General features: G+C 49.9%; 50 protein-coding genes (1 of these 50 running past the window's edge). 26 read left to right on the forward strand and 24 right to left on the reverse strand.

The window, feature by feature from the left end:
- A partial coding sequence (locus tag BZG25_RS12915) for an aminotransferase class III-fold pyridoxal phosphate-dependent enzyme (protein WP_131826117.1) occupies positions 1 to 262 on the forward strand: 262 nt, incomplete at its 5' end.
- An 83-nt stretch (positions 263 to 345) separates the two neighbouring features.
- On the opposite strand, the gene BZG25_RS12920 is transcribed toward BZG25_RS12915, so the two are convergent.
- The 4 genes from BZG25_RS12920 to BZG25_RS12935 form a co-directional block, all read right to left on the reverse strand.
- Positions 346 to 771, reverse strand: a complete 426-nt coding sequence (locus BZG25_RS12920) for a VOC family protein (RefSeq protein WP_241828719.1) — start codon at positions 769 to 771, stop codon at positions 346 to 348.
- 128 nt (positions 772 to 899) lie between these two features.
- Positions 900 to 1,442, reverse strand: coding sequence for a GNAT family N-acetyltransferase (locus tag BZG25_RS12925; protein WP_077639213.1), 543 nt, complete (start codon positions 1,440 to 1,442; stop codon positions 900 to 902).
- Positions 1,439 to 2,653 carry a multidrug effflux MFS transporter gene (locus tag BZG25_RS12930; protein WP_077579058.1) on the reverse strand — a complete coding sequence of 405 codons (1,215 nt, stop codon included), beginning with the start codon at positions 2,651 to 2,653 and terminating at the stop codon, positions 1,439 to 1,441. The genes BZG25_RS12925 and BZG25_RS12930 overlap by 4 nt, the downstream gene beginning before the upstream one ends.
- A gap of 174 nt (positions 2,654 to 2,827) precedes the next feature.
- Positions 2,828 to 3,625 (reverse strand): MetQ/NlpA family ABC transporter substrate-binding protein, encoded by a 798-nt coding sequence (locus BZG25_RS12935; RefSeq protein ID WP_077579057.1) that lies wholly within the window; start codon positions 3,623 to 3,625, stop codon positions 2,828 to 2,830.
- A 155-nt stretch (positions 3,626 to 3,780) separates the two neighbouring features.
- Here BZG25_RS12935 and BZG25_RS12940 point away from each other — a divergent pair, with 155 nt between their 5' ends.
- The 4 genes from BZG25_RS12940 to sstT all read left to right on the forward strand — a co-directional run bounded on the left by BZG25_RS12940 (position 3,781) and on the right by sstT (position 7,242).
- A complete protein-coding gene (locus BZG25_RS12940) occupies positions 3,781 to 4,350 on the forward strand; it encodes an LON peptidase substrate-binding domain-containing protein (protein WP_046073085.1) in 570 nt (189 codons plus the stop codon).
- A gap of 126 nt (positions 4,351 to 4,476) precedes the next feature.
- Positions 4,477 to 5,046, forward strand: coding sequence for a sigma-70 family RNA polymerase sigma factor (locus BZG25_RS12945; protein ID WP_101494496.1), 570 nt, complete (start codon positions 4,477 to 4,479; stop codon positions 5,044 to 5,046).
- Complete coding sequence (locus tag BZG25_RS12950) at positions 5,043 to 5,717, forward strand: ChrR family anti-sigma-E factor (protein WP_077639214.1); 675 nt, start codon at positions 5,043 to 5,045, stop codon at positions 5,715 to 5,717. Before BZG25_RS12945 ends, BZG25_RS12950 begins: the two co-directional genes overlap by 4 nt.
- Positions 5,718 to 6,024: 307 nt before the next feature.
- Complete coding sequence (gene sstT, locus BZG25_RS12955) at positions 6,025 to 7,242, forward strand: serine/threonine transporter SstT (RefSeq protein ID WP_046073082.1); 1,218 nt, start codon at positions 6,025 to 6,027, stop codon at positions 7,240 to 7,242.
- A gap of 122 nt (positions 7,243 to 7,364) precedes the next feature.
- Here sstT and BZG25_RS12960 read toward each other — a convergent pair whose 3' ends face one another.
- The gene (locus tag BZG25_RS12960) at positions 7,365 to 8,579 is read right to left on the reverse strand and encodes an ROK family transcriptional regulator (protein ID WP_077579053.1); all 1,215 of its coding nucleotides are present in this window, start codon (positions 8,577 to 8,579) and stop codon (positions 7,365 to 7,367) included.
- A 264-nt stretch (positions 8,580 to 8,843) separates the two neighbouring features.
- On the opposite strand from BZG25_RS12960, the gene queE reads away from it, so the two are divergent.
- Positions 8,844 to 9,509: a 7-carboxy-7-deazaguanine synthase QueE gene (queE, locus tag BZG25_RS12965; RefSeq protein ID WP_077639215.1), complete on the forward strand. Its 666-nt coding sequence runs from the start codon at positions 8,844 to 8,846 to the stop codon at positions 9,507 to 9,509.
- 70 nt (positions 9,510 to 9,579) lie between these two features.
- Here queE and queD read toward each other — a convergent pair whose 3' ends face one another.
- Positions 9,580 to 9,942: a 6-carboxytetrahydropterin synthase QueD gene (gene queD / locus BZG25_RS12970; protein ID WP_046073079.1), complete on the reverse strand. Its 363-nt coding sequence runs from the start codon at positions 9,940 to 9,942 to the stop codon at positions 9,580 to 9,582.
- A gap of 267 nt (positions 9,943 to 10,209) precedes the next feature.
- On the opposite strand from queD, the gene BZG25_RS12975 reads away from it, so the two are divergent.
- From BZG25_RS12975 to BZG25_RS12995, 4 genes are all read left to right on the forward strand, one after another.
- The gene (locus BZG25_RS12975; protein ID WP_046073078.1) at positions 10,210 to 11,829 is read left to right on the forward strand and encodes a methyl-accepting chemotaxis protein; all 1,620 of its coding nucleotides are present in this window, start codon (positions 10,210 to 10,212) and stop codon (positions 11,827 to 11,829) included.
- 103 nt (positions 11,830 to 11,932) lie between these two features.
- Positions 11,933 to 13,333 carry an asparagine--tRNA ligase gene (asnS, locus tag BZG25_RS12980; protein WP_046073077.1) on the forward strand — a complete coding sequence of 467 codons (1,401 nt, stop codon included), beginning with the start codon at positions 11,933 to 11,935 and terminating at the stop codon, positions 13,331 to 13,333.
- 193 nt (positions 13,334 to 13,526) lie between these two features.
- Positions 13,527 to 14,720: an amino acid aminotransferase gene (locus BZG25_RS12990; protein ID WP_077579051.1), complete on the forward strand. Its 1,194-nt coding sequence runs from the start codon at positions 13,527 to 13,529 to the stop codon at positions 14,718 to 14,720.
- A 165-nt stretch (positions 14,721 to 14,885) separates the two neighbouring features.
- Positions 14,886 to 16,439 (forward strand): PAS domain-containing methyl-accepting chemotaxis protein, encoded by a 1,554-nt coding sequence (locus BZG25_RS12995; protein ID WP_077579050.1) that lies wholly within the window; start codon positions 14,886 to 14,888, stop codon positions 16,437 to 16,439.
- Positions 16,440 to 16,536: 97 nt separating this feature from the next.
- On the opposite strand, the gene folE is transcribed toward BZG25_RS12995, so the two are convergent.
- Positions 16,537 to 17,193, reverse strand: coding sequence for a GTP cyclohydrolase I FolE (gene folE, locus BZG25_RS13000; RefSeq protein ID WP_077639216.1), 657 nt, complete (start codon positions 17,191 to 17,193; stop codon positions 16,537 to 16,539).
- 567 nt (positions 17,194 to 17,760) lie between these two features.
- Here folE and BZG25_RS13005 point away from each other — a divergent pair.
- Complete coding sequence (locus BZG25_RS13005) at positions 17,761 to 18,261, forward strand: META domain-containing protein (protein ID WP_077639217.1); 501 nt, start codon at positions 17,761 to 17,763, stop codon at positions 18,259 to 18,261.
- Between the two features lie 63 nt (positions 18,262 to 18,324).
- On the opposite strand, the gene BZG25_RS13010 is transcribed toward BZG25_RS13005, so the two are convergent.
- From BZG25_RS13010 to BZG25_RS13020, 3 genes are all read right to left on the reverse strand, one after another.
- Positions 18,325 to 19,941 carry a diguanylate cyclase domain-containing protein gene (locus BZG25_RS13010; protein ID WP_077639218.1) on the reverse strand — a complete coding sequence of 539 codons (1,617 nt, stop codon included), beginning with the start codon at positions 19,939 to 19,941 and terminating at the stop codon, positions 18,325 to 18,327.
- A 189-nt stretch (positions 19,942 to 20,130) separates the two neighbouring features.
- Positions 20,131 to 20,325, reverse strand: coding sequence for a DUF4250 domain-containing protein (locus BZG25_RS13015; RefSeq protein WP_046073071.1), 195 nt, complete (start codon positions 20,323 to 20,325; stop codon positions 20,131 to 20,133).
- A 62-nt stretch (positions 20,326 to 20,387) separates the two neighbouring features.
- On the reverse strand, positions 20,388 to 21,059 hold the full coding sequence (locus tag BZG25_RS13020; protein ID WP_077639219.1) for a hypothetical protein: 672 nt from the start codon (positions 21,057 to 21,059) through the stop codon (positions 20,388 to 20,390).
- A 146-nt stretch (positions 21,060 to 21,205) separates the two neighbouring features.
- Here BZG25_RS13020 and BZG25_RS13025 point away from each other — a divergent pair, with 146 nt between their 5' ends.
- Complete coding sequence (locus BZG25_RS13025; RefSeq protein WP_158010269.1) at positions 21,206 to 22,513, forward strand: GGDEF domain-containing protein; 1,308 nt, start codon at positions 21,206 to 21,208, stop codon at positions 22,511 to 22,513.
- 117 nt (positions 22,514 to 22,630) lie between these two features.
- On the opposite strand, the gene BZG25_RS13030 is transcribed toward BZG25_RS13025, so the two are convergent.
- Positions 22,631 to 23,848, reverse strand: a complete 1,218-nt coding sequence (locus BZG25_RS13030; protein ID WP_077639221.1) for an MFS transporter — start codon at positions 23,846 to 23,848, stop codon at positions 22,631 to 22,633.
- Between the two features lie 101 nt (positions 23,849 to 23,949).
- Between BZG25_RS13030 and BZG25_RS13035 the strand changes: the two genes are divergently transcribed.
- Together BZG25_RS13035 and BZG25_RS13040 are read left to right on the forward strand one after the other, a co-directional pair.
- Positions 23,950 to 24,846 carry a LysR family transcriptional regulator gene (locus BZG25_RS13035; protein ID WP_077639222.1) on the forward strand — a complete coding sequence of 299 codons (897 nt, stop codon included), beginning with the start codon at positions 23,950 to 23,952 and terminating at the stop codon, positions 24,844 to 24,846.
- 145 nt (positions 24,847 to 24,991) lie between these two features.
- Positions 24,992 to 27,145 (forward strand): YgiQ family radical SAM protein, encoded by a 2,154-nt coding sequence (locus BZG25_RS13040; RefSeq protein ID WP_077639223.1) that lies wholly within the window; start codon positions 24,992 to 24,994, stop codon positions 27,143 to 27,145.
- A gap of 162 nt (positions 27,146 to 27,307) precedes the next feature.
- Here BZG25_RS13040 and BZG25_RS15995 read toward each other — a convergent pair whose 3' ends face one another.
- The 3 genes from BZG25_RS15995 to BZG25_RS13050 all read right to left on the reverse strand — a co-directional run bounded on the left by BZG25_RS15995 (position 27,308) and on the right by BZG25_RS13050 (position 32,212).
- The gene (locus BZG25_RS15995; RefSeq protein ID WP_156146643.1) at positions 27,308 to 27,463 is read right to left on the reverse strand and encodes a hypothetical protein; all 156 of its coding nucleotides are present in this window, start codon (positions 27,461 to 27,463) and stop codon (positions 27,308 to 27,310) included.
- 63 nt (positions 27,464 to 27,526) lie between these two features.
- Positions 27,527 to 30,625 (reverse strand): FAD-binding and (Fe-S)-binding domain-containing protein, encoded by a 3,099-nt coding sequence (locus BZG25_RS13045; RefSeq protein ID WP_077639224.1) that lies wholly within the window; start codon positions 30,623 to 30,625, stop codon positions 27,527 to 27,529.
- A 105-nt stretch (positions 30,626 to 30,730) separates the two neighbouring features.
- Entirely contained in the window at positions 30,731 to 32,212 is a 1,482-nt protein-coding gene (locus BZG25_RS13050) for a phosphatase PAP2 family protein (RefSeq protein WP_077639225.1), read from the reverse strand.
- 47 nt (positions 32,213 to 32,259) lie between these two features.
- Between BZG25_RS13050 and BZG25_RS13055 the strand changes: the two genes are divergently transcribed.
- A complete protein-coding gene (locus BZG25_RS13055) occupies positions 32,260 to 33,882 on the forward strand; it encodes a VRR-NUC domain-containing protein (protein ID WP_077639226.1) in 1,623 nt (540 codons plus the stop codon).
- 72 nt (positions 33,883 to 33,954) lie between these two features.
- Here the strand turns inward: BZG25_RS13055 and BZG25_RS13060 are convergent, their stop codons facing one another.
- Together BZG25_RS13060 and BZG25_RS13065 are read right to left on the reverse strand one after the other, a co-directional pair.
- Positions 33,955 to 34,695, reverse strand: coding sequence for a PilZ domain-containing protein (locus BZG25_RS13060; protein WP_077639227.1), 741 nt, complete (start codon positions 34,693 to 34,695; stop codon positions 33,955 to 33,957).
- Positions 34,696 to 34,760: 65 nt separating this feature from the next.
- Positions 34,761 to 36,056, reverse strand: coding sequence for a DUF945 family protein (locus tag BZG25_RS13065; RefSeq protein WP_077639228.1), 1,296 nt, complete (start codon positions 36,054 to 36,056; stop codon positions 34,761 to 34,763).
- A gap of 282 nt (positions 36,057 to 36,338) precedes the next feature.
- On the opposite strand from BZG25_RS13065, the gene BZG25_RS13070 reads away from it, so the two are divergent.
- The 3 genes from BZG25_RS13070 to BZG25_RS13080 all read left to right on the forward strand — a co-directional run bounded on the left by BZG25_RS13070 (position 36,339) and on the right by BZG25_RS13080 (position 39,473).
- A complete protein-coding gene (locus BZG25_RS13070) occupies positions 36,339 to 38,294 on the forward strand; it encodes an ATP-binding protein (protein WP_198535231.1) in 1,956 nt (651 codons plus the stop codon).
- Positions 38,291 to 38,791 carry a response regulator gene (locus BZG25_RS13075; RefSeq protein ID WP_046073061.1) on the forward strand — a complete coding sequence of 167 codons (501 nt, stop codon included), beginning with the start codon at positions 38,291 to 38,293 and terminating at the stop codon, positions 38,789 to 38,791. Before BZG25_RS13070 ends, BZG25_RS13075 begins: the two co-directional genes overlap by 4 nt.
- 133 nt (positions 38,792 to 38,924) lie before the next feature.
- Positions 38,925 to 39,473, forward strand: a complete 549-nt coding sequence (locus tag BZG25_RS13080) for a hypothetical protein (RefSeq protein ID WP_046073060.1) — start codon at positions 38,925 to 38,927, stop codon at positions 39,471 to 39,473.
- A 116-nt stretch (positions 39,474 to 39,589) separates the two neighbouring features.
- Here BZG25_RS13080 and BZG25_RS13085 read toward each other — a convergent pair whose 3' ends face one another.
- From BZG25_RS13085 to BZG25_RS13095, 3 genes are all read right to left on the reverse strand, one after another.
- Positions 39,590 to 40,438 carry a universal stress protein gene (locus BZG25_RS13085; protein WP_077579036.1) on the reverse strand — a complete coding sequence of 283 codons (849 nt, stop codon included), beginning with the start codon at positions 40,436 to 40,438 and terminating at the stop codon, positions 39,590 to 39,592.
- A gap of 11 nt (positions 40,439 to 40,449) precedes the next feature.
- Positions 40,450 to 42,039: a SulP family inorganic anion transporter gene (locus BZG25_RS13090; protein WP_046073058.1), complete on the reverse strand. Its 1,590-nt coding sequence runs from the start codon at positions 42,037 to 42,039 to the stop codon at positions 40,450 to 40,452.
- 278 nt (positions 42,040 to 42,317) lie between these two features.
- Positions 42,318 to 43,523, reverse strand: a complete 1,206-nt coding sequence (locus BZG25_RS13095; protein ID WP_077639230.1) for an MFS transporter — start codon at positions 43,521 to 43,523, stop codon at positions 42,318 to 42,320.
- Between the two features lie 288 nt (positions 43,524 to 43,811).
- Between BZG25_RS13095 and BZG25_RS13100 the strand changes: the two genes are divergently transcribed.
- The 3 genes from BZG25_RS13100 to BZG25_RS13110 all read left to right on the forward strand — a co-directional run bounded on the left by BZG25_RS13100 (position 43,812) and on the right by BZG25_RS13110 (position 46,053).
- Positions 43,812 to 44,825, forward strand: a complete 1,014-nt coding sequence (locus BZG25_RS13100) for a bZIP transcription factor (RefSeq protein WP_077639231.1) — start codon at positions 43,812 to 43,814, stop codon at positions 44,823 to 44,825.
- A gap of 188 nt (positions 44,826 to 45,013) precedes the next feature.
- Positions 45,014 to 45,736, forward strand: a complete 723-nt coding sequence (locus tag BZG25_RS13105; protein ID WP_077639232.1) for an AzlC family ABC transporter permease — start codon at positions 45,014 to 45,016, stop codon at positions 45,734 to 45,736.
- Positions 45,733 to 46,053 (forward strand): AzlD domain-containing protein, encoded by a 321-nt coding sequence (locus BZG25_RS13110; protein ID WP_046073054.1) that lies wholly within the window; start codon positions 45,733 to 45,735, stop codon positions 46,051 to 46,053. The genes BZG25_RS13105 and BZG25_RS13110 overlap by 4 nt, the downstream gene beginning before the upstream one ends.
- A gap of 104 nt (positions 46,054 to 46,157) precedes the next feature.
- On the opposite strand, the gene BZG25_RS13115 is transcribed toward BZG25_RS13110, so the two are convergent.
- From BZG25_RS13115 to BZG25_RS13130, 4 genes are all read right to left on the reverse strand, one after another.
- On the reverse strand, positions 46,158 to 47,351 hold the full coding sequence (locus tag BZG25_RS13115) for a methyl-accepting chemotaxis protein (protein ID WP_077639233.1): 1,194 nt from the start codon (positions 47,349 to 47,351) through the stop codon (positions 46,158 to 46,160).
- 318 nt (positions 47,352 to 47,669) lie between these two features.
- The gene (locus tag BZG25_RS13120) at positions 47,670 to 47,945 is read right to left on the reverse strand and encodes a YrhK family protein (RefSeq protein WP_077639234.1); all 276 of its coding nucleotides are present in this window, start codon (positions 47,943 to 47,945) and stop codon (positions 47,670 to 47,672) included.
- Between the two features lie 50 nt (positions 47,946 to 47,995).
- Complete coding sequence (locus BZG25_RS13125) at positions 47,996 to 48,289, reverse strand: DUF3955 domain-containing protein (RefSeq protein ID WP_158010270.1); 294 nt, start codon at positions 48,287 to 48,289, stop codon at positions 47,996 to 47,998.
- Between the two features lie 87 nt (positions 48,290 to 48,376).
- Entirely contained in the window at positions 48,377 to 50,260 is a 1,884-nt protein-coding gene (locus BZG25_RS13130; protein WP_077639236.1) for a methyl-accepting chemotaxis protein, read from the reverse strand.
- A 381-nt stretch (positions 50,261 to 50,641) separates the two neighbouring features.
- Here BZG25_RS13130 and BZG25_RS13135 point away from each other — a divergent pair, with 381 nt between their 5' ends.
- The 5 genes from BZG25_RS13135 to nrtS are packed head-to-tail and all read left to right on the forward strand — an operon-like array spanning position 50,642 to position 57,351.
- The gene (locus BZG25_RS13135) at positions 50,642 to 52,186 is read left to right on the forward strand and encodes a response regulator (RefSeq protein ID WP_077639237.1); all 1,545 of its coding nucleotides are present in this window, start codon (positions 50,642 to 50,644) and stop codon (positions 52,184 to 52,186) included.
- A 55-nt stretch (positions 52,187 to 52,241) separates the two neighbouring features.
- A complete protein-coding gene (locus BZG25_RS13140) occupies positions 52,242 to 54,200 on the forward strand; it encodes an ATP-binding protein (protein WP_077639238.1) in 1,959 nt (652 codons plus the stop codon).
- A gap of 15 nt (positions 54,201 to 54,215) precedes the next feature.
- On the forward strand, positions 54,216 to 56,174 hold the full coding sequence (locus BZG25_RS13145) for an ATP-binding protein (protein WP_077639239.1): 1,959 nt from the start codon (positions 54,216 to 54,218) through the stop codon (positions 56,172 to 56,174).
- A gap of 41 nt (positions 56,175 to 56,215) precedes the next feature.
- Positions 56,216 to 57,133 (forward strand): HD-GYP domain-containing protein, encoded by a 918-nt coding sequence (locus tag BZG25_RS13150; protein ID WP_077639240.1) that lies wholly within the window; start codon positions 56,216 to 56,218, stop codon positions 57,131 to 57,133.
- Positions 57,130 to 57,351 (forward strand): nitrate/nitrite transporter NrtS, encoded by a 222-nt coding sequence (nrtS, locus tag BZG25_RS13155; protein WP_077639241.1) that lies wholly within the window; start codon positions 57,130 to 57,132, stop codon positions 57,349 to 57,351. Before BZG25_RS13150 ends, nrtS begins: the two co-directional genes overlap by 4 nt.
- A gap of 47 nt (positions 57,352 to 57,398) precedes the next feature.
- On the opposite strand, the gene betA is transcribed toward nrtS, so the two are convergent.
- Positions 57,399 to 57,671: the 3' end of a choline dehydrogenase gene (gene betA, locus BZG25_RS13160; protein ID WP_077639242.1), read on the reverse strand. It continues 1,419 nt past the right edge of the window; 273 of the gene's 1,692 nt are visible here — the last part of the coding sequence; the start codon falls outside the window, past its right edge; it ends in the stop codon at positions 57,399 to 57,401.

The following is a 57,671-nucleotide window of genomic DNA, read 5'->3' on the forward strand; positions in this document are numbered from 1 at the left end:
GCAGCTAAAAACCGGCTTAGCGCCTGCTCGCGCCCTCGAGTGTGTGGCGGACGTGCGTGTGCTTGGCGCAATTGGCGTGATAGAGCTGACCGATCCGGTAAATCTGGCCGATATCCAGCCCTTAATGACCGCCCAAGGCATTTGGGTTCGCCCGTTCGGCAAACTGGTGTATGTAATGCCACCCTATTGCATCCGCGACGACCAACTCCACCAACTCACTCAAGGCATGATCACCGCAATTAAGCAGTTTTTTGGTGAGTAGAGAGTCGATGACGCACACACCGCCCCGTTGAGTAAGGGGCGGTGTTTTTCTCTTTGGGAAAGCGAGCAGTGCGGCTTTGTGCGTTACTCGTAGAGGTATCTTTCTTCGGTTTTGTCGGATGAGTAAGCGACCAATTCCCACTCAAAGCCGGCTTTATCATAGAAATACATCCGCTTGCGGTGGGTTTCGTGCGCCATTGACCCATTGGGCTGATACCCTTTTTCAAGTAGGCGCTCGCGGATGGTATCGATATCATCAATGATCAGACCAATATGATTCACACCTTGAGATTTATAGGTACTGCGTGGCTGTATGCTGGGCTCTGAACTTGGGTTGGGCTCTTGCAGCGCAAAATAGCAGTGCTCATTGCCCACATGCACCCAACGATATCCTTTTGGCGACTGAGCATCTTGGCGAATTTTAAAATCGGGGACAGCCACCGCCAAAAACGCTAACGCCGCCTCCATGTCCACCACAGTAATATTGACGTGTTCGATTGTTGTCATCATTCATTCCCTTTATCCGTGCTATCGAAAACTGAGCTTGGAAAGCTAAACATCGAGAGCAAGGATAAAACCTCAAGATAACTTGAGGTCAACGAACGAAAACAACATCAGTCGTCTGGGGAACACTTAAATCATGCTGCGGTGTAGGTATAGATCCAGTCGTCGTAAAACACTCCGCCGATAGAGAAGGCATCGGGTTCAATCCGGCTGAGTTGAAACCCTACCTTTTCTAGCACGCGCGCAGAGGAAAGATTACCGGCGGTTACCGTCGCGTTGATGATTCGCGCATCACCATGATGGATGGCAAAATCGGTGACAGCCTGCAAAGACTCTGTCCCATAACCACGCCCGTGATAAGGGGGCAACAGTAAATAGCCGACTTCAGCGACACCCTGTTCAAGTAAAAAACCGGTGACGCCGATTGGCGTTTTCGTCGCCGTCTCTACAATCACCAAACACAACCAGTGCTTAGCGTCAGGAGACCAGGGCGTAAGCCGTTGCTCAAATCGGGTTTCAATCTCATCCAGTGGCATCGGGTCAAAACATTGCGCAATCACGGCATTGTCTGTGTGTAGGCGGTGGAACAGCGGCCAGTCCGCTTTGACCATTGGCCGCATGCTCAGGCGTGGGGTTGTCAGCGGAAACAGGCCCGTTTCCAATGTTGTATTTGTCATGATGCCTCACTCGGGGTACTGGCCACGTTGACTTTCGGTGCCGCAAAACCGCGGAAGATATTGTGCACGGAAAGCAGCGCGCACACACCCACTACCACACCAAGGTGCCATGCTTCGCTAACGCCCAAGCTCAATAGCGCCATACTCATCAACGCAGAAATAATCATCTGTCCACCACCGGAGAGCGCAGCGACGGTGCCGGCTTGGTTAGAGTAAGGTTGCATCACCTGCGATTGGGCGCACGGCAGCGCAATCCCGTTGCCAAACACCATAAAGAACTGCCCAATCATCAGCAGTAACGGGTCCATCGGGGTGAGCCATAACCAAACCGCAGAAATGAGCTGCATCACCGGTGCCATCAACAGCATACGCTTGGTGCCCAAACGCGGACGAATGCGCGAAACTAGCGCACTCCCCAACAATAAGCCACAGGTCGGAATAAGCGCCCACAGCGCATATTGATCCGAGGTCATACCGATGCGCTCTTGCATTAAAAATGGCATCAGCGACACCGTGGTGATCACCAAGGTAAAATTCACCCAGCTAATACTGGCGAAATAGAGAAAGTATGGCGTTTTTAGTAGTGCGCCATAACGGCCGAGGATCACCTTCACATTGGGCAACGGTGAACGAGTATGCATGCTTTCTTTAAACAGGAAAAACAGTACGCACCACACCATGCTGGTGTACACCATCAGTAAAATAAAGATCGCCAGCCAGCCTAGATTGTGGTTAACGAACCCGCCAATAACGGGCGCCACAATCGGGGTCAACGACGCCACCATAATCAAATATGACATGGCTTGCGGTAGTTGATCCCCAGAATACGAGTCACGGGTAAAGGCACGCGAGAGCACGGCACAGCAGCCGGTCCCCATTCCTTGGATGCAGCGGCCAATGACCAGGCCAGTGAAGCTGGCGCTAAAACTCACCATCACGGTTAAGCCAATCAGTGAAAGCAACACACCGGCTAACAACACGCGGCGACGGCCAAGCGCATCTGAGATAGGCCCATAGATAAACTGTGATGGTCCAAAACCAAGTAGATAGGCAGAGATAAGCAGTTGGACATTGTCCATACTGAGGTTGAAATCTCGGGCGATCCAGGGCAAAGACGGAAATACTAAGCCCATGCTGAATTGCCCAATGCTGACGGTCAGGCATGCCAGCAATACGGGCGACCAATTAAATGGGCGACTAGCCGATTGCATCCAGTTTCCTATGCGTTTTATTGATGTGGGGAGGTAGACGTCGCGATCCTAGCACATTGTGGATCACCGATAGATCACTATGGTAACAGTAATAACTGTATGAGTGGTAAACAAATAGTGACGTTTGGCCATCGGCCAGCGTTGCACTGGCCGATTTCACTGGGTGACAATCAATTAAAACGCAGGCTCTATGGTGCCATTAAAGGTATCTTGCAAAAACTGACGTGTTTTGTCGGACTGGAATAACGCGAGTAATCGCTGATACGTCGGGTTATCTTGATCGTCTTTGCGTGCGGCCACCACCATAACGGCGAGAGGCGCATCTTTAGATTCCAAGAAAATGCCCTGCTCGCTTGGATCAAGCCCTGATGACATCACATAATTCATGGTGATCGCCGCGGCATCGACATCTTGCAAACTGCGAGGCAGCTGTGCCGCTTCTACTTCCACAAATTCGAGCTGTTTAGGGTTGGATTGAACATCTTGCAGCGTGGCTTTAAAGCCAACATTGTCAGCCAACGTAATCAATCCTGCGTCTTCCAGCAATAACAGCGCGCGACCCGCATTTGTGGGATCATTGGGGATCGCAATTTGTGCGCCATTCGCTAACGCCTCGACCTTGTCGACTTTGTCAGAATAAATCCCCATCCGCATTAAGATTGAGCGACCAATCGCTACCAACTCGCTATCGTGGTTTTGGTTGAAATTGTCGAGAAACGGCTGATGCTGATAACTGTTTAAATCCAAACTACCATCCGCTAACCCTGCATTAGGCGAGATGTAATCAGAGAACTCTACGACTTCAACATCAATCCCTTCTTCTTTCGCTTGCTCAGCCACCGATTCAACCACTTGCGCGTGGGGACCGACCGTTGCGCCAATTTTAATGGTTTCAGTTTGGTCGGAACACCCTGAGAGGAATACCGCCGCGAGAAGTATCGCGAGACTTGCACTGAGTTGTTTTATCTTCATTCCCTTTACCTTGCTAATTGGACATTTAGACATCTAGAGTGCCATATAGATGATTGATGTCAATACGATTAGCTTGATACAAGGGCCGGCTTGATCGCATCCATTGTCCTACGCGTAATGGAGGGCATGTTAAATCGATAGAAGGAGGCATGAGTATGACTAAGCTGTTTCCTTTGCCCCTGTTTTTGTTACCGGGAGGCAGAGCCAAACTGCGCATTTTTGAACCTCGTTATTTACGCCTCGTCCGTGAGTGCTCAGCGAATCAAGAAGGATTTGTGCTGGCAATGATGCAGGGAAAGCGTCTTTACAAGTACGGCACCTTAGTCGACATCGTCGATTTCGAAACACTGCCCGACGGCTTGCTGGGGATCACGATTGCTGGTCGCCAGCGGGTAGAAATTATGTCGACGGACCAAGAAGCGGACAAACTTTGGGTAGGCGATGTGCGCGCACTCAATGATTGGCCTCATGATGAGCATTTGGGTGAGGCGCAAGCCGACGACAAAGCGCGTATCGCCTCAGGGCTCAAACACGTCTTTGCCGCTCACCCTGAACACGCAGAACAATATGAAGCGCCTCATTTCGAAGATTTAACTTGGAGCTGTCAGCGCTGGCTCGAAATTTTGCCGCTTTCTAATGCGCAAAAACAATGGTTTATTGCTCAAGAGTCAGCAGAAGAAGCGAAACAATTTATCAGTCAGCTGCTCGAAGAGGAAGTCGAGTGATCCAATCACTGCTACCCACGTACTGGTAGCCAAATGGACGGCTACGACAGATAGGACTCAACTATGACTGCGCCACAAACCATGTATACTGAGACCACCATTTCCAGACGGGACACGCGTGCCAACATGACTGACGTGACGAAGGAAGAGTTGTCTGCATTACTATTAAAAGTCTCGGAAGACCGTGACCGTGTTGCTTTCGAGCGCCTGTTCCGGTTTTTTGGCCCTAAGATTCGCTCTTACGGCGCCAAGCATCTCCGTGCTGACGGGCAAGCGATGGAGCTTGTGCAGGAAACCATGTTGGTTGTGTGGCGAAAAGCGCATTTGTACAACGCCGATAAAGGCGCAGCGACGACGTGGGTCTTTACCATCATGCGTAACATTAGCTTTGATATGTTGCGTAAGGTGCAATCGAACCGGGAAGACAACTTCAGTGATGATATTTGGCCCGTGCTCGAATCTGGCCAGCAGGACAATGAGTCGGATGCTGGTGCGCAATATATGATGGATCAAGAGTTGCTGTCGTTCATTGATGAGTTACCCGACGTGCAACAACAAGTGGTGAGAGGCGTGTATCTGAAACAGCTTACCCACCAAGAGTTGTCAGAACAGTTAAACGTGCCGTTGGGCACCGTAAAATCCCGATTGCGTCTAGGTCTGGAAAAGCTCCGCAATCACCTGGAGGTTAAACAATGATTAAATATCACCCATCGACCGACTTACTTGACGCGTTTGCCGCTGGCAAACTGCCCACCTCGATGGCGATTGCGTTGTCAGCACATGTTGAGCTCTGCCAGGAATGCCAGGCATATGTCGCCGCTGCAGAAGCCTCGCTTGCAGATACAGTGTTCGACGAGGAAGAAATAACCGTTGCTGATTGGGATTATGCGGCTGAAGACGAAATGCTTGCTGCCATTTTCGAAGATGCAGCGGCCAATGATGGTGCCGTCGATGCGCAAACACCAGTCCGTGCAACACAAATAAGTGTGAGTAACAAAACCTACACGTTGCCACGCGCGCTACAGCGCTTTAGCGATTCTAACTGGTCATCATTTGGCAAAGTACAGCGCGCCCGGTTGAACCTTGATGAAGGGGCAACACGTGCCAGTTTCCTCCATATTGATGAAGGCGGCTCGGTGCCTGCGCACACGCACAAAGGCTATGAGTTAACCCTTTTGCTTGATGGTACGTTCGAGGATGAAAGTGGCGAATACGTACCGGGTGATTTTATTTTGCTCGATAGTCGCCATCATCATACGCCATTCACCAAACAAGGGTGTTTGTGCTACACGGTGGCCGATGCACCGCTTTATTTCACCAAAGGTGTGAGCAAATTACTCAATACCGTGGGACATGCGATTTACTAAAAAAATTCTGTGTTAGTTGTTATCCTTCTGGCGGCTGCGAAGCCGCCTTTTTTTATGCTGAAGAGGCAACGGAATGCGTGCATTTGCTCGGCGATGCTCTCCATTATCGCCATTAATCTCGTGGCGGTAACAGAATAATTACACCTGGTAAACCTTTACTTAATGACAACTCTCCGGCTCAGTCCTACATAACTAGTGCAAAGTAGTAATTTTCCCTTTACATCGGGTGAATCAAACTGGTTTAATTCGTCACTTCTAACGATTCATTAACAGCCATTGATAATAAACACAGTGAAGTGAGAGTCACATGAGTCAAACACAACTCGCCAGTGTCAGCCGAGGCAACTCGTTGGTACTTCAAATCCTTGTCGGTATTCTTGCCGGTGGTGTCCTTGCATACCTGTCTCCTGAGTGGGCAGCGAATGCAGGACTGTTCGGACAACTCTTTGTCAGCGCGTTGAAAGCCGTTGCCCCCATTTTGGTCTTCGTTTTAGTGGCGGCTTCCATTGCAAACCAAAAACAAGGGCAGCGCGCCAATATGCGCCCTATTATTGGTCTGTACCTTGTCGGTACGCTTGCTGCCTCGCTGACGGCAGTCACCATGAGCTTCTTGTTCCCCACGACCCTGGAATTTGCGACCACAGATGCCAGCATCACACCACCTGAAGGGATTGGCCAGGTATTGAATACGCTGCTTTTCAATATCGTGGATAATCCCGTTAGCGCATTGATGAACGGCAACTATATCGGGATCCTAGCCTGGGCGATTGGTTTAGGGATTGCCCTACACCATGCATCAAACGAAACCAAACGCGTGTTTTCCGACGTGTCAGAAGGCGTGTCGATGATCGTGCGCTTTGTGATCCGTTTTGCACCTTTGGGTATCTTCGGCTTGGTCGCGAGCACACTGGCTAAAAGTGGTTTTGATGCTCTCGCTGGCTATGTTCACCTTCTCGGTGTGCTATTGGGTAGTATGTTCACCATCGCACTCGTGGTTAACCCAGCGATTGTGTACTTCAAAACAGGTCAAAACCCATACCCACTGGTTTTAAAATGCCTACGTGAAAGTGGCATAACCGCCTTCTTTACCCGTAGTTCAGCGGCTAACATCCCGGTGAATATGCAACTGTGCCGCCGTCTTGATTTGGATGAAGACACCTACTCAGTGTCTATTCCACTGGGTGCAACCATCAACATGGGCGGTGCGGCGATCACCATTACGGTATTAACGTTAGCGGCGGTCCATACGCTGGGCATTGAGGTGGACATCGCCACTGCGGTGCTACTAAGTATTGTCGCGGCGGTATCGGCCTGTGGTGCATCCGGTGTGGCCGGCGGCTCACTGCTGCTGATCCCACTGGCCTGTAACTTGTTTGGGATCCCACAAGAGATTGCCATGCAGGTCGTGGGAATTGGCTTTACCATTGGCGTCTTGCAAGATTCCGCAGAAACAGGGCTCAACAGCTCAACGGATGTGGTATTTACCGCGGCAGCTTGCATGGCCGAAGAAAGAAAAAATAGTTAACATGGCTATTTAAAGAAACACTTTCAAAAAAGCAGGTGCACGTCACCTGCTTTTTTATCGCTGGCCTAGGCGCTTAGGCCGTTATTGACTGTCGTCTTTCCAGTGTGCCACACCGCGCGACACTATCCCTCCAGAACCTTCATCAGCAAGTTGCCATCGTACATGGCTTGTTTGACCATCGCGGCGCCCGGCATGGTGGCCTGGGTATAAAAATAGCTTTCTTCCAACACGAGGTGCTTACTGTACAGTGGGATGGTTTGCGTCTTTAAGCACTCCATAATCGCCGGATAAAGCACGCTCTTGGCACGATTAAACTCGCCGCCGAAGAGTATTTTTTCAGGGTTGAATAAATTCACCACAATCGCGATAGCCGTACCCAGATGATGCCCCAACTCCGTGATCACCTGATGCGCGAGTCCATCGCCTGCCACTGCCGCATCACAGATTGCTTCTATGGTTAACGGTTTCCCCTGTAACTGGCTCGCGTGCCCCTCATCGAGCAGCGTCTGTACCTGTTCATACACGGCAGAAAGACTGGCGACCGTTTCCAGGCAACCATAGTTACCGCAAAAACAGCGTTTACCAAAAGGCTTAACCTGAATATGACCAAGCTCGCCCACATTGCCAACACGCCCCTGGAGTACCTTTCCCTCCAGCATGATCCCCGCGCCGACGCCATTGTGAACCGCGACTAGTACCGCGCTATCGGATTCTTTTGCGTTGCCAAATAACTTCTCTGCCAACGCCCACGAGCGTGTATCATTGCCCACAAATACGGGCAGCCCGGTCTCACGATGCAACACGGGCCCCAGCGGCATATGGTCAACCTCAAAATGCGGCATTTGGATCACTGTACCTTGGGCGCTGTTCACCAAGCCCGGGAGCGAGACCGCAATGCTGGTAACACGATCAACCGTTTGTTGGTGGCGTGAGAAAAAGGCTTTTACGTATTCAACCACCGTGGAAAGCAAGGCATCCTGCGCCATGACATCAATTTCATGGCGTTCTTGAATAAGGATTTCACTACTCAGTGAGTGCAATGCCATAGTGAGATAACCACGGCCAAGGCGCATCGATAAGAACTGCCAGCCTTCATTGTCCAGCACCAGACCAACAGCGGGCCGGCCACGCATGCTGGTGCCCTGTATTTGTGTTTCTTTGACCAAGTGCGCATCCATCAACTCTCGGACAATTTTGGTAATACTGGCAGGCGCCAATTGACTGCGCTTCGAAAGCTCAATCCGAGAAATCGGCGCAAAGCGGTCGATCAAATTATAAATCGTGCCCGCATTTTTACGCTTAATGTGGTCGATATGTCCCGGCTGCCCAATAATCATGCCTTGTCCTATAACTGCTTGGCCATGGTGATACCCCTGATATCACCTATCTCCGTGAATTTTTTTACTTCGCGAACTAATTGTGAAGCAGCAAGCTGCTACCCCGTGATGTGGGTCACTTTAGATCGATGAAATCGCGTACAAACTCACAAAACCCGCTTAAACAGTAACGCTGTTCAAAGGCTAATCACGCGTGAAAAAACAAGATCTCAGTCGTATTCATTGGCATAATGTGGCGCTTTATATCTATCGCTATAAACCATCATGTACCGAGTCAACGAAATATTTGAAACCATTCAGGGTGAAGGCACGTTTACAGGGGTTCCCTCTGTCTTTGTTCGCTTACAAGGGTGTCCTGTCGGTTGCGCCTGGTGCGATACCAAGCAAACTTGGGAAACCGATGAGAAAGATCAGAAAGACAAAATTTTTATTATTGATAAATCTGAGGATTCTCCCGCTTGGTGCTGGCTTGATGACAATGCGATTACCGCCGACATTTTAAGCCGCTACCACGCGCGCCATATTGTGATTACCGGTGGCGAACCTTGTCTTTATGACTTAAGGCCGTTAACCCATGCGCTAGAAGCGGCAGGTTGCCAATGCCAAATAGAAACGAGCGGCACCTACCCTATCCACGCATCCGCCAATACGTGGGTCACTGTGTCTCCGAAAATCAATATGCGAGGGAAGTTGCCAGTGCTTAAGGAAGCGATGGCGCGGGCGAATGAGGTAAAGCACCCGGTCGGCACAGAAAAGGACATCGATCAGCTTGATGCGCTACTCGCCACCTGCCCACCGGCTGATACAGCAACGATTGCATTACAGCCCGTGAGCCAAAAAGCGCGCGCGACCCAGCTGTGCATTGATACATGCATTCAGCGAGGCTGGCGTCTATCGATACAGACACATAAGTATCTGGCGATTGCCTGAGCATGGAGAGCAACGGCTTGGGTCGGTCGCCGTTACTCAAAACCGCGTGACTCGCGCAGCGCCACGACACTCAGTCACCGTAATAGGTACAGCCAGCGGTGCAGGTCTCTTTCACCATCACTTTACTGAGTAAGGGTAAATTTGGCTTAACTTGTTGCCAAATCCACTGTGCGAGTACTTCGCTGGTCGGATTCTCTAGCCCTTCAATCTCATTGAGATAATAATGATCAAGGCGGTTATAGATAGGCTTAAACGCCGCTTTGATTTCCGCAAAATCAATTACCCAACCTGTGTGAGGATCCACCTCACCTTCTACGTACAAACGCACGATAAAAGAGTGTCCATGTAAGCGACCACACTTATGTCCCTCAGGGACATTAGGAAGGTGGTGTGCCGCTTCAAAGGTGAACTCTTTAAACAACTCGGTGGTCATTTTATCTCTTCCAACAACAATAAGAGGCCGCATGCTACTCAAATTAGCCGGATGACTCAATCGCATTCCTCACTGGCTAAGCGCACGTAACATTCCAACCTAGCATTCAGCCAACAATGCGGACTCGTGTCTCACTAACGGGACGATTTACGTCGATGAAATCACACATTTTATATGGGGACTCCCTTACTTGCGCACTCTGGGTTTAACATAGTGGCTACAGGCTATAACTGATAACTCTATAACTTAATAACAAATGGTTGACTCATGCGCATGACCCTTGCGAGCAAAATTCTTCTTGCTCTTTTTCTTGTTTTCGCTCTGGTGCTCGTCACGTCCTTGGCCTACCAATCTCATCAGCAAAAGGCACTGATGACATCGATTGTTAGTCAGCAAACGCTCGATAAAGCCTCTAACTACTTTGATAGCCTTAACATGTTGATGTTGACGGGCACCATTAGCCAACGAAATACCTTACGAGAAAAAATGCTTTCTCATGAAGGTATTGAAGAGGCGCGTGTGATCCGCTCCGACGCTATTACTCGCTTTTTTGGCCCCGGTAACCCCGAACAATCGCCGCAAGATGCGATTGATCAGCGTGCCCTAGACGGTGAAACCATCGTTGAAACCGTCGACAGCAATGGCGAAAAAGGACTCGTGGTTGCCCTACCAATGAAAGCAAGCAGCGACTACCGCGGTACTAACTGTCTGCAGTGCCACGTGGCGGAAGAAGGGACGGTGCTGGGGGTGATTCGCCTTGAGTACGATCTCGAGCCGCTTTACGGCACCATAGATAAAGAAATGCTCATTACTGCCGGGATCATGGGAAGCATTGCTGTGATCGGTTTTCTGATCTCATTAACGGTGATCCGTCGGTGGGTAGTGTCTCCGCTCAAGCGGGTCTCTGCGTTCATGAAACGTACCAGCCATGATAAAAATCTGGCCGAGCGTCTCAACGATACCCGAGGCGATGAAATCGGTGAACTATGTGATAGCTGTGACCAGCTACTTGATAACTTCTCTGCCAGCTTGCAACAAGTTCAGCGTACCTCTGAGACGCTTTCAGCCGAGGCGATGAACTTGATTCGCGTCTCTAGCCATACCGACCAATTAGCGGATAGCCAGCGTCACGAAACCAATGATATGTCATCAGCGATCGATAATGTTCAACAACACCAACATGATATCCAAAACCGCACCCAAGAGGCCGCGCAGCTGAGTGAATCAGCGGCCACCAGCGCCAACCAAGGCAGTGATCTCGCTAACGTTGCCGCCAATGATATTCGCAAGTTAGTCGAAGATATAAGCCAGGTGCGCAGCCAAATTTTGGATGTGAATCAACAAAGCCAGCAAGTGACCACTATTCTGGGGGTGATTCGTGAAATTGCCGAACAAACCAACTTGCTCGCGTTAAATGCCGCTATCGAAGCCGCGCGTGCTGGCGAACAAGGCCGTGGTTTTGCGGTGGTTGCTGAAGAAGTGCGTAACCTTGCCAGCCGCAGCCACGACGCAACCGGAGAAATCCAGACCATTATCGAAAACCTGTGTGCAGGTAGCGAAGCCTCAGCACAAGCGGTGGAAGCAACCAGTGACAGTGCTAATCAGCGCGGCGAAACCGTTATGGCTCTCTCTGAGGCGCTGGGCAATATCGCCGAGCAAGTCACCACGGTGAATAACAACGCGGACGATATTAGCCAACAAAGCGAACACCAAGCACAAATGACCGATGCCCTACTCTCTCAAGTTGGCAGAATCCAGAGCCATGCTAACGATACCGCCAGCAATGCCAATGAGGTCAAAGCCATCAGCGCGAATCTTGAGCAACTGGTTGAGCAGTTAGAGGGATTAATTGGCCAATTTAAGCTCTCAGACTCGCTCAAGTCTTGAAGCTATACAGGATACAGGTAAACTTGCTAGCCTAACTTGCAAAATGACTGATGCGGTTGTCACTGAATAACCGCGTTACCCTAAACGGAGATAGAAGCGAATTATGACATACGCGCCTGTAGTAGACGTCCTGCGCGGCAAGGCGGCAGTCGACACTGAAGTGACTGTGCGTGGATGGGTCCGGTCACGCCGAGATTCCAAAGCCGGTATTTCTTTTCTTGCCATTTACGATGGCTCTTGTTTTGACCCTATTCAGGCCGTGGTCCCTAATGAGCTGGATAATTATCAGCAAGACGTTCTTCGCTTGACCGCTGGCTGCTCAGTTGAAGTCACGGGTAACGTGGTAGAGTCGCCAGGAAAAGGCCAAGCCTATGAGCTGCAAGCCACAGCCGTAAAAGTCGTCGGTTGGGTAGATGACCCTGATACCTATCCAATGGCGAAAACACGTCATTCTATCGAATACTTGCGTGAAGTGGCTCATTTGCGCCCACGCTCAAACGTGATTGGTGCGGTGGCGCGGGTTCGCCACACCTTGTCACAAGCGATCCACCGCTTTTTCCATGAGCAAGGCTATTACTGGATGTCTGCGCCATTGATCACCGCCTCAGACTGTGAAGGTGCTGGCGAGATGTTCCGCGTCTCTACCTTAGACTTGGCCAATGTGCCCAAAACCGAGCAAGGCGACGTCGACTTTGACCAAGACTTTTTTGGCAAAGAAGCCTTCTTGACCGTATCGGGTCAGTTAAACGCTGAAACCTATGCCTGTGCGTTGAGCAAAGTCTACACCTTCGGTCCAACCTTCCGCGCGGAGAATTCAAACACCAGCCGTCACTTGGCGGAGTTTTGGATGGTTGAGCCAGAAGTAGCCTTTGCCGACCTGGATGATTCGGCGGCCTTGGCAGAAGCCATGCTTAAGTACGTGTTCAAAGCCGTGCTTGAAGAGCGCCAAGACGACATGAAATTCTTTGAGCAACGCATTAACAAAGACGTGCTCACGCGTCTGGAAAAATTTGTTAATGCAGATTTTGCCCAAGTGGATTACACCGATGCAGTCACCATCTTGCAAAACAGCGGCCAAACATTCGAATTCCCAGTTGAATGGGGAATCGATTTAGCGTCTGAACACGAGCGCTATCTTGCAGAAGAGCACTTTAATGCGCCAGTGGTCGTTAAAAACTACCCGAAAGACATTAAAGCCTTCTACATGCGCATGAACGATGACGGCAAAACCGTTGCCGCGATGGACGTGTTAGCACCGGGTATTGGCGAAATTATCGGTGGCTCTCAACGTGAAGAGCGTCTTGATGTACTTGACCAACGCTTAGAAGAAATGGGCCTTGAGAAAGAAGATTTCTGGTGGTACCGCGATCTGCGCCGCTATGGCACAGTCCCTCATTCAGGCTTTGGGTTGGGCTTTGAGCGCCTCGTTTCCTACGTAACCGGAATGAGCAACATTCGCGATGTGATCCCTTTCCCTCGCTCACCACGCAATGCCAACTTCTAAATCGGTTTGCTATTCAAAAGGCTGCATATTGCAGCCTTTTTCTTGTGTTTTTTCCGCGTAAAAACTGCTTTTACAGCATAAACCAATACAAAACACATGACTGGTCCGCTTGTCCTTCGGTTTCTATTCTTCTCGACAAGTGTTATAAAAAAGCCAGTTTGACTTTCATTCATCATAACCATGGACGACACCAATGTTTGAGAAAATCTCTGCCGCTCCCGCTGATCCTATTCTAGGACTGACTGAAGAATATAAAGCTGACCCCCGTGAAGACAAAATCAATCTCGGGGTAGGCGTCTACAAAAACGAGCATGGCGAAACGCCGGTACTCCCTTCTGTCAAAAAAGCCGAAGCGTTACTTCTCGACAGAGAAAGCACCAAGTCTTACTTAAGCATTCCTGGCACGGCCGAATATGGCCTCGCGGTGCAACAACTGCTGTTCGGTGAGCAAGCTGACGTTATCAACGACAAACGCGCGCAAACCGCACACTCACCAGGTGGAACCGGTGCGCTTCGCTTGGCTGGCGAGTTTATTAAACGTCATCTTGGCGATGTCACGGTTTGGATCAGCAATCCAACTTGGGCAAATCATAAGGGCGTATTTACTGCCGCTGGCCTCCCCTTAGCTGAATACAGCTATTACGATGCGGCGAAAAACGATAAAGACTTTGCAGCAATGGTCGCTGACCTTGAGAAAGCAAGCTCAGGTGATGTTGTTCTCCTTCATGGCTGCTGCCATAACCCGACTGGCATCGACCCTACCGAGCAAGAGTGGCAAACCCTCGCGGAACTCTGTCAGCGTAAAGGCCTGCTGCCGATGTTCGACTTTGCTTATCAAGGCTTTGCCACTGGTGTCGAAGAGGATGCTGCCGGCTTACGTATTTTTACTCAGGTATGTCCTGAGCTGCTTATCGCGAGCTCATTTTCGAAAAACTTTGGTTTGTATAATGAGCGAGTGGGTGCCTTTACGCTCGTTGGCCGTAATCAAGAAGAAGCCACCAAAGCGTTTAGTCAGGTGAAAACCATTGCCCGCGTTATTTACTCTAACCCACCCGCTCACGGCGCCGCCGTAGTGACCACCATCTTGAACGACGCGACGCTCAAGGCGCAGTGGTTGCAAGAGCTAGCAGACATGCGCGATCGCATCAAAACCATGCGTACCGAATTTGTCAAAACATTGAAAGCGCAAGGTGTGTCGCGTGACTTTAGCTTTATCGAGCAGCAAAACGGCATGTTCTCGTTCTCTGGGCTCAATAAAGACCAAGTCAATGCACTAAAAGCCGATCATGGCGTGTATATCGTCGGCTCAGGCCGTTTAAATGTGGCAGGCATGACGCACACCAACATGGTGCCACTTTGCACTGCCATCGCAAAGGTTTTAGACTAAGCACCGCTGTCTTAAAACTGAAACAAAAGGGCCGCAAGGCCCTTTTTTTATGGGCTCCGTCCAGAAAGAAACAATTTAGTAACATAATTATTAATAGAAAGCCTGAAACCACTACACTAAAACCAACAAGGCTTTTATCAACTGTGACCAAAAAAGATAAAGACTATGAGCAATAATGAAGTTGTATTTGGTGACGATGAGCGCCTCGTCTCGACCACTGATAAACGCGGGGTGATTACCTACTGTAACCCGGAGTTTATTCGGATCGCTGGCTACGATGAAGAGGAACTGACGGGCGCGCCTCACAATATTATTCGTCACGCCGATATGCCCAAAGCGGCATTTGCGGATATGTGGCGAGCTTTAAAAGCTAACCAACCTTGGCGAGGTATCGTCAAAAACCGCTGTAAAAACGGCGATTATTATTGGGTAGACGCGTATGTCACCCCCATTTACGACCGAGGCCAAGTCACCGGCTATCAGTCCGTCAGGGTGAAGCCTGACCCTGCCGTCAAACATCGCGCCGCGCAAATCTACCAAACCCTGTGTCGGGCAGAGAAAAACGGCAAGTCGATGAAGCAGTTGTCGGTTGCCGATATTCCTGCGGCATTGAAGTACACATTAATGGGGTTGGGATTGGTCGCCGCACCTGTGTCGCTTATTTTCGATAGCGCCATATCGGGCTGGGATGTGGCGGGCGCCATTGCGATGCCTTTGGTGCTTGGTACCCTCTTCCGTGACGAGCTCTTTACCTTGCCAACCCTCGCGCGCGGCGTGCAAGCCAATTACGACAGTATCAGCCGCTATATTTACTCGGGGACTGGGCTCAGTTCGGTGGTTGACTACAAGGTGAAAATGCTCAATGCCCGCATACGCACTATTCTTGGACGTATGCTCGATGCTTCACTGTCACTGAATCAATTTTCGGATGAGTTGAGTGCATTATCAACACGCGTGTCTAATGCTATCAATAAGCAAAGCCACCAGATTTCCTCGATTGCCAGTAACATTGATCATGCCTCTGAATCGGCAAACAGGGTATCTGATAACGCCCAGCAAAGTGTTGAACTATTGCACTCGGTCCAGCAGCAAAGCAAAGAAACCGAATCCTTGTTACAGCAGACAGGCGAGCAATTAAAAAGCCTCTCTCAACAATCTGAAAACTCCCTCACCGCGACGCAACAGCTGTCTGCCACCGCAGATCGAGTGACCGAGTCAATGAGTGAGATCAGTGGGATTGCCGAGCAGACTAACTTGCTAGCGCTGAATGCGGCAATTGAAGCGGCACGCGCTGGAGAGCAAGGCCGAGGCTTCGCCGTTGTTGCCGATGAAGTGCGGGCGCTTTCCAGTCGGACGCAAACAGCCACGGAGCAAATCCAGTCTTCAATCCAAGACATGCACAACACTATTTCGCATTGGCAAAACCAGATTCACGAAAGCCACGAACAAACACAAGCGTGTGTTGATACCACGGACCACAGTATTACGAGCCTGCACTCGGTCAGAAATGCGATAGAGGATGTGGTCGGCCGCACGAATGAAACACACCACTCTGCCCAAGCGCAATTAGAGAGTTTCACAGCCGTTAGCAAAGAGATCCATGATATCGAATCGGTTTCTCAGCAAAACCTCAACGAGGTCAATGATGTTTCCGAGGCAAGCCGTCAGCTGCGAGATAAAGTGCGTCAGTTCCACGATATTGCGAGGCAGTTTGAGTAAACCAAACCGCTAACGCCTCCACGCTAACCGCCCTAAAAAAGCCCCAGTCTGTTACCAGAGTGGGGCTTTTTGAACATCTGCCGTTTGAGCATGGGCGTTATTGAATCCCGTGCAAAAACTCAGCACGTGTTGCCGCATTCTTCTTAAACAAGCCACCGAGTGCGGTGGTGGTCGTCTCACTGTTGGCATCCATGACACCACGAGATTTCACGCAATAATGCGTCGCTTCAATACGCACCGCTACGTCCTCGGTTTCCAGCAGCGTTTGCAATGCCACCAACACCTGACGTGTTAGTCGCTCTTGCACTTGCGGACGTTGCGAGAAGAAACGCACAATCCGGTTTATCTTGGACAGACCAAGCACTTTTTGGTTAGGAAGGTAGGCGACGGTTGCCCGACCATCAATGGTAACAAGGTGATGCTCGCAGGTGCTGGTCACTGAAATGTCCTTAACGCGCACCATCTCATCGCAACCCATCTTGTTCTCAATCATGGTGACTTTGGGGAATTGCGCGTAATCCAAGCCTGAGAAAATCTCATCGACATACATCTTCGCAATTCGCGCCGGTGTCTCGGCCAAACTATCATCGGTCAGGTCTAAATCGATCGACTGCAGAATTTCACGCATATGAAATTCAATTTTTTCTTTTCGTTCTTCAGAAGACATCGGAGATGTCGCCGTCATTGGGGTTTCAATACCGCGAGCAACCAACGCTTCCTGAACTTTCTTTGCAGCATCGCTCAATGCCATGATGGATTCCTTTTTGGGTCTGCCCTAGCCGTTCTTCTACTTACACACTGTAGCCAGTGTCGGATCAGTGCTGTCACTAAATAGAAGCATAACGTTAATATCCAAAAAATACACCTCGCGAATGCTGTGGTTTTACTGCCTGATGCCTTAGTGGACAGCCTCAATGGCAAAATTGTCAAGGAAAATGAACATCTTCGCTCAGAAATGATGTCGTCATGTGCGACCTACGCTGTCGCCAAGATGTCATCCTTCGTTATCAAGTCTTCTGAGTGAAACTAAACTGTCATTTTTATTTGGTAATCTCATCAGTTGATTTCCTGCGACTAACCAACCGTGGCGTCAGCCATACTCGCTCAGTGAATTGTGCTGGTGCAATAAACACCACCAAGACAAGATTTCAATAATAATAAGACACGCGATGGTATATCTTGCCCCCTCTACCGGGGGCTTTTTTTATCGCCCAACATAAAAGACATTGGCTTGACATAAACTCACATTTTTATTGGCATACTTGTTACTAACTTGGCTACGCTTGAATTGAAACCCACTGTTAGTGACTAAGGAGTCATTATGAAAAAACACGTGTTGATGGCAGTCATGCTCACTGCCGGGGTGACCGCTTGTAGTAACGGCCAGTATGCCGGCGGTGACGATGGCAGCGTGACAAGCTCTGGCGTTGCCCAGCAATGGCAACTGACCATGGTCGATCAACAGGCTATCAGTGCGGAAGGAACCCCAACGCTTACCATTAATAAGGACATGGGTGTTAGCGGCTTTAGTGGCTGTAACCGTTATTTTGGTAACGCTGAACTGAATAGTAATCGCTTCAAAGTGGCGCCAATGGCCAGTACTAAGATGGCGTGTTCGTCCAGTGCGATGGAACTCGAACAAACCATGAGTCAGGTTCTAAGCCAATGGAGTGATGCAACAATACGTAATAATCATCTTATGCTCAGTAACGAGACGCATACGTTATTATTCACCGCGGCTAACACGCAAAACACTGAGGAAGATCCCCTACTCAAAAGCCCTGTGGTTGATTCCCGCTTCAATAAAGGTGAAGAGTACTAACCTCGCGTCAGCGTTTAAACCTTAGAAACATACAAGGGCGGTGCATCTGTACCGCTCTGGTTTTTAAGGGTCAATGCTTTTATTGTCCTGCAACGGCGCGCTGATTTCCATCCAGTGCCACCCAGTATCATTGTCCGCTTTCGCACGGGTCAAGCCAATTTCACCATAAGCATGTAATCGCGAGGCAGTCATTTCTTTTTGATCGCTGACCGTTACCCCGCCAACAAATACCCTGACCCGATCTTCCGGCTCTCCTTCAAACTCTACCTTTAATCGTTTCACCGCTTTTACACACTCATCAGCCAATCGCTCTGCGCCTTCTGTGCGCGGCAAGATGGCAACAAACTGGCTACCGGTAAACCGACATACCAAATCACCGGGCCGTTTAAGCATCTCATCCAGTACCTGTGCAATTTGTCGGATCAACTGATCACCGGCAATGCGTCCATACTGGTTGTTGTAATTAGACAGGTGTTGGATCTCTACCACCATCAGGCTCAAAGGCGCTTCATCACGAAGTGCACGCTGGATCTCACGTTCGAGCTCCTGCTCAAACTGGGTGCGATTATGTAATCCCGTCAACCCATCACACTTGGTCATCGACTCCAGTCGACTATTGGCTTCTTTCAATGCGTGTGTTTTTTGATCAACTTGTACCTGAACACTGTAGGCGCGAGACTGCAGGCGATAAAGCAGATAGCAAATCACCAAAAATATGCCACTGCCAATGAGAAACGTCCACAACGGCACCCAGCTTTGCCTTGCCTGCATGTAGCTGACGGTCGGATAGCCAATCAATTCCCACTCGCGACCCGCGAAGAAAATAGGCTTGGCGGGCTGTTGCGCCAGTGAGTCTTTCATTTGTGCCAATTCCACCCGCTGCGTATGAAGTACTTGGCGATGACTCGGGTCGGTCGCATCAATCAGGGTATAATTAATCCCATCATTAATGACGGTGTCGATCGCCAAATTAACCAAGGTATTCACATCAATCACCGCCACCAGAAACCCGCGTAAATCTCGCGTGTCTTCTCCACCCAGCTGCTCTGGATCTAATAAGATAGGCATGATCAACAAAAAGCCGCGTACATTGCCATAGGCGCGCTCGATAGTGGTAGCAGGGGTGGCGACAGGCACGCCGGTATTAAAGCTGGTTTTCAATGCCTGACGGGTGACTGGCGTGGAACCAAGATCGTAACCAATAACAGACGCTTCACTGTTCTCGCCAGAGGTGAATCTCAGCGGAAAATACATGTCACGCCGCTTAGCAGGGATCAGCTGATTGTTTGGGCTTAGTTCGACAATATTAAACCCTGACGACGGGTCACCCCTTTCTTCCATTCCCTGAACATAATGCCGGCGCTGATGGTGCATCACGATATCCACCCACTCTATCGACTTAAAGCTTGGGTGGCGTTTCAGTACACCGGATGTCAGCGGCTGAAAATTACGCGCGTCCAATCGGTGACCCGCGTCAAAATGATTCTTAACCGCGTAGAGCAGTTCAAGGCCAAGGTTGACCTCGCGCGCCAACGCCATTGCGGCATTATTCACGTCTTTATGCAGCTCTTTACGAATCGCCTCTTGCTCTTTTTGATACAATAAGTGGGCGGTTAAGGCTGCAAATCCCACACCGATCAGTGCGGTTAATACAATTACGCTCCATGCTCTTCGCGGCATCAGTGTCGTCCTTATAAAGAATAATCCACGTGATAAAACAGAAGGTTCACTGACTCTCTCCCTCTATAAGCGTAGTGGGCAGACTAATAAACGATCAAATTTTTAACAAAATGGCAGGACGTGTCGCGGGTCTGTCAAAAGGCGGCAAGAAATGCGACTCACTGTGTGCAGTGAGTCGCAGCCTAGACGTTATTTAAGCTTTAATTGGTTGGTGAGTGGGTCGTACTCACAACCAATATCATCAAATTTACTTTGCAACTGATCGTGGTCGAGGTCTAAATGCGCCATCAGTGCTTCCAAACTATCACACTCTAGACGCAGTCTTTCATTCACAATGCCATAGAAGATAGCACCATCTAATCGGCTGATATTGTGGATATCCATACCCTCTCCTTGCACTGAATTCACGCACTTTGAGTATAGATCCTAGACGAAAAACTGCCCAATCAAGCAATGACAAGCCGTGTCAAACTGATATTGGCCAACAGCATAAATCCAAAACCAACACTCACGCGCCAAAACACAGGCGATGTTTGTTTAAGCAGGTGCCAAATCTGTGCGGCCACCCCAAGCAAACCTAGGCCTGCACCAGCCATAATGGCATTGATGTCACTCGTTGCCGATGGGCTAACCGCTGACAACAGTGCGGCCATCACCATCACGCCCATAAAGGCTAATACACTGCTCACAGGGAGCAAGCGATCAAAAGCTTGCAATCGCGAGCGCGCACGCACTAACAAACTATGGCCAAGGCTCGCCCCAAGAATCACTAGTTGCAAGCCTCCCATCATCAGCATCCCGCCACCGTGCGTGGCAAGTATGATAATCCATGCAACAAAACCCAATAAATTTGCGACATGAAGCAAAGGAATGGGACCGGAGTGACGTGTTTTGCCTGTTTTTGATCGAAACGCAAAAATCCCTAACAACAAAAAGGGTAAACTGGCGAACAACGTAAATGGAACTAAGATCAACCACGCAAAAACAGGCACCCAGAAAGCACGATGGAATCGGCCCCGCTGGCCTGGGCATATTTCTCCTTTCAATAGCGCCAGTGAGAGCACCAGCTGTGCCCCTAGAATTGCCGAGGCAACCGCAGGAGCAAGTAACGTATACATAGTGAAAAGCACCTTACGTATCTCAATAAAAAATGGTCAATTATTCGTTTCATTGCATTAAAAAGTTGGCTAGATCACATTGAATGCAAGAAACACAGTCAAAACAAACAACAAACTGGCATGTTTGCACGCTTATACCAACCTTTATGACAGAAAAAAATAACATGACCGCGCAGCAGGATAATACCAAAGCGGCGGACGCAACTGGAACCTTTGCACAGGCGGGAACAACAATGAGTGCAATGATGAGTGAAACCTTAGGCCATATTATCTACAAGCTGCAAATATCGTTCCTTGAACTGTGGAGTGCTAAAAAGCACGCAAACAGCTTTAATAATACACGCAGCACTTATCTGCGCAGCCGCTTGTGCGTGTTGTGTTACGTATGGGCCGCCCTGACCATTGCCTGGTCACCCGCTGATTTTTTGTTCCTCGCTGACAAAACGGCTGCTGCGCAGCTCTCGCTACAACGCCTTTTGTTAGCGGGTATGCTTATTACCATTGGTTACGCGGTCAATCGCGCTAATAATCTCAAATCAGCGAAACTTGGCTTGGTCGTCATGGTGCTTGCTACCAACGCCTTTTATTTATCCGCCAGCCACACTTTAGGCTTTCCCACCGACAACGCGGCATTCTCTTACAGCTACACCTTGCTGCCCATTATTCAGATTGTCATGCTGACCATCTTCCCGCTCACAATGCGGGAAAGCATACTCTTGATGTCGATTACCCTGATTTGCCACTTATGGGTTGATTCATTCAGCGGCACCATGACCAGTCCAGATAATATTGCTTCGTATTGGCTACAAACCGTTATTGCGTTCATGGTGGTATGGTCACAGCTTTCTCAACTCCACATGATTTTGCGCCTTTACCGGCAGGCGACGCTGGACCCATTAACCGGTATCTATAACCGCCGAATGCTATTACAGCTGGCCATGCGCGCTCTGGCCGTTAGTGAAGAGCGGCACTCGCCATTCTCCGTCTTGCTGCTCGATTTGGATAAGTTCAAGCGAATTAATGACAAGTGGGGTCACTACGCAGGCGATGTGGTCTTGCAATCATTTACTCGCACCGTACAAGAGCGCTTGAGAAAGGCAGATATTTTCGGTCGCTTTGGTGGCGAGGAATTTATTGTCTTCCTCCCTAAATGTAATGGCGAAATCACCGCACAAATCGCCGAGCGTTTGCTGGGTGAAATTAGAGAGATGGATGTCTATATTGATGAAAGCCGTACTCCGTTGAAAGTCACCGCGTCGATAGGCCTTTCCACGCTACAACCAGGCGATACGCTTTCATCCTTGATAGAGCGCGCCGACAGTGCTCTCTACCAAGCAAAAGCCGAAGGGCGAAATTGCATACGTACTTACCAGCCAGGCAAACAGACGGGGTTTGACGCCAGAAACTCTGTCAGCCGTGACAATATCGATATGCCCACCGAAACATCGCTTTAGCGAAGCATTCGGTCGCAAAAAGACAATCAGAGACAGGCAGGAGAAAGTACAGTCATCGCGAGACGCTCTCTTGGATGGGCGTTGGGCAACGCCTTTTTCTCCGCACCGAGTTAACGCTTAGGATGCCACAACAGACGTTTGGCGCTGGCTTTCGCGACGTCGGCGCATGACACGAGAAAGGCCAAATACCAGTCCCAATAAAATCGTGATAAGCACTAGGGCCGCAATCACCACGCCGGGCCATGCAAAGTGTTGCCAAGCTGCGATAAGATAAAACCCACCGAGACTACCACCAATATAATAATGCACCAGATACAAGGCTGTTGCCGTTGCTTTACCCTGCGCGGCTTGACGACTTACCCATCCATAAGCGAGTGAGTGAGTAAAGAACGCGCCACCGCTTACAATTAATAACCCCACCACCATCCAAAGCACCTGACTGCTCAAGGTCACCAACACCCCCAGCATGGCCACCCCTGTTCCGAAAGCCATGCCTTTGATCGCGCCAAAGTGCAGCACCCAGCGCCCGCTCAATCGTGATGTCACCGTGCCGGCGAGGTAACAAACAAATACTGAAGACACCAAACTGACTGGCAATTGGTAAGGCGCAGCCACCAAGCGAAACGCCATCACCGAAAACAAATTCACGAATAACGCAAAGTTGACACCGCCAATCAGCATCGCCATCCACAATTTGGGGGTGCGAAGATGCGTGAGCACCCCGCGAGAATGGGCCAGTAAGGAGGTATTGCCAGGCGAAAAATAACGCTGACGAGGCAAAAGTTTACTCACGATGGCCACACCTACCAAGGAGAGCACGGCCATCGCCATCACCGCGCCATGCCAGCCCCACCAATCTGTCATCATCCCACCGAATACACGACCCGAGATCCCCCCCAGTGAGTTAGCACTGATATAGCTACCCACGGCAATTGCCAGCGCCTCCGGTGAGAATTCTTCTGCCATATACGCGACCGCAACCGCGGCAAACCCACCCAGCGCAATGCCGACTAAAGCCCGTAAACCGACGATGATCCAAAAAGAAGAGGTGCTGGCGATCATAAGGCCTATCACGGGAAGCATCCAAAGGCTCACCAGCATCACGGGGCGCCGGCCGATTCGCTCCGACAGCACGGCCCAAGGCACCAGTGAAAAAGAAAGACCTAAAGTGGTGGCCGCAAGTAGCCAGTTCGCCCGTGTTTCACTGATCCCATCAGCCGCGGCAAAGACAGGTAGCATAGGTTGAAACAAGTAAAGGTTACAAAAAATCAAAAACGAGCCGAACGCGAGCGCAAACGCCGTCAGTCGGTAACGTGGTGAGCCAAGCTCTATCATGAAAACCTCACCAGTGGGCTAAGATGTGATCATGCTAACAACCGCTTTATAATTAATAAAATATATTAAATATATCCTCCTTATATATTTTATTTATAGTCATGGACGTCAAACAGCTCCGCCACGTGATTGCTGTCGCTGAAGCTAAAAGCTTTACGCTCGCCGCCCAGCGTCTGCATATCGCGCAACCTGCGCTCAGTATTGCGATCAAAAAGCTTGAGAATCAATTGGGTATGCCGATTTTTATTCGCAATGAAAAGCACATTCAGCTTACGCAAGAAGGGCAAGTATTACTGCAGCATGCCTATCGCGTCGTACAGCAAATGCAAGATGCAGCCACAGCCATGGATGAGCTTAAAGGATTGCAAAAAGGCGAGGTACGTATCGGTGTACCGGGTATGCTCGGATCTTATTTTTTTCCTGAGTTGCTGATGGGGTTCCGCCGTCGCTATCCCGCGCTAAAACTCACGGTGGTAGAGGCTGGCACTCACTCCCTGCGGCAAATGCTGCTCGACGGTGAGCTGGATCTCGCCGTGATTAACGATAGAGAGGTGCCCGATTCGTTAGAAACCACGCATTTGATTTCCTCGCAGATGGTCGCCGTTGTCGCGACCGATCATACGCTCGCCACACATCATACGCTCGATTACCACACCTTTTTCGCTCATGAGTTGATCATGTTCCGTCCGGGATACTTCCACCGTGATTACCTCGATCAGGTCTGCGATACGCATGCAATAACCCCTAAACTTTCATTAGAAACCAATTTACTGGCGATGATTTTGAATATCGTCCGTCATGGGTTTGCGATCAGTGCACTGCTCGATATGGTCACCGAACATGAAAGGGGGATTGTCGGGATCCCCTTTACACAACCGATCAAGCTCGATATTGCGATTGCCTGGCGTAAACACGGTTACTTGTCCCTCGCCGATCGCGCCTTCATTGATTATGTGCAACAACACAATCCGTCTGCCAAGCCTTCTATGACATCCTGAGCCACCTTTCCCCAGATTTACCCCTATACTCGATGCAGGATTATCGCTAAAATCGCTGGCTAATTTATCGCCCGCCCTGGCGCACGATGCGCGTATCGTTGAATCGCCTGTCCTCATTGCAATGGGCTGACCAAGAGACCATAACGTGACACCGACTGCTATATACGATTACACCCCTTATTGGGCGGCCTGCTTTGGCCCCGCGCCTTTTTTGCCCACCAGCCGTGAAGAGATGGATATCTTAGGTTGGGATAGCTGCGATATCATCATCGTAACCGGTGATGCCTATGTCGATCATCCTAGCTTTGGCATGGCGGTGATTGGCCGCACATTGGAAGCACAAGGGTTTCGTGTTGGCATCATCTCGCAGCCTAACTGGCACAATAAAGATGATTTTATGGCATTAGGCGAGCCTAACCTATTCTTTGGCGTGACGGCTGGCAACATGGACTCGATGATCAACCGCTACACCGCAGACCGAAAACTGCGCCATGATGATGCCTATACGCCCAATAACGAGGGAGGTAAACGCCCTGATCGTGCGGTTTTGGTCTATTCTCAACGTTGTCGAGAGGCGTATAAGCAAACGCCGATAGTATTGGGCGGGATAGAGGCCAGCTTGCGCCGTTTAGCACACTACGACTATTGGTCAGACAAAGTCCGTCGCTCTGTGTTATGTGACGCGAAAGCAGACATATTGCTATTTGGCAACGCAGAACGCGCCTTGATAGAAGTGGCACATCGTTTATCTCGCGGTGACACCTTAGCCGATATGACTCGCATCGCGGGCACCGCAGTGATGATGAAAACACCGCCCGAAGGTATGGCAGAAGTCGATTCCACCCGCATTGATAAACCGGGAAAGAGCATGACCATGCCCAACCCCTATGCAACAGAAACCCAATGCGAAACCAGCAAAAAAGCAGAGCCGGATGCCGCGAAACCAATCACCATTCGCCCTTCTAGGCATGATGCGAAAAACACCTTTGTTCGCCTGCCCTCGTTTGAAAAACTCAGAAACGATCGGATTTTGTATGCCCATGCAAGCCGGGTGATGCATTTGGAAGCCAACCCCTACTCCGCGCGGGCGTTGGGTCAGCAACATGGCGATCAACTCCTTTGGATTAATCCGCCTCCGGTGCCGCTCACCACCGAAGAAATGGACTATGTGTTTGGCCTCCCCTATGCGCGAGTACCTCATCCAAAGTACGGTAAGGCCAAGATCCCTGCCTACGACATGATAAAAACCTCGGTGAACATTATGCGTGGCTGTTTCGGCGGTTGTTCATTTTGTTCAATTACCGAGCACGAAGGGCGGATCATCCAAAACCGCTCACAAGCGTCGATCATTGAAGAGCTCAATGATATTCGCGATAAAGTGCCTGGTTTTACTGGCACGATTTCAGACTTGGGTGGCCCAACCGCTAACATGTATCGACTCGGCTGTGCCGATCCTAAAGCGGAGCGTAACTGTCGTCGCCCCTCTTGTGTATTTCCAAAGATTTGTGACAAGCTCAATACCGATCATCGCCATACCATTGATCTTTACCGTAAAGCACGCCAGGTAGAGGGAATCAAAAAAGTCCTGATTGCCTCGGGAGTGCGGTACGATCTGGCGATTGAGTCGCCGGAATATGTGAAAGAGTTGGTCACTCACCATGTCGGTGGCTATTTAAAAATCGCCCCAGAACATACTGAGAAAAATACGCTGGATTTAATGATGAAACCCGGTATGGGTGCGTATGATCGCTTCAAGGCTCTGTTTGAAAAATACAGTAAAGAAGCGGGCAAAAAACAGTATTTGATCCCCTACTTCATTGCCGCGCATCCAGGGTGTACGGATGAAGATATGGTGCATCTGGCATGCTGGCTGAAAGAGAATGCCTTTGAGTGCGACCAAGTGCAAAACTTTTACCCATCACCCATGTGTAATGCGACTGCCATGTACCATTCAGAAACCAACCCACTGAAGCGGGTACGCTATAAAAAGCGCGAAACACTGACAGTGGCAAAAGGAGAGCGCCAGCGACGCTTACACAAAGCGCTACTGCGTTACCATGATCCCGCTAACTGGCCACTGATCCGTGAAGCCTTGGTACATATGGGGAAACAGCATTTGATTGGTAACGGGCCCAAGTGCCTGATCCCAAAAGAAGATGCCCCCGAAAAAACAGGCCGGCAGCGCCGCTCAGGCCGCCATGGCACCCAGCGCTTTGCCACTAAGCACCCCAAACAACCCGATATACGCCGGCCAAATAACAAAGGGCGAGGCAATAACCAGCGTGGAAAACGCGCATAAGTGCCTGCTTTAAAAGGATGAAATAAAAAACGCCCGTCGTGGTACACCCCGTTGAGGGCATCTTACTACGGGCGTTTCACTACGAGCGTTTCACTACGAGCGCGGCGTGTTTGTTGGCGTTACTTTATCATCGTAACCATGGCGCGTCGGATACGCCCACCACTAACGGAAAAGCTCAACACCAATCACACCAAGCGCCAGGACACCGGCGATGGCTCCGATCACCCACGCAATTTTCTTTTGCGTCCCCTCGTCCAAGTACTGGGCTGCCGTAATCCCGAGTAAAACCAGCAAGATGATAACAATCGTTTTAAGCATTTGTTTTACCTTAGCTTTCAGCTCTTTATTTTACTGTATGACAAAGCCACCCAGATGCAAGCTTTATAGTGATACGTTATCGACACGCGCACGATCAATTCGCGTACACGCTAGCCGCAACAAGATTTGCAAAGGATGTTGTAACTGCGTCTCACTAAACCGCTTCACTTGGCTACGGCACGAGTAACCGGTTGCGAGCACTCTCTCGCTAGGTAGGTTGGCCAACTGTGGCGACCAACTTAAATCATAGATCGCAGCTGACGTTTCGCGTTTGTCTGCTTCATGGCCATAAGTGCCCGCCATACCACAACAACCGACAGAAATCGGTTTAAGCGTCGCACCAAAGTGCGCAAATAAAGCCATCCATTGTTGCTCAGCATGAGGCAACTGTGTTTTCTCGGTGCAGTGGCCGAACAGATACCAGGGGTCAGCATCACGGCTCGTCACGACCGGCATGTCAGGCACAACACTGCTCAGCCACTCATGACTCAGCATCACATTAAAGTTACCTCGGTGCTTACCTAGTGCTTCTTGATACTCATCGCGATAACAAAGCACCAGCGCCGGATCAACGCCCACCATGGGAATATTCAACGCTGCCAGCTGGTTTAAAAAGCCAGCGGTGTTACGCGCCGTCTGGGCGAAACGACGGAGGAAACCTTTTACATGCTGGGCTTTCCCGTTGGGTTTAAAGGGTACCAGCATGGGCACCTTCCCGAGTTGTCGCGCCAGTTTGATCAAATCGTGAATCAGGGGCGCTTCATAAAAACTGGTAAAAGGGTCCTGCACGATCAACACATAGTGCTCACGCTCTTGCGCGGATAGAGCCTGCAGCCATGCTAAGTCAAACTTAAGCGCATGATCGCCCGCCAGAGACTGAGCCAGCGTCGGCACCGACAACGCCGGTGTGTCTGTGTAGCCAATTAACTTCGCAGTGAGCCCTTGGGCCCATTGAGGCTGAGTCGCCGCATTCACCCATTTTGGTGCTTTGGCCATCAGCGGGAGCAAGGTTTCAATGTTAGCCACTAAGTGGTCTTTCACCGGGCGGGGATAGCGGCTGTAATAGAGCTGCATAAAGCGCGAGCGGAAACTCGGCACATCCACTTTGATCGGACACTGACTAGCACAAGCCTTACACGCCAAGCAACCGCTCATGGCTTCCATGACTTCATGGCTAAAATCATCTGCTTCTCTGCGGCGAGTAAAATAGCGTCCGAATTTGGCCATCACTTCACGGACTGACGGCGACTGGGTCATCAATGCCTGTTCAACCGCCAAGGGGTCGACACCTTGCTCAGACAGTAAACGCAACCATTCTCGCACGATCCCAGCGCGACCTTTTGGCGAATGGCGACGGTCATAACTGACCTTCATCGAAGGACACATGGGTGAGGCGGTGTCATAGTTAAAGCACAGCCCATTGCCATTGCACTCCATTGCCCCTTTAAAGCTATCACGCACTTCTACGGGGATTTGACGGTCATAAAAGCCACGCTTAGTGTCATCAACCTTCACCAAGGCATCTTGGCTATTAATCGGTGTGCAGATTTTTCCTGGATTCATCCGATTTTGCGGATCAAATGCCGCCTTGATATGGCGAAGCTGCGCAAACAAGGTCTCACCAAAAAACGCTGGGCCGTACTCTGAACGATAGCCTTTACCATGCTCTCCCCACATCAAGCCGCCATACTTGGCAACCAAAGCAACCACTTGGTCAGAGAGGGTTTTCATTACGCGTTCTTGGTCAGGGTCACACAAATCCAGCGCTGGACGCACATGCAGTACCCCCGCATCGACATGACCAAACATGCCATAGTGCAAATGGTGGCTGTCGAGCAATGCCCGAAATTCATTGATAAAGTCAGCAAGGTGTTCCGGCGGTACACAAGTGTCTTCGGCAAAGGCAACGGGCTTGGCTTTACCTTTTGTGGCACCCAGCAGTCCGACCGCCTTTTTACGCATCGCGTAAATTTTGTTGATTGACGCGAGATCCCGACAAATCTGATAGCCAATCACCCCTTTTTGCTTGTGAGCAATCAAGCTATCCAGTTGCTGACAAAGTGCCGTAATCTGCTGCTCTATCTCACCCGGATCATTCCCCGCAAACTCCACCATATTAATGCCGTGCATGGTTTTGCCGGGCACTTCTTGCAACAAGTCACTCACCGTATGCCAAACAATGTCATTACGCGCTAAATCAAGCACTTTGGCATCAATGGTTTCAACCGACAAGGCATTAGCGTCTACCATCATCGGTGCATTACGCAATGCTGAGTCAAAGCTGTCGTATTTAATATTTACCAAAGTCCGCACGGTCGGGATCGGGGTGATATTGAGCTTGGCTTCGGCAATAAACGCTAAGGACCCTTCAGCGCCACACAGCACGCGACCAATGTCGAAGGCTGTGAGTGTGTCATCATAAACATGTTTAAGGTCATAGCCGGTTAAAAAGCGATTTAACGGTGGAAAGGTCTCGGTAATCAAGTCACGGTGCTCACGACAGACTGAGGACACCGTTTGCAGCGCCCGGCCACTGAGATCATCGCGCGACATCGCTTGCTGAAGCTGATCCGCATTGAGAGGCTGTGTATCGAGGACGCTACCATCCACGAGCACTGCTTTTAAACCCAGTACATGATCGGAGGTCTTGCCGTAACGTAGCGAGCCTTGACCGGAGGCATCGGTATTGATCATCCCGCCAATCGTGGCACGATTACTGGTCGATAAGTCAGGTGAGAAAAAGTAACCATACGGGCGCAAGACATCATTGAGTTGATCTTTAACCACGCCTGCTTGCACACGTACCCAGCCTTGCTCCGGGTTCACTTCCAGCACCTGTTGCATATGACGCGACACATCCACCACCACATGCTGGGTCAACGACTGGCCATTGGTGCCAGTGCCGCCACCACGGGGAGAAAACTTAATCTCACTAAAAGCTGGGGCTTGGACGGTCTGACCAATAAGCTGAAGATCATCAACCGATGCGGGAAAGAGGACGGCTTGTGGTAAGGCTTGATAAACACTGTTATCAGTGGCCACCGCAAGGCGGCTCGCATAGGTCGATTCAATGTCGCCTTGAAAACCTGCTGTTTGCAAAGCGGTGATAAAATCAACAACGGCGGACGACAGGCCCGCCTCTGGATGGATTGCCGGTATCATTGCTGTTCCTGTGCGCTATCTCACCATGCCTGGTGCAATTTTTGTTGTGCTGTCACTTTACCTTAACTCTTGGCACAGCCAAAGCGATCACCTAGCAAATCCTTATCACCACTCGCGCCAACCTAGCCGCTTACCTGACCATTTAGCAAGCTCTGGGCTGGCAATCAGTACCCACGGGCCCAAACTCCATGCCGCCATTGACACGACAATAAGCACAATCCAGCTTAGGCCTGTCAGCTGTGCCACTCCCCAGGCTGCGCCAACAATGGCGGCGATACCGAAAAAAATCCACGCCAGCGTTAACAGTTTGCCATTGAGCTGGCTGGCCGGTTTATGGCTAGGAAAGAGCTTATGCCAAACCTGACCGGTATAGACACCCGCTGCTAACGCTGACAGATACACCAAATTGGGTAATTTAAGCGCCAGCGCCAACAGCGCCATGATAAGGCACGCTAAAAACCAGATCCGGCCTGTGACCAACATGGGTCTATCATTACCCACTGTCACGGCATCCAGCTTGACGGTCGCCCAAGCAACACTGGCGCCGACCAAAGCGCCAGTGACCACATCACTGGCAAAATGCACCCCAAGGTACATCCGGTTCAGCCCCATAAGCACGATCACCAACAACGCCACCGCAAGCGCGCCAAACGCGGGTGGGTGGGTGACTCGACGTTTTAGATACCAAGCAGTCATCACTGCCGCTGCAAGCAATGTATGTCCACTGGGTACGGTAAAACCGCTTGCCTGGCCGATTTGTAACTCTGGCCACAAATAAAACGGCCTTGGCATGGCAAAGCCACTTTTTAGCGTCGTCGACACTGCCGCCGCGCTTATTAACAAAAAGAGAAGTGATAATGCGGATTTATGGCCACGAAAGACCAAAAATAGCGGCAGCAGTGCAATGTAAAAAGCGGTCTCGCCCAGCGTATTGACCAATCTAAATACCGCGGTCACGGTCGAGCTCGCCGCCTCGCTCATTTGCTGTACCGCGGTTTGTATCCCCGCGACCCATCGATATTGACTGACATAAAACACAGGCGCTAAGGCACTAAAATCGGCCAAGGCACTGACATCGCTGCTTGGCGTTCTCGCCGCTAGCGACCACAAAAGATCACGACGGTCGCGAAAACGATAGCGATAATCCTGTGCATGGGCGCGCGGTACCAGCCGTGCTTGCTCGACTTCAGAGGCAAAATGGGGCGCGCGCCAAGCCGGCAAAAGACCCACTCCCTCCGCCGTAGAGACAACGGGCAATGGTGCCTGGCTTTGACAGGCAAATAACACACCACGCTCATCTTGATGATAGACATTACCGACCGTGACGCGAATAGCCGTTTCTTCAAACACTTCACGCGCTAGCGCTCTACTCGGTGATTCGGTCAAGTTAACCCGCCCACCGGGCAAACCATACCGTCCGGTCACTGTGTCTTTCACTAGCAAGAGCCGTCCGGCTGGATCGCTAATAATGCATGCAACCCCAGCGATCCCTTGCTCGGTGGAGAACGTAGTTTCATTCTCAGCCAAGGCATAGCTCGACACTAATCCGCTAAAGACTGACAATAGTACAGCGATAATCCGTTTCATGCGGCGGCTCCTGAATGCACGTGTCCTGATGAAAGATAAGGAAAAGAATGACGCAGCCAGACCCTCTTAGTCCCTATTATTACCATCATAACTTTCAAAACTTGATGGATTTAGTCTGCGAACGTGACTGGGATCTTCTCACGCACAAAGAACGACATTGGCTGACGACCTTTCAACAGCTTAGCTTCAAAGCACAGTGTTTGCTGGTGCGTTTACTGATGCGCCGTCACGACTGGTTTTTGGCCGGCTCGCTGCACTACGATGAGCTGGGTGAAACGCCGCCGCTGCTCGACACCTTAGCTGAACATCAGTTTATTAGCCTTACCCATACTGCCCCGGCAGAGGTGGTATTCAAATTACTCACCAAAACACAACTTATGGCGGCTTTTCCTGATACAGAGCTCGCCAAAAGTGCGCCTAAAAGCCATTGGCAGCAGGCGATAGAGGCTCTCTACGGCAATACACTCGACAGCCCTTATGCATTGGTGGTCTGCCACCAGCCAGACATCTTACCGGTATTAAACCTGCTGTATTTTGGCAATTCACGCCAGGATTTGAGCCAGTTCGTGGTGGCCGAGCTGGGTATCCAACACTTTGAGCCCTATCCCATTCGGCAAGCCGATCGCTTATTTGAGCATAGGTCCCAAATAAATGACTGGCTGCACTTATCCGCATTAAACGAGATCGTGTGGCAAGCGCGCAAAAACAAGCAACCTAAAGAAGTCTTGGCGTTAGCACCCTGTTTGCCAGCCCCTTTTGACTGGGCACCGCTCGAGCGCAAGCGGCAGCGCTTGGTTAATCGCATTGCACGCGAATTTGAGCGCCAGGATGATTTATCGACCGCATTGTCGCTGTATCAAACCACCACTCAGCCACCCAGCCAAGAACGACGCGCACGTATCTTGATAAAGCAAGGTGACATTAAAGCGGCTGCAACGATCATCGCAACCATGCTCCAAGCCCCACACGATGAGGAAGAGCTTGACGTCGCTTATCGCTTGGCGAAACAAAAACCGGTTCGCGCACTCGGCCGCTTGGTTCCCTCAGCGCGTGCTAAACCGGCTACATTACCCACCGAGACGTTAGCTTTACCGCTGAATCAGCGCGTCGAAAATGAGGTTGCTGATTATTATCGTCAGCAAGGCTGGGATGTATGGTTCAGCGAGAACAGCTTGCTTAACGCGTTGTTTGGGCTGTTTTTTTGGGATGTTTTGTTTTTGCCGGTCCGTGGCGCCTTTCTTAACCCTTTTCAACGTGGGCCGCGCGATCTCCACAGCGACGACTTTGTCGCTAAACGGCAGACAGTGATTGATCAGCGCCTCGCCGAGATTGATCGAGCACGCGATTGGGTAGCGCAACACTATCAGCAAAAGCACGGCATCACTAACGAGTGGGTAAATTGGTCGGTGATAGAGTGGCCGCTGCTTGAGGCTGCGTTAGTCATGCTTACAGACACACAGCTTCGCGCCTGTTTTCAACGTATTTTGTTCGACCGTCGCCATAACCGCCGCGGCCATCCAGACTTGTTTATGTGCCGAGGCGTATCCTACCAATGGGTGGAAGTAAAGGGGCCGGGCGATACGCTACAGCCTCACCAAACACGCTGGCTACAGTTTTTTCAACAGCATGAGATCCCAGCGAAAGTGACGTATGTGACGCCAGACCAATAATGCACGCACTGAGACATATCTATCACCTGCTCTCAATCTCGCGACAGCCACCGCGTCTTTAAAGTGACGTTGTCACTCTTTCTCTTCTACATGTGGGTTAAAAATATAATAGGAACCATCGTAAACCAGCCGTTTAATCAACGCCTCGCAATGTTTGAGACCGCTGCGGTCAAACGACACGCCATAGCGTTGCATGCCCCATTTTTGTTGGCGGTTCTCTATTTGCCCACTCAAGATAAAACACTCGTCACTGTTTGGTGCTTGGATTTGAATCGCCATTTGGTGGTGTTTTTCAAACACAGGCGCAATGGCGTCAAAACTAAACCCACAACCGCCTGCAGAAATATCGGTAAGATTAACGGGCAAACGACGATGATCGAGCGGAATTTCCCCTTTGACGTTTAACTCATAACGATTATCTTTGCGCTGTTGTATCAGTTTGGCTTGTTGCGGTAACTCGACCATGACCAAATTAATGGGTGTTTTGAGCACGGTTGAGATCTTAGAGGCAAACCGCACTTTAGCCCCCTCGCCCTCATCAGATACTGCATCAACCGCCAAGCGATAACCTTCAATAAAAAACTGATTAACCTGATTAAGGTTTTCTGTCGGTAGCGAAAAGAATAAGCGCTTTTCACCATCAAAACCGATAAAGATACATTCACACCGGTACGTTTGTCCCACTGGGGTCTTTATTTGTACTTGCGTCGTGGTGCCATGCTTCATAAATGCCACGGCACGTAACCCTATGACGGTCTCTTCTCTCACCGTTTTGTATTTTTTGGCCTTAAGTTCAGGCAAGGACTGCATCATCGTTCGCTTTTATTGTGATGGATAACTAAGGGCACCGACGTCTCAAGTCAGTGCCCATGCGGCATTTACATCAGCATAAACATGACAAACTGTACCAGCGGTACGGCAGAGCCATCAGAGGTGATGATTTGGTTTCCCTCAATTTTGGCAGACAGCACAGTATTTTTATCTGTTTGTGTGACAAAACCCGCTTTGGTCAGATCCTGTACTTTTGCTTGCCACGGTGACTGTGTCAGCACCCCATTGGGTACCGAAACATCAAGATCACCGCTTACCTGATTGACCAGTTGCTGCAAATTAAACACGCCAGTTGGCTCACTGCCTTTCACATCGACGTGCATGTCGACACTGATATCGCCTTCTGGCACGGTTAAGCTGGCGGGCGACAAATCAATCGATAACCCCGATTGCAACAATTGCACCAAAGCTTGATCAAAGGCCTCCATACTCACTGGCGCGCCACCTTCTTGCCACTGCGACGAGAGTAACGCGATTTGGGACATGGCACTGTAATCAAGATGATTGGCATCGAGTGCCACTACCAAGTTACGCCACTGCGTGTTGTTCGGTAACGCAATCGTTCCCACCGTCAGTTGGTTGGTGTTATTTAGCTCGCGGGTTGACGTTGACTCAGACGTAATCAACTTGTTCCCTATCTCAAGCTTGACGTCGCCCAGCTTTAACGATTGACCGCTCACATCACTGAAGTGCGCTTGCTCGAGCGATAAAGACTGTTCACCAATCCACAGACCATCTTGCAAATAGCCGCTTCCTGACCCCGACACGCTATCCACTTTCAGTTGCTGCCCACTATCGTCGTTGAAGGCCAGCGCGGGTAAAGAAAAGGTTGCGTTTACATGTCCTTTGCGGTCGATCTCGCCTTGTAGGCTTAACTCACTCGCGGTCAGGTTACTGCTCGCCTCTGATAGCGAAAAAGGTGCGACGGTAAGGTGATAATCGGATGCCCCTGTCATCAAGGTATCTAGCTCTAAACGAACTGGGGTTGGGTTACCTGGCCACGCTTTTTGGGTGATCGCTTGTAACTCAGGCGTCATCACTAACGTGTTGCTTGACGAGACGCCAAACACGCCATGAGAGATCTCTGAGGCGATTTCGTAGCTAACGGGTAAGCCCGACTGCGCAAGCATCGCTTTGGTTTCACCCTGAAATGCGAGATGTGTGACCGCCTGCGAGCTTAAATACCCGCGATCGTAGGTCTGCTGCTCAAGCGTGAATTCTGGCGTTGAGCGCTGATCGACTTCTCGCTCATACATCGACTGTGCGATTTGGCCAGTCGCAAACGGCCAACACGCAACAATCGCAAGGCCACCTGCGATGGCACCATACTTTCCTAAAAACATGTTTTCTTTGCCTCAGGCATGCGAAAAATCATAGTGTAACTAAAATTAGGCGCTGAAGATAACGCGTTATACTGTGAAGGCAAACTGTTATGGAAGCCATCGCACAGGTCAATAGACAATGAATAATAAGAAGGAACTTTCTCACTAATGAGGCAAGGGCGTGTATCACAGTACCGCCATGCAGAATACGGTGTATTTATTCGTGAATGTCGACCATTTCGCATCATTGCCGCGGATAAATGCATACAATCAAAGCATATTTGCAATAGATCGACAGAGTGTATGAATCCCTACGTTATATTGTGCATTGACCAAGACCCTTTCGTGGTAGAGCAGTTGTCTCACGACCTTGCGCCGTTTCGTGATGTGTTTGATCTTTGCAGTGCAGAGACCCCAGACGACGCCTATACCATGCTCGACGACTTTAAGGCTAACGAGCAACAGGTGGCATTACTGATCTGCCATAACGGGTCGGACGATAATCGCGGTATCGATCTATTAGTCAATGTCGACAACCACTCTGCCAGTCAAGGCGCACGGACTGTTTTGCTCAGTGAGGCACCGCAATACGATATTATTTTGCAGGCGGTGAATGAAGGCCGACTCAATTATTGTATGCACAAGCCTTGGCGAGCCGAGGAGATGCAGCGTGTTGCCGAAAAAGAACTCACTACCTACGTGTTGCGCTATTGCCAACATGATTTGCTGCGTTATACCGAAGTGTTAGATCACCGCACCTTATTAGATGCTCAAGTTGAGCGCGAGATAAGCCAATTTCAAGCGCAATTGTTAGCGCCAGGCGAAACCGACAAAGCAGCGGTCGCCGATCGCGTCATTGCCGGTTTGTATGCGTTTTTTGAAGGCAACGATGAAAGCCGTGCGTGCCGCACCTACAGTGCCAACCATGTGCTTACCAAAGAAAATCAAGATAATGCATTTTTGTGGTTTATCACCGACGGTGACGTTGGGCTGTATAAAACAGATGACGAAGGGCAAGAGCACCATGTTTCCACCCTTTCTTCCGGCAGCTTGATTGGCAGTATGTCGTTCGTGACGGGAGACGTTTCTTTCTCTACGGGGCGCACCCTCACTCGGACGCAGGTGATCAAAATCGATCATGCGTTATTTAGCAAAATAATGACCAGCCGCTCTGAGCTGCTGCCATTGTTTATTCAATACCTGTTGCTGCACTTTAACCAACGCTTAAAGCGCAGTATCGATACCGAAATCCAGCTGCAGCAAACGCTCGCCTCACTGGACGAAGCTAACCGCCAGTTATTAGAAAAAGAAAAAATGGCACTACTGGGGCAACTCGTGGCGGGCGTTGCTCACGAACTCAATAATCCAGTGTCAGCGATTTTACGCAACAGTGACGCACTTGCAGACGCCCTAGAGGAAGTGGCAAAAACCCCGTTGACCTCAGCCAGCCGCGAACAAGCCCTGTCGCTTTTACAGACAAACCGCGAGAGTACCCCCCTATCAACCGCCACGGCTCGAACCTATACCCGCACCCTAAGCGACCTCACCGGGGATAAACGGATCGCGCGCGATTTAGTCAACATTGGGTTGTATCAGCCTGAAAAGATCAAGGAATGGCAACAACGTCTGGGTGACGGCTTTAATCACGAACTTGCTACCTGGAAGCAATACGCCCGCTGTGGGCGGTTATTGCGCTCTAATCATGTCTGCGCGGCGCGTATTGCCGATCTCGTCAAAAGCTTACGCACCTATGCCCGTCAAGACAGCGAACAACGCCAACGCACCCGTATTATTGAAAACATTGACGATACCCTTACCTTATTTGAGCATCGACTCAAGCCTCATCAATTGGAAAAACGCTACGACTGGGTGCCCGATATTATTGCTCAGCCCTCGGCCTTAGCGCAGGTATGGACAAACCTCATTGCCAATGCCTTAGATGCGATGCAAACACCAGGCACACTGACAGTGACAGTAAAAACACTCAATGACCAAGCCTCTGGCACGATAGAAGTGTCGGTCAGTGATACCGGTATAGGCATGACCCCTGAGCAGCAAGCAAAAATGTTTGCGTTAAATTACACCACCAAACGCGAAGGTCATTTTGGTCTAGGTATTGGCCTGACCATGTGCCAAACCATTATCCATGAGCAAGGGGGCGATATTCAGGTACACTCGCAGCCAGCTGTCGGTACCACAATGACAGTGACGTTACCTATTGAACTCCCCGCCTCTGCCAGTAAGGAGCCCCAACGATGAGCCAATACTTAGTCCTATGTGTCGATGATGAGCGTGATGTGCTCGATAGCGTGATCGATGACTTGCAAGGCTTTACCGATCACTTCGAGGTGGAAGCGGCAGAGTCAGTCGCAGAAGCACGAGAAGTGATTGCGGACATGGCCACAGAAGGTACCAAGCTGGCATTGATTCTGTGTGATCATATTATGCCCGGCGAGCTCGGGGTGGAATTTTTGATTGAGTTAGCCAATCAGCCAGAGACAGCGTCGACGCGCAAAGTGTTACTGACCGGCCAAGCAGGCTTGGAAGATACGGTCTCTGCGGTTAATCACGCCAGTTTACACTATTACCTTGCCAAACCTTGGCAAAAAGAGACCTTGGTCAGTGTCGTCACCGATCAGCTCACCAGCTATGTCATCGCGCACGAAGCCAATTTATTGCCGTGGACCAGTGTACTGGACACTCCTAGGATTGTAGAAGCCATCAACCGCAACAAATGGGATATGGGCGCAGAATAGCTCTCAAACCAGTTCGTACACGCCGATAGGTCAAAAATCGGTAAAAAAGCCTGACTCACGGGCGGATGTGCTTGTTTCTGCGCGCAATCGTCTTATAGAATGATTTGAACACCAATAACAAGTGGAATTGATAATGCGTAAATCTCTTTTAGCCAGCGCGATTGTCGCTTTGGCTTCATTCAGCGCCGTGGCCAATGAAGAAGACGCCAACCTCACCACCATGAGTAACTTCAGTTACGACTATCTGGAAGGACGCATCGGTGTTAGCCCACTCACCTATGGTGCAGGATTTAGCATGTCTATCCATCCCAACGCGCACGTACGCGTAGAAGCGGATACCGAATTTGATTCCGATTGGGACACGGCTGCTGGGATTGGCTTTCATGCGCCGATTAACAACTGGGCAGACTTAACCGGTGAACTACTCGCGCGTGGCGTCAACAAAGACAACTTTGATAGTGATGTCGGCTTAGAGGTCAACTTAGGCGTGCGTCAGTGGCTTGGGCCACAAGTTGAAGTTGGCGGCGAAATAGGCCTGCTAACAGTGGATGATGAAGAAGATACCTTTGGATCTGCCTACGGGCGATTCCATGCCACTGAGCTATTCTCACTCGGTGCAGCCTACCGTGTTAACGAGTGGTACGGCGATCAGTTTATGTTTACCACGCGTTTTAAATACTGATAAGTCCACTCGGTAATGCATTGCCATCAAGCAATGGCGTATTGCCGCCAGACGTTGAAAGTCAGATCAAAAAAACCCGCATCGCTGCGGGTTTTTATGTATGCACTCATGCACAACTAACGGATCAATAGCATAGGCACGGTCGATTCAACCAACAACTTAGTGGTATTGCTCCCCACAAAGAATTGACGCAGTTTTGAGTGCCCGTAGGCGCCCATCACGATCATGCCCACTTGATTATCAGTTTGATACGCTAAAATCGCGCGGTGCACGTCACCGGTTAACTGAGCCTCAACCACATCGACACCCGCCGTTTTCAAGCGCTCTGCCGCGCGTTTAAACGCTGCCAGCTTTTCTTGCGAGTCTTCCACCATCACTAAATGACAGGTCATCCCTGCCAACAGCGGTGTGCTCAGTGCTTTTTCCACTAGCTTTTCGCTGATATCGCTGCCATCGAATGCTAATAAGTAGCTTTCAGGTGTTGAAAACTCACCGTTAGCAACCAAGGTATGCGCTTTAATCGAGCGCACCACGCTTTCAAGCTGCGAACCAATCGCCTTGGTGTCGTTTTGGTGTAGTTCACCTGATTTACCTAATACTAATACCCGCGTCTGTGGCTCGATATCCAGTAAGGTCTCCACCAAATTGCCATGGCGCTGCAACTTGCGCACATCGCTCAGCCCTTTGGCTTTAGCGTCTTCTTCCAGCTCAGACAGCAAGGCTTTGCCGTGCTTCATGGCTAGCTTGGCGCGCTGCTCATCCAGCTCTACCAGCTCTTGTAGCAGTTGTTCACGGCTACCCACGCCCAAGTTGCCTGATAGTTCAGGCTCCGCTTGGTGTGAGGACTTATCCAGCACATGCAAAAGTGTCAAAGGGACAGACAAGCGCTTGGCAGCCCAAACGCTCAAATCTGCCACTTGCTTTGAATAATGCGGGCCATCTACGCACGCGGTAATTTGTTCCATGGTCGGTCTCCTTAGTGGCCACCCATCATTTTTTCTACTTCTTCTGGTTTATCGTGCACGCCGAACTTATCGACAATGGTCGCCGTGGCATCATTCATTCCCACGATATTCACCTCGGTACCCTCACGGCGGAACTTAATGACCACCTTATCAAGCACAGACACGGAGGTGATATCCCAGAAGTGCGCTGCCGAGAGATCGATGGTGACACGCTCCAACGCCTCTTTGAAGTCAAACGATGATAAAAATTGATCTGACGAGGCAAAAAAGACTTGGCCAACAACACGATAAGTACGCGCATCGCCATTGTCTTCAGGCTCGCTTTTAACCACCATAAAGCGACCAATTTTATTGGCAAAGAACAAGGCTGCCAGTAGCACCCCAACCAATACACCGATCGCGAGGTTGTGGGTGAAGACCACGACCACCACGGTCGAGACCATCACGATATTAGTCGATAGTGGGTGTGATTTCAGGTTAACCACTGACTCCCAAGAGAAGGTACCGATAGACACCATGATCATTACCGCCACCAGCGCGGCCATCGGGATTTGGCTGATCCAATCACTGAGGAACACCACCATAATCAGCAATAGCACACCGGCGAACAAGGTAGAGAGACGTCCACGTCCACCGGATTTAATGTTAATGACCGACTGACCAATCATCGCACAACCGGCCATACCGCCTAAGAAACCGGTGGCAATATTGGCAATACCTTGACCTTTACATTCACGGTTTTTCTCACTGTCTGTGTCGGTCAAATCATCGACGATGGTGGCGGTCATCATCGACTCAAGCAAACCCACCACAGCCAGTGCCGCAGAATAAGGGAAGATAATCGCCAGGGTTTCAACGTTTAGCGGCACATCCGGCCATAAGAACACTGGCAAGGTATCAGGCAGTTCACCCATGTCACCCACGGTACGCAAGTCGAGGTTATACGCCATTGCAATACCGGTTAGGATAAGAATACACATCAAAGGTGATGGCACCATTTTACCAATACGAGGAATGTGAGGGAAAAGATAGATGATCGCCAAACCGGCGGCCGTCATTGGATACACATGCCACATAATCTCGCCCATAAGAGTGATTTGTGGATAGTAAAGTCCAATACCAGAATCGGTCACCGCGAGCGCTTCCCATGTCACCTTTAGACCCTGAATGATTTCCGGACCAATGAGCTCTGGCAACTGCGCCATAAAGATCAGGATCGCGAGCGCGTTGACAAACCCGGTTACCACTGAGCGAGAAACAAAACGCATCAGGTTACCGAGTTTTAAATAACCGGCCGCTATTTGCAGTATCCCGGTTAGCACAGTGGCCGCCAATAGGTACTCAAGCCCATGCTCTTTCACCAAGGTCACCATCAACAGCGCCATCGCACCCGTTGCGGCGGAAATCATGCCTGGACGGCCACCCACAAAGGCAATGATCACTGCGATACTGAAGGAGGCGTAAAGCCCGACTTTCGGATCCACACCGGCAATAATCGAGAAGGCAATTGCTTCTGGGATCAAGGCCAATGCCACAACGATACCCGCAAGAATATCGCCACGTACATTGGAGAACCAATCACGCTGAATTCTATCTATCATGAACGTCTCTACAAAATTGGGTTAAAAAAGGTGTCGCGCTCATTTCAGGCCTGATTTCACCTGAAAATCAAAACGCGTGATCCTAGTCACTTATTGACCAAGCGTCAACTCCCCTTTTTTTGTCCAATAACGACTTAACGCCTATAAATCAGATGCTTAATTTGTAATTGTGATATTTTTAGCACAGATTTATTTCATTCTTTTCTCCAACCCCCTTTTTCGCTTATTTTTACCATCAGGCAAGGTTGGCTTTCGCACATTAGGCTTAGCGCTGTATCTTATATACGTGGATACACAGGCACCAACAGCACGGTAAAGGAAAGAATCAATCCAATGAGTGCATAAATCAGTTGGTTAAGCGTCCAGCCAATATCGATAACGATACCGAACACCCAAGGTGCCAATGCGGTGGAGAGGATCATCATGCCAGTCACCAAAGACCGAATGGCACCAATATGCGAGACCCCGTACATTTCCGCCCATAAGGTATTAATCACAGGATTGGTTGCACCAATCGCTAAACCGAAAAGGCACATAAAAAGCGGTGCCGCAAGGGTATGATCAATGTTAGCTATCACCATTAGCCCAAGTAGCAGTGGAATGGGAATTAAGATAAGTACATTTCGCGAACGATATTTATCAATCAAGCTGCCTGATATCACTGAGCTTAGCCAATGCACGGCCCCGTAAAATACGAAACTGCCCGCTAATACGCCCGGCGTCCACCGTTTCGCTTCCAGGATAAAGTCCTGTTGGATAAAGACGCCGGTCACCAGAAACGGCGTCACCAAAGCTATCGGTATGATCATCCAAAACCGCCAGTCGCGAACAACTTGACGCCGACTCGCATCGCTGGCGTGGTTTTGATTGTCTGCGTCAGTACGGGACCGCTTAAGGTCTGCTTTTCTGACTAGCCATAACACCAGTGGTAAAAACACCACTAACAGGGTGGCACCAATGAATAACCAGCTTTCTCGCCAGCCCAAAAACGCGATTAAGCCAATGACAATTGAGGGTAAAACCACCTCGCCAATGGCAACACCACTGCCGACCAAGCTAATGGCTTTGCCTTTATCCTGCTGTGCACGCTTAATCACAGTGGCCTGCGCGATGTGAGGCAAAAAACCTTGTCCACAAAAACGCAGTAAGAAGAAAACCAGCAGCAAGCCCACCACACTATCAACGGAATACATCAACGCACACGCGACCATCAGTAACGTGGCAAAGAAGATCAGTAATTTGTCGACCCGCACCCGATCCACCACACCACCAAAGCTAATCACCAACACGCTGCTGGTCATGGTCGCAATGGCGTAAATCCCGCCGTAGGTTGCGTCACTCAACAACAGCGCATCTTTAATACTGCTGCCATACCAACTGATGAAAAACGATTGACCAATGTTGCCAAAAAAGATCGATAGAAAGCCAAAAGCAATTAACGGCCATTGGTGCCTGATTAATGTTACATACGATCGCGCTAGCATACGCCTCCATTGCCCCCTGTCATTCCATTTTGAAACGTCATATATAAACACGCCTTCAAGGGTTTACTTAATGCATGAGGTGAAAGCTGACTATGACATGCCTGCACGGAAGAAGAAATGAAACCCGACCTGCTTACGTCGGTTTTGTGATGCCTTTTAATCCATGTTGGCGATGAATCAATCGCTTATTCATGTTTTCACCGCTTACTGACACACAAACGGGCTGAGATGCGCTAGGCTTTGCGCCCTCTCAATATCACAGACAATAACAACAATATGAATCCAGTCATGTCAGCACCAACCAAGATGGCGTTACGCTTCCCCAAAGGGCGATTCGCCATGTTGAGTGTGTACAGCTTTACCGGTGCCGCCATTGTGGCTTCTACCATTTTTTCCCTGCTGCTTTTCTTATCCCTTGACGACAACCCGCTAATGCAATGGTTGTTCGGGGCACTGGCAGTGATTTTTGAAGCGGGTAAGTTTTACGCATGGTACGAGTTTGGCGAGCGCCGAGCGCACGGCAACTATGTGGGTGCCCTATCAGCCTTGGCTTTTTATCTCATTTTGGCCTTAATCTCGATTGGCGGCAGTATTGGCGGCATCAATAGTGCCACCAATGCCGCGCAAAGTGAGCAGCGCCAAGCCCAAGCGCAGATTGACGCTTATAACCGACAAATCGATGCTATCGAGCAACAAATCACCTTGAATAACCAAGCTGCCGAGCGTTATATCGAATTGGATAGAATTGCTACTGGCGTGGCGCGATTACAAAAAGAAAACAACCAATTACGCAAAGAGCAACAGCAGCTCGCGTTAGAGCGCGATAGTTTACCCGCGGTGGCACAGGGCTCCATCTTGGGACTGATTAGCAACCTTGCGAACACATTAGGCGTCAGCGCCGATCAGGCCCAATCTTGGCTGGTGATTTTTCTCTCTGTGTTGCTCGATGTGTTCGCCGCTTTCTTTGTCGGCGTAATTGGTGAAGAGCAGCGTTTCCGCCATTGGTATCGTCACCCACATGCCACGCCCCCTACGCCTGTGAACACCAAGGCGTCTCCTCGTGCCAATGATATCAACACGGAATCCACCACGCCGGATTCAGCGTCTCCTCACGAGGATACGGATGCGCCTTATGCAGATATCAAAGCCGCGCTAGCCGCCAACACGCTGCGTTGTAGCAAAAAAGCGGTGATGGCGGAATATGCACTCAGCCAAGAGGCCGTCGATACCCTATTTACCCACTTACAACAGCAGGGGTTGGTAGCCAAAAAGCCGAACCACCATTATCATTGGGTGGGTTAAACCACCAGCATCAATATACCGCTGAGTATCATGGCGGGAAGCCCACTTAACTATCCCGTTCTTTGCGACTGCGTAGTGATGTGGTACAAACATCTTGTAAGTTTGTTAATCAGTACGTTACCTGACCTTTTAGCACCTTACCGATAAAAACAATTTATAACCAAGCAAATACAACAAAAAGGTGATCTATGCATAAGGCTGCACAAGAGGTGCATGCGCCTGAGGCATCAGTATGGCGCGCATTAGGCGATGTCAGTCCGTTGTGCCTCGCCGTCCTGCCTTGGGGGATACTCTGCGGTTCATTAGGGCTGCAAATGGGATTCAGTGCACTGCAAACACAAGCCATGTCATTACTGGTTTTTGCCGGGGCGGTGCAATTGTCGGGCACCATGATGGTGGGCAATGCGGCGGGCTTACCAGCGGTACTCGGTTCCACACTGGTGATTAGCGCACGGCACCTTCTCTATGGTGCTCACTTTCGACAGTACATTACTCCCTTGCCACTTAAATGGCGTCTCGGCCTCGGCTTTTTACTGACCGATGAAATGTATGCGCTTTCAACCGCACACACCAGCAAGCAGGGAAGATTTTCTAAACACTACGCCCTGTATACGGGCGCCGCGTTTTACGTTGGTTGGAATCTTGCCACCTTGGCGGGGATTCTAGCCGGTTCTCAGCTGAAAGCCTTGGAAGCGATCGGCCTCGATTTTGCCATTGCAGCCACCTTTATCGCACTGACCGTTCCTAGCATAAAAACTCGCCCCGTGCTGCTTTGTGCCTTGGCAAGTGGCATCAGTATGTTGCTATTCACCTATTACCACATCCCCAATGCGTTAATCATTGCAACCGGCGTAGGTATGGTCGCGGGGCTAATGGCTGAATCGTTACCGACACGGAGGGCAGCAACATGAGTTACTGGTTAATCATCGTCGCCATGGCGCTGATCACCTTCTCGGTGCGCTATCTGCTACTGGCACGGAGTATCCCTGTGCGCATTGGGCCGCGATTGCAACGACTCCTGACCTACTCTGCACCGGCGGTCCTGACCGCGCTATGGGTACCGATTGTCTTCTTTCCCGAGGATCAGCTGGCTATCTCTACCACCAATCCTTATTTACTCGGCGCCTTGGTCGCTATCGGTTTAGCGTGTACCCGTCTATCGACCTTATTAGTGGTCGGGCTATCGATTGGTTTTTTCGTTACCCTTCAGCTTTGGGTCCTGGGATAAATAGCGACGATAAGCCATTTAGTGCGATACCACTATAGCAAGAGGCAGGGTCATCACCCTGCCTCTTTAATTTATTTGGTTGTTGTCTCAATCACCCGTTCTTATCACGACGCATGCTGTTTTTCCGCCTCGAGGACAGGCTTTTTACTGCGCAGCTGCAATTCATCAAGATCTTGGTTTAAAGACTCTGACAAGTCGCTAATTTTCACCATATCTTGTTTGTTTTCTTCCGATATTTCCGCTGCCTCCGCGCCAGATTCGGTCAAACGGTTGATGTTTGCGGCAATATCGGTCGACACCGTTCTTTGCTGTTCAATCGCACTGGCCAAGGAATTGATGCGATCACTGATAGTAGAAAAGTTATCAAGTACTCCCTCAATCGACTGGGACGTATCAGAGGCTTGAGATGAGGCACTTTGCGCCAGCTTCTCGGTGCGATCCGATAGCTCTGATGATTGCTTGAGACTCCGGAACAACTCTTTGGTCATATCATTGATCTCACTCGCCGACGCTTGTGTCCGGCTCGCCAGTTGACGTACTTCATCGGCAACCACGGCAAAGCCTCGTCCTTGCTCGCCCGCACGCGCCGCTTCGATTGCGGCATTTAACGCCAGCAAGTTCGTCTGCTCAGCCACATCGGTGATCACCGAGAGAAAATGCTCAATTTGACTCGCACTGTGCTCAACTTTGTCAAACATCTCGGCTGACACTTTAATCGACGACACTAGCTCATCGAGCTCACTCATCATATCGGTAAGCTCTTGTTGCGACTGACGCGAGCTCGAATCAATCTTGCCCGCTTCTTCCGATATGGCTTGAACATCTTCAGAGAGCGAACCCACCGTGGTGGTCATCTCTTCGATGGCGGTGGCAATACTGTCTATTTTCTCGCGCTGCGCGTCATTAATTGCAGCGCCTTTCTTCGCACGTTTTTCCGAGGCATCGGTAAAGCTATCCAAGGTATCGGCGGCTTTCTCAATATTGCGTACCGTGCGGCGCAGCTTTTCAACCGCATGGTTAAGCGAGGTGGCCACCTCCGCAAACTCATCACCGTCTCGCGTATCAATCGCCGCCGTTAAGTCACCTTGCGCTAACGACTTAGCGAAGCGATTCACTTTTGCAAGCCCAGCTTTAAAACGTCGGTCAATAAAAACAGCCGCCGAGCCTGCAACCAATACATTTAACCCCAGCACTACGTACTCGTTAAGCCAGGGCAAGTGAATAATCAGTGAGGCAGAAAACCCCAACATGATGACATAACTCCCAATTGTCACCGCACGAATCGATACCTTTGGCATTGCTTATCCTCCTGTGATTTTAGCTGAGGCACGCCCAGCATTGCAGACAGAAATCAAGATAAGTGCCAAGTATTCGTCACGGTGGGAGAAAGTTAGACAGATAGCCAATTACGCTTTTTAGATCAAAGAGTTGGAAAAATGAGATATTTAACTAGTACGATAGGATGAATAAAGTCGTAGTCCAACGCTTGTCCCGCTATTGCAATTCGCACAAAAAAAGCAGTCCAAGGGAAGGTTACCCGTAAAGCTGCTTTTAAAATAACCACTTAAAATAGCGGTAATGCGTTGCAATTTGCTAATTCATTGAATAACAGTCGGTTATGCCGTTTCCTGCGCCCTTTGTTGTACGCGAGAAACATGGACTAGCCCCATCAATTTGATACTCGGTTTGAGTAACAGTTGCGCACTCCCTACGATAAACAACCATGTTCCGCTTTCTATTAACGCATCGTTGAGAAAAAAGAAGCTACCGATCAAAAACCAAATCGCAATGAGCAAATCATTAAATGCCCCCAACGCTTCATAGCGACGCTGGATCACTAGGTGCTTATTACCAATATCAATATCCAGCTCAGGGCCATTGCGCTGTATCATCTTGCCTCCTCTGGACCTTGGTATTAACAATGAATAGCCAAATCATGGCATTAACAATCAAGGTGTTGCCGTTTAATGCCTAGCATGGTTCTCACCATGTTGACCACAAACGTGACCGCACTCAACCCTAAAAACAACCAAGCTAGCGGGATGAATGCGAAAGGTTCGTTGAGACTGCCGTTAGCAGCAACATGCGGCGTGGAAAGGTTGAAGGCGAGCAGGCAACCCGTGCCGATGAGGAAGAGGATAAACGAGGTACGAAAGTGTCGCAGTAGGGTTAACATAAAACCTTTTTCTGTTGCTCCAGTACTATCTGAGACTGACCACAACACTAAAAGTTCCATGTCTCTCACATTTTTTTCAAAAAAACCGCTACCTTGCATGATGCGTAGGTAGCGGCCGATTCATTTAGCGTGTTGGTTGTGCGTCCTTCAAAGCTTGTATGTCGACACCTTGTCGCTTAGCTGTGTCGCTTGGTTACGCAGGTTGTCCGCCTCTTGCGAGGTATCGTTGGCACTGCTTACAAGGTGCTCAGAGACATCTTTGATGGATGTGATGTTTTGTGTGATCTCACTCGTCACATGGGTTTGCTCTTCTGCCGCTGTCGCGATCTGCGTCGCCATATCACTGATCTGATTGACCGCTGCATCAATTTCACTCAACGCGGCAGTGGCTTTATCCACATCAGAAACAGAATCACCTGCCAACGCTGAGCTGCTCTCCATGGTCGATACCGCACTTGCCGTCGTCGTTTGCAACGTCTCAATCGTGGATTTAATTTCTTCTGTCGAGGCATGCGTTCGCTGCGACAAAATACGTACCTCATCCGCGACCACGGCAAAGCCTCGTCCTTGCTCACCTGCGCGGGCTGCCTCAATGGCTGCGTTTAGCGCAAGTAAGTTGGTTTGCTCAGCAATTCCTTGAATCGTCGATAGTACCGTCGAAATCTCCTGCGAGTGCTTATCTAGCTCGGCAACGATAGTGCTAGCCTGTTTCAGCTCATCCGACAAACGGGTGATCGATGTTTTAGTATTTTCGACCACCGCACGTCCGTTATCGGTACTAGCGGTCGATTCTTGCGCCGTATTCGCGGTATGTTCAGCATGAGAGGCGATCTCTTGTGTCGCAGACGCCAACTCGGTGACGGCAGTTGCTACCATGGTCACTTCTTGCTGCTGCTGATTAATATCATCCACGTTGCGGCGCGCACGTTCCGTACTGCTATCCGATTGTGATGTCAGCTGTTGTGCTTGCTCGCGAATGTGGCTAATCAACTGATGCATACTGCCAACAAAGGTGTTGAAGTTTTTCGCCAGTTGCCCCACTTCATCTTCACTTTCAACGTCAATACGTTGAGTGAGATCGCCACTACCATGAGCAATTTGCTCGAGGGCATTAGAGACATTAGTCAGCGGCCTAAATAGAATATTCACCAGTAGATTAAATAGCAGGGTACACGCAATCACCACGGCAATTGTTACTGCAATTTGCCCCCACACCGCATCAAACAGTGGCGCGACTAAGGAGTCATAGTTAATAACGGTGACAGTGATTAATCCGGTATCTTTAATGGGTTTGGCATATACCACACTTTCTGCCCCGCCCACGTCGGCCATCACACTCTCACCCGAATTCATGGCAGACTTCACCGTGCTGAAAGACAAGCCTAGCTGGTTAATTGGCTCGTTAAGTAGCTCGGTATTGGCGTGAGTAAAAATATTGCCTTCGCTGTTGGCGATAAACATATAGCCATTGCCTGGCAAGATCACCTTCTCGAGACCTTCGATAATGTCGCCAATTTCAACATCTGCCCCAAGCACCAAGGTATCGCCGTTGAACTGGAGCGCTTTACCTAACGACACCACATTGGCGCCGGTTGCCGCAGCAACCGTCGGATTATCCATAAACACACTCGACGGGTCCGCTTTGGCGTTGATATACCAGCCCCACTTGCGCGGATCGTCATTGCCCGGCGGTAGCACAACACCATTTGCGTTATCCTGACTGCCATCTGGGTAGGCAAGAAAAACATTGTCAAAGCCACCTGCATCACGTACTTGCTTGAGGTGAGTGACCATATTGTTCTCATCGGCCTCACTGGTCAGTGAGGTCATCGCACGCTCTTTTGACGCGACCCAATCAGAGACATATTGATTGTATGATGCAGTGGTACTTTCCAGTCGCTGTGCCACTTCGGTGTCCAACCGGGAGAGTGATGCGCGAAACGATAACGCTTCAACGAGCAAACCACCAACAATGATGGCTACACTCGCCGACAGCGCGAGCTTGTGTTTGAGGGAGAGTTTTTTAAACATAACGGCCTTGTTCGTTTGTCATAATGTTTTAATAATGATTTTTAGTAAAACAGCGTTATTTGCCACCCGCAAAAGAAGCGCCATACAACTGATAGGTATATCACAACAATGGTGCAAGACAATTACTCAAGCTGTTGTCAGTAGGCGATAAATTGACCAATTTCATGCAACATACCTGAGTTCAAGCCTCGAGACCATCGCTTATCTATTCCAAGGCTAGCAGCCCAGTTAGCACACATACTGCGCCAGATCAGAGAAATGTAACAAACCCAAAACCAAGTAAAGTGACTTAAGTATCAATCACTCGCCCCTCCTCGCAACTTTGAAAGTCCTAAACTACGCTTTAACTAACTGAGATAAACGCGAATAGGGGCGAAGTGAATGGACTTGTTTGCAGATCAACGTGACGGCGCATCTCCCAAGTCTAGTGAGATCAATTCAGCATCTGATGCAGCGCCATGGCGGATACTGCTGATTGATGACGATGATCTGATGCATGAGGTAACACGGCTCGCGCTAACGGGATTCACGTTTCAAGGACGCCCTTTAGAGATATTGTCTGCCCTCTCTGGTCAGGAAGCGCGAGAAGTCTTGGAGAAAGAGTCAGATATCGCGTTGGCACTCGTTGATGTGGTAATGGAAACCGAGCACGCAGGTTTGGATTTGGTACGGCATATTCGAGATGAAATGAATAACCACCTGATCCGCCTAGTATTGCGCACCGGACAAGCCGGACAAGCACCGGAAGACCGGGTGATCCGCGAATATGATATTGACGACTATAAAGAGAAAACGGAGCTCACCACACAAAAACTCAAAACCCTATTATATTCAATGCTGCGTTCTTACCGCGACCTCTGCATGATTGAAGAGCAGAAAGAAGGGTTGCGGCGTGTGATTGAAGCATCGGCCAATGTGCAAAACACCACCAATCTTCAACACTACGCCACCGCGGTGCTCGAGCAGCTCACATCCCTTCTCTATATCCACGACTCTGCGTTTTATTGTGTGGTACAACCTCGTCCGGGGGCAGAAGAATCCCGCGCACTCACCCTGGCGGCGACGGGGGAGTATGTAAACTGCTACACCGAATGCGCCTTTGATAAACTGCCTAGCAATGTTTCAAACCGTTGCAAGCAAGCGCTTGAAGCACAGAAAAGCATCCAATTCGAGGACGGATTTGTGCTTTTCCACCGCGATGATGAAGATGTCGAGTTTTTGCTGTATGTCAACCATGACAAAACCCTTTCAGAGCTCGATCAGCACTTGCTAAAAATTTACATGCAAAACATTGGACTGACGTTTGAGAACTTAAGCTTAATGGTCGATTTGCGTGAGACCTCCAAAGAGCTGGTTTACAACTTAGCAAACGCGGTGGAAGCAAGGAGTAAAGAAACCGGAGCTCATGTACAACGGGTATCTTTATTCTGTGAAAAGTTAGGGCAGCTCTATGGTTTGGACGAACACAAAACCATGCTGCTGAAACATGGCTCCCCCCTCCATGATGTCGGTAAAGTCGCTATCCCAGACGCTATTTTACACAAACCGGGCAAACTCGATGCTGATGAATGGGAGACGATGAAAAAGCATGTCGAGTACGGGGTAGAAATTCTCAGCCACTCCAAGCGGCGCCTGATCGTCGAAGCCAAAGAGATTGCAGCCACCCATCACGAAAAATGGGACGGAACAGGCTACCCCAATCAGCTCGCCGGCGAGGCCATTCCGATCAGTGGTCGAATTTCAGCATTGGCAGATGTATTCGATGCCCTAGGTTCGAAGCGCTCGTACAAACAAGCGTGGAGTGATGATGACATCCGCAACGAGCTCGTGGCTCAACGTGGCAAGCATTTCGAGCCCAAGCTGGTCGATTTACTGCTCGAGCATTGGGACGATTTTATTGCTATCCGCGCCGCGTATCCAGATTAAATGGAACAATGACGCCTTGGGTCTTAATCACGATATATAACAGATCAAACTGTCCATGAGCCGAAGCCACAAATTTGATGACAGCATTCGTAATCCGTTCTTCAGCTTGGTAGGAAGACGGATTTTGCTGATCATGATTTTGCTCAGTGGCTTTTTCACCATTTTTACCACCTTGCTACAAACCTATTGGGATTACGATGAAGCGTTCGATCTGGTGGACAGCCGACACTATGAAATTGAACACATTCATGCCGACTTACTCGCTAGCTCGCTTTGGATCTATGACTTAACCAGTGTCCAAGAGCGCATTGATGGGTTAATCAACTTGCCACATGTTGATTATTTAGCCGTGCGGTCAGAGAACTACCTCTTTGAAGCGGGATCTCCCCTAGACGTGAGTAAAATGGTCAATGAGTATCCGCTCGAGTATGACGACCCCGATACGGGGAAAATCCAACGGATTGGTACTATCTACGTCGAGTCCAACACAAACGCTATCTACAATGATCTGATACAACACTTTTTTATCACACTGCTATTGAACGCAATAAAAACACTCATTGTTTGCTACCTCATTTTGTTGGTGTTTCACCATACCGTCAGCCAACGTGTGTTTAAAGTGGCGCAGTTTTTACGTCAGTACAATCCGCTTGATCCCAACGAAGAACAGCTGACCTTGCCCCGCAAACGCTACATCATGGAAAAAGAAGACGAGCTCGACTGGCTAGCAGCCGAAACCAATAAAATCACCCAGAATATGTCCACGCTCTATCGTAATATTATGCTAGAACGGGAGCGCTTGTCTGACTTTACCCATGTCTCTTCAGATTGGCTGTGGGAAACCGATGCCGACCTAAAGTTGACCTTTTCCTCCGAGCCGATGCGTTTGGCGTTTGACCTTAATCCCAACCAGTATCCGCACCTTGACAAGTTGCTTTCTGGCGTCGGCTGTCACCAGTTTATGGCCAGCCTTCACCGGCAACAGAATTTTTCGATGTGTGAAGAGATCGTGCCCGTTGAGGGTAAAAGCCGGTATTTCGTCTTTCAGGCGCTTGCCCATCACGGTATTGATGGTTTTCGCGGGTTCAGAGGCACGGGCATCGATATCACCGCGCTGAAAACGGTCCAGTTTGAATTAGAAGCCTTGAACCAAAACTTGGAAGAAACGGTCGACGAGCGCACGCGCGAGTTGCAAGAAAGCATGGAGCACCTGAAAGCGGCGCAAGAGCAATTGGTCGAGTCGGAAAAGCTCGCGGCACTAGGGAGTCTAGTGGCAGGTGTTGCGCATGAGGTCAACACACCTTTAGGCATCGCTGTCACCGCTTCATCCGTGATTAAAGATATCACCCACACGCTCAACCAAGCTTTTGAGGAACAAACGTTAACCAGCACGCAGTTTGCTTCATTGATTAAACAAGTGAACGACAGCGTGGTCATGCTGGAACACAACCTCAAGCGTGCGACACATCTTATTCGTGACTTTAAACAGACCGCGGTTGACCAAGTATCAGAAGCGCTCACCGAATTTGATGTCAAACAGACAATCGACGCACTCGTCGCCAGCTTACACCCAGAAACCCGTAAAATCCCGGTGACTCCCGAGGTCAGTGGCGAGCCTGACATACTCATGTATAGCTTACCCGGCGTCATCACCCAGGTCGTCTCTAACCTCGTGATGAATAGCATCAACCATGCCTTTGACGAGACCGATAACCCTAAAATAACGATCGAATTTGAAAGACAAGGAGACCACCTTTACCTCTGTTACCAAGACAATGGCTGTGGTGTCGAGCAATCCCTTCACCATCGAATTTTTGAACCGTTTTATACCAGCAAACGCGGGCGAGGAGGCTCAGGGCTTGGCCTCAATCTGGTCTTTAACCTCGTCAAACAAAAGCTAGGCGGCGAGCTGCAATTTGAATCAGCACCCGGGCAAGGCGTGAAGTTTATGTTTCTGATCCCCCTAAGCTTATCAAGCCAAATAGCCCGCTACGCGAGTGAAAGCAAAGAGTAAGGTGATACGCATAGAATGGAAAAGCTAGAAAGGTTTGAACAAGGTCTCAAGCATCCACTTTTTAGTATTGTTGGCCGCCGAATCATTCTGCTGATGGTCCTACTCAGTGGTTTTTTTACCATATTAACCACGCTACTACAGCTATCATGGGATTACGAGGAAGCCTTTGACCATGTTGACCGCCGCCATGCGGAAATTCAAAACGTCCACGCCGACTTAATTGCGTCGTCTTTATGGGTGTTTGACCTTGTGAGTGCGCAAAATCGACTGGATGGCCTGGTCAACCTTCCCTATATCGACTATCTCTCGATTGAGTTTGATGGCGTGGTGTTGGATGCAGGAAAACCACTTTCCAGCAGTAATGTGGTCAGCCAGACGGAGCTCAATTATTTCCACCCCGACACCAATCGCCGCATTAATCTGGGCACCTTACGCGTCGAATCTGACGCGCAAAAAATCTATGACCTCTTGTTACAGCAATTTCTCGTTACGCTCGTTTTGAACGGGATAAAAACCCTGATTGTCTGCTCGCTGATTTTATGGGTTTTCCACCAAAGCGTCAGCCAACGTGTATTTGCTATCGCCAAACACTTGTCGCATTTTGACCCTATCGATCCTATCCACGAGCCATTGCTGTTGACACATCGTAAATTCATCATGGAAAAAAGTGATGAACTCGATTGGCTGGCGGACGAAACCAATAAAATCACCTTGCGGATGACCAACCTATATCAAAATATCGCACTAGAACAGGAGCGGCTCACCGATTTTACCCGCGCAGCCTCTGACTGGCTTTGGGAAACTGATGCCACGCAGCGACTAACGTTTTGTTCTGAGGCGATGCAGTTAGCACTTGCCATTCCGATTGAAAGCAGTCCAAAAGTGAAGTCGTTACCTGCTTTGCATCACTGTGCATCACTTTTAGATAACCTGGATGCTTGCGCTGATTTCACCATGTGTGAAGAAAAAATCACCTTAGGCAAACACACCTATTATTTTGTTTTCCGAGGAATAGCACATTTCACCGAACACGGCTTCACGGGCTTTCGCGGAACCGCGATTGATATCACCGAGCTTAAAACGACCCAGTTGGAACTCGAGCAACTGAACCAGAGTTTAGAAGCGACCGTTGAAGCACGAACCCAGGATCTCGCGCAGAGTATGGAAAACCTTAAAGCCGCGCAAAATCAACTGGTAGAATCCGAAAAGCTCGCCGCGTTGGGTAGCTTGGTAGCGGGCGTTGCCCACGAGGTGAACACGCCCCTTGGTATCGCGGTAACGGCTAATTCAGTGATCAAAGACGCGGTTTCCACACTTAACCGCGCATTCGAGCAAAAAACCTTGACCAGTGAGCAGTATGCCACCGTGATGAAACAGGTCACGGATGGCACGAATATGCTAGAAAACAACCTCAATCGTGCCGCACGATTAATTCGGGATTTCAAACAAACAGCGGTCGACCAAGTCTCTGAAAATCGGAGTCAATTCCGCCCCGTGCAAACACTTGAAGCTTTAATGGGAAGTTTGCGCCCCGAAACCAAGAAAGTACCGGTTGTGCCTATCGTCGAGGGCGACGCTAAGCTTGTTATGAGCAGCCTGCCCGGAGTACTTACCCAGGTTATTTCCAACTTGGTGATGAACAGTGTCCGCCATGCCTTTGATACGGTTAATGATCCTCGTATTCACATTCGTATTGCCGATAAAGGTGAGATCGTGGAAATCCGCTATACCGATAACGGTGTCGGGGTTGCGCCCGAACTTCACCAACGTATTTTTGAGCCCTTCTACACCAGTTCACGCGGCAAAGGGGGGTCGGGACTCGGCCTCAATCTCGTTTTCAATCTGGTGCACCAAAAACTGCAAGGAAAACTGCATTTCGATTCCAATATCAATCAGGGGGTTACCGTGGTGCTCAGTCTGCCTAAGTTTTTGACAGAAACATCCGCGCCACAAACTGAAAGTTCTACCGAGTAGTCCCTGTCTACTCACAAAGACGCACAACAAAGGATAAAACGATGCAATGGTTAACAAAGTGGTTTCGTTCTGATGTGGATAGCGTTCAAACACAGCGCTTGTTCCAAAGCCTATTAACACTGGCGTGGACCGTTGAGGCAAAAGATCCCTACACAGGCGGCCATCTTTGGCGGGTTTCTCAGTTTGCATCAGCGGTCGCACAAGCAGAAAGGTGGTCGAAAGAAGATCGCGCCATCGCGACCTTAGGTGGCTTTTTGCATGATTTAGGTAAAGTCAGTGTGCCTGACGCCATCTTAAAGAAAACGGATAAACTGACCGATGACGAGTTTGCCATCATTCAAAGTCACCCCAATGAGGGGCTATATATTTTGGAGGGCCATCCATTAGGGCCGATCGTGCGCAACGCCGTCGGGTTGCACCACGAACGTGTCGATGGCCGAGGATACCCCAACAAATTATCCGGTGATGCCATTCCTGCAGAGGCCAAGCTTATCGCGATTTGTGATGCCTTTGATGCTATGACCAGTAACCGGCCCTACCGACAAGCCATGCCCAAACAAAAAGCCATTGGTATTGTTGAAGAAAACCTTGGTAGTCAGTTTGACGCATCTCTCGGTCAGCGGTTTGTTAACCTAGCCAAAGCGGGCGAATTTGACGCCATTATTGCGCATACCGATGAAGGGATCCCCCTGCATCACTGCCCGACATGCGGCCCGACGATCACTCGTTATCGTGATGATGCGCCAGGGCAACTTCTGCATTGCCCACTTTGCTTACAGCAAGCAAAACTGGTCATCATAGACAACACATACAATTTAGAGCCCACCGGTGTCCAGCTTCCTGCCTCACAACAACGACGAAGACCTGATACGGGCCTGATTAAACGCGTTATCCAACAGACGATTTCCACCATCCCCACGCAGGCGCTGCTTGAACGTGCTGAGGGTGCCGTTAAATGAAACGGCTCTTTAGTACGTTAATTCAACCCAGCGTAGCCATTAATTCACTCAAAATCGCATTAGTGGTCGGCACTGTACTCAATGTTATTAATCAGGGGGAGGCTATTTGGGGCGAGGCAGACTTGCGTATAGGTCACGCACTGCTCAACTATTTAGTGCCTTATTGCGTTGCCAGCTATAGTGCTGCTAAACATCAGCTAGACAAACAAAAACAATAAAGAGCCAGTACAAGACTGGCTCTTGTCGTTAACGCGTACACGGGCAGTTAGACAAGCGCCGCGTCTTTTTCCGGTGCCGGAGTATGGTCAGGCAGGTAGCGGTAGTATTCCGCATCTTTCGCTGGTGAAAGCGTGTGCCCCATGATCATGTCCGCTGCTTTTTCCGCCACCATAATCGTCGGCGCGTACAAGTTGCCATTGGTGATCGCGGGGAACACAGAGGCATCGACCACACGCAGGTTATTGACGCCATGTACCTTGAGTGACTCATCGACCACCGCCGTTTCGTCGCTCGCCAAGCCCATTTTACAGGTACAGCT

The sequence above is a fragment of the Salinivibrio sp. ML198 genome (assembly GCF_001996015.1).
Taxonomy (GTDB): Bacteria; Pseudomonadota; Gammaproteobacteria; order Enterobacterales; family Vibrionaceae; genus Salinivibrio; species Salinivibrio siamensis.

Coding starts and splice junctions, on each gene's coding strand:
- BZG25_RS15995 (WP_156146643.1), bottom strand. CDS start 27,463: ATGCTTAAAACGATTGTTATCATCTTGCTGGTTTTACTCGGGATTACG.
- queD (WP_046073079.1), bottom strand. CDS start 9,942: ATGACCACCGAGTTGTTTAAAGAGTTCACCTTTGAAGCGGCACACCAC.
- BZG25_RS12935 (WP_077579057.1), bottom strand. CDS start 3,625: ATGAAGATAAAACAACTCAGTGCAAGTCTCGCGATACTTCTCGCGGCG.
- BZG25_RS13105 (WP_077639232.1), top strand. CDS start 45,014: ATGCATAAGGCTGCACAAGAGGTGCATGCGCCTGAGGCATCAGTATGG.
- BZG25_RS13010 (WP_077639218.1), bottom strand. CDS start 19,941: ATGCCGCGAAGAGCATGGAGCGTAATTGTATTAACCGCACTGATCGGT.
- BZG25_RS13110 (WP_046073054.1), top strand. CDS start 45,733: ATGAGTTACTGGTTAATCATCGTCGCCATGGCGCTGATCACCTTCTCG.
- BZG25_RS13055 (WP_077639226.1), top strand. CDS start 32,260: ATGACGCAGCCAGACCCTCTTAGTCCCTATTATTACCATCATAACTTT.
- BZG25_RS13005 (WP_077639217.1), top strand. CDS start 17,761: ATGAAAAAACACGTGTTGATGGCAGTCATGCTCACTGCCGGGGTGACC.
- BZG25_RS12920 (WP_241828719.1), bottom strand. CDS start 771: ATGATGACAACAATCGAACACGTCAATATTACTGTGGTGGACATGGAG.
- BZG25_RS13095 (WP_077639230.1), bottom strand. CDS start 43,523: ATGCTAGCGCGATCGTATGTAACATTAATCAGGCACCAATGGCCGTTA.
- BZG25_RS12950 (WP_077639214.1), top strand. CDS start 5,043: ATGATTAAATATCACCCATCGACCGACTTACTTGACGCGTTTGCCGCT.
- nrtS (WP_077639241.1), top strand. CDS start 57,130: ATGAAACGGCTCTTTAGTACGTTAATTCAACCCAGCGTAGCCATTAAT.
- BZG25_RS12995 (WP_077579050.1), top strand. CDS start 14,886: ATGAGCAATAATGAAGTTGTATTTGGTGACGATGAGCGCCTCGTCTCG.
- BZG25_RS12940 (WP_046073085.1), top strand. CDS start 3,781: ATGACTAAGCTGTTTCCTTTGCCCCTGTTTTTGTTACCGGGAGGCAGA.
- BZG25_RS13065 (WP_077639228.1), bottom strand. CDS start 36,056: ATGTTTTTAGGAAAGTATGGTGCCATCGCAGGTGGCCTTGCGATTGTT.
- BZG25_RS13080 (WP_046073060.1), top strand. CDS start 38,925: ATGCGTAAATCTCTTTTAGCCAGCGCGATTGTCGCTTTGGCTTCATTC.
- BZG25_RS13150 (WP_077639240.1), top strand. CDS start 56,216: ATGCAATGGTTAACAAAGTGGTTTCGTTCTGATGTGGATAGCGTTCAA.
- BZG25_RS13090 (WP_046073058.1), bottom strand. CDS start 42,039: ATGATAGATAGAATTCAGCGTGATTGGTTCTCCAATGTACGTGGCGAT.
- BZG25_RS13120 (WP_077639234.1), bottom strand. CDS start 47,945: ATGATACAGCGCAATGGCCCTGAGCTGGATATTGATATTGGTAATAAG.
- BZG25_RS13085 (WP_077579036.1), bottom strand. CDS start 40,438: ATGGAACAAATTACCGCGTGCGTAGATGGCCCGCATTATTCAAAGCAA.
- BZG25_RS12975 (WP_046073078.1), top strand. CDS start 10,210: ATGCGCATGACCCTTGCGAGCAAAATTCTTCTTGCTCTTTTTCTTGTT.
- BZG25_RS12945 (WP_101494496.1), top strand. CDS start 4,477: ATGACTGACGTGACGAAGGAAGAGTTGTCTGCATTACTATTAAAAGTC.
- BZG25_RS13070 (WP_198535231.1), top strand. CDS start 36,339: ATGAATCCCTACGTTATATTGTGCATTGACCAAGACCCTTTCGTGGTA.
- BZG25_RS13015 (WP_046073071.1), bottom strand. CDS start 20,325: ATGGATATCCACAATATCAGCCGATTAGATGGTGCTATCTTCTATGGC.
- sstT (WP_046073082.1), top strand. CDS start 6,025: ATGAGTCAAACACAACTCGCCAGTGTCAGCCGAGGCAACTCGTTGGTA.
- queE (WP_077639215.1), top strand. CDS start 8,844: ATGTACCGAGTCAACGAAATATTTGAAACCATTCAGGGTGAAGGCACG.
- BZG25_RS13135 (WP_077639237.1), top strand. CDS start 50,642: ATGGACTTGTTTGCAGATCAACGTGACGGCGCATCTCCCAAGTCTAGT.
- BZG25_RS13130 (WP_077639236.1), bottom strand. CDS start 50,260: ATGTTTAAAAAACTCTCCCTCAAACACAAGCTCGCGCTGTCGGCGAGT.
- BZG25_RS13030 (WP_077639221.1), bottom strand. CDS start 23,848: ATGATAGAGCTTGGCTCACCACGTTACCGACTGACGGCGTTTGCGCTC.
- BZG25_RS12960 (WP_077579053.1), bottom strand. CDS start 8,579: ATGATTATTGGGCAGCCGGGACATATCGACCACATTAAGCGTAAAAAT.
- BZG25_RS13100 (WP_077639231.1), top strand. CDS start 43,812: ATGTCAGCACCAACCAAGATGGCGTTACGCTTCCCCAAAGGGCGATTC.
- BZG25_RS13045 (WP_077639224.1), bottom strand. CDS start 30,625: ATGATACCGGCAATCCATCCAGAGGCGGGCCTGTCGTCCGCCGTTGTT.
- BZG25_RS13140 (WP_077639238.1), top strand. CDS start 52,242: ATGAGCCGAAGCCACAAATTTGATGACAGCATTCGTAATCCGTTCTTC.
- BZG25_RS12925 (WP_077639213.1), bottom strand. CDS start 1,442: ATGACAAATACAACATTGGAAACGGGCCTGTTTCCGCTGACAACCCCA.
- BZG25_RS13035 (WP_077639222.1), top strand. CDS start 23,950: ATGGACGTCAAACAGCTCCGCCACGTGATTGCTGTCGCTGAAGCTAAA.
- BZG25_RS13145 (WP_077639239.1), top strand. CDS start 54,216: ATGGAAAAGCTAGAAAGGTTTGAACAAGGTCTCAAGCATCCACTTTTT.
- BZG25_RS13075 (WP_046073061.1), top strand. CDS start 38,291: ATGAGCCAATACTTAGTCCTATGTGTCGATGATGAGCGTGATGTGCTC.
- BZG25_RS13025 (WP_158010269.1), top strand. CDS start 21,206: ATGACAGAAAAAAATAACATGACCGCGCAGCAGGATAATACCAAAGCG.
- BZG25_RS12930 (WP_077579058.1), bottom strand. CDS start 2,653: ATGCAATCGGCTAGTCGCCCATTTAATTGGTCGCCCGTATTGCTGGCA.
- BZG25_RS13125 (WP_158010270.1), bottom strand. CDS start 48,289: ATGGAACTTTTAGTGTTGTGGTCAGTCTCAGATAGTACTGGAGCAACA.
- BZG25_RS13115 (WP_077639233.1), bottom strand. CDS start 47,351: ATGCCAAAGGTATCGATTCGTGCGGTGACAATTGGGAGTTATGTCATC.
- BZG25_RS12990 (WP_077579051.1), top strand. CDS start 13,527: ATGTTTGAGAAAATCTCTGCCGCTCCCGCTGATCCTATTCTAGGACTG.
- BZG25_RS13060 (WP_077639227.1), bottom strand. CDS start 34,695: ATGATGCAGTCCTTGCCTGAACTTAAGGCCAAAAAATACAAAACGGTG.
- asnS (WP_046073077.1), top strand. CDS start 11,933: ATGACATACGCGCCTGTAGTAGACGTCCTGCGCGGCAAGGCGGCAGTC.
- BZG25_RS13050 (WP_077639225.1), bottom strand. CDS start 32,212: ATGAAACGGATTATCGCTGTACTATTGTCAGTCTTTAGCGGATTAGTG.
- BZG25_RS13020 (WP_077639219.1), bottom strand. CDS start 21,059: ATGTATACGTTACTTGCTCCTGCGGTTGCCTCGGCAATTCTAGGGGCA.